The organism is Curtobacterium sp. MCBD17_008 (assembly GCF_003234475.1).
In the GTDB taxonomy this organism is placed as follows: Bacteria; Actinomycetota; Actinomycetes; order Actinomycetales; family Microbacteriaceae; genus Curtobacterium.
On record NZ_QKTK01000005.1, the window covers coordinates 1 to 55,971 of the forward strand.

General features: G+C 71.5%; 53 protein-coding genes and 2 tRNA genes (1 of these 55 only partly in view). 32 read left to right on the forward strand and 23 right to left on the reverse strand.

Annotated features, from left to right (window positions below):
• Positions 1-33: 33 nt before the first annotated feature.
• Both DEI95_RS06330 and pepN read right to left on the reverse strand, forming a co-directional pair.
• Positions 34-1,104 carry a mechanosensitive ion channel family protein gene (locus DEI95_RS06330; RefSeq protein ID WP_110823772.1) on the reverse strand — a complete coding sequence of 357 codons (1,071 nt, stop codon included), beginning with the start codon at positions 1,102-1,104 and terminating at the stop codon, positions 34-36.
• Positions 1,105-1,180: 76 nt separating this feature from the next.
• Entirely contained in the window at positions 1,181-3,760 is a 2,580-nt protein-coding gene (pepN, locus tag DEI95_RS06335; protein ID WP_110823773.1) for an aminopeptidase N, read from the reverse strand.
• 122 nt (positions 3,761-3,882) lie between these two features.
• Here pepN and DEI95_RS06340 point away from each other — a divergent pair, with 122 nt between their 5' ends.
• Entirely contained in the window at positions 3,883-4,533 is a 651-nt protein-coding gene (locus tag DEI95_RS06340) for a DsbA family protein (RefSeq protein ID WP_309146527.1), read from the forward strand.
• 86 nt (positions 4,534-4,619) lie between these two features.
• On the opposite strand, the gene DEI95_RS06345 is transcribed toward DEI95_RS06340, so the two are convergent.
• On the reverse strand, positions 4,620-5,138 hold the full coding sequence (locus DEI95_RS06345; protein WP_111059725.1) for a GNAT family N-acetyltransferase: 519 nt from the start codon (positions 5,136-5,138) through the stop codon (positions 4,620-4,622).
• Between DEI95_RS06345 and DEI95_RS06350 the strand changes: the two genes are divergently transcribed.
• The 3 genes from DEI95_RS06350 (at position 5,137) to DEI95_RS06360 (ending at position 7,397) form a co-directional block, all read left to right on the forward strand.
• Positions 5,137-5,808, forward strand: a complete 672-nt coding sequence (locus DEI95_RS06350) for an XRE family transcriptional regulator (RefSeq protein ID WP_258367501.1) — start codon at positions 5,137-5,139, stop codon at positions 5,806-5,808. The genes DEI95_RS06345 and DEI95_RS06350 overlap by 2 nt on opposite strands.
• Positions 5,809-5,875: 67 nt before the next feature.
• Entirely contained in the window at positions 5,876-6,364 is a 489-nt protein-coding gene (locus tag DEI95_RS06355) for a ribose-5-phosphate isomerase (RefSeq protein ID WP_110823777.1), read from the forward strand.
• Positions 6,365-6,383: 19 nt separating this feature from the next.
• Entirely contained in the window at positions 6,384-7,397 is a 1,014-nt protein-coding gene (locus DEI95_RS06360) for an Fpg/Nei family DNA glycosylase (protein ID WP_110890241.1), read from the forward strand.
• 9 nt (positions 7,398-7,406) lie between these two features.
• Here the strand turns inward: DEI95_RS06360 and DEI95_RS06365 are convergent, their stop codons facing one another.
• Both DEI95_RS06365 and DEI95_RS06370 read right to left on the reverse strand, forming a co-directional pair.
• Entirely contained in the window at positions 7,407-8,873 is a 1,467-nt protein-coding gene (locus tag DEI95_RS06365; RefSeq protein WP_309146528.1) for an amidohydrolase family protein, read from the reverse strand.
• Between the two features lie 32 nt (positions 8,874-8,905).
• Entirely contained in the window at positions 8,906-9,550 is a 645-nt protein-coding gene (locus DEI95_RS06370; RefSeq protein ID WP_111059728.1) for an FMN-binding negative transcriptional regulator, read from the reverse strand.
• A 33-nt stretch (positions 9,551-9,583) separates the two neighbouring features.
• Here DEI95_RS06370 and DEI95_RS06375 point away from each other — a divergent pair, with 33 nt between their 5' ends.
• Positions 9,584-10,990 (forward strand): serine hydrolase, encoded by a 1,407-nt coding sequence (locus tag DEI95_RS06375; protein ID WP_111059729.1) that lies wholly within the window; start codon positions 9,584-9,586, stop codon positions 10,988-10,990.
• 122 nt (positions 10,991-11,112) lie between these two features.
• Here DEI95_RS06375 and DEI95_RS06380 read toward each other — a convergent pair whose 3' ends face one another.
• Positions 11,113-11,697, reverse strand: coding sequence for a hypothetical protein (locus DEI95_RS06380; protein ID WP_111059730.1), 585 nt, complete (start codon positions 11,695-11,697; stop codon positions 11,113-11,115).
• Between the two features lie 152 nt (positions 11,698-11,849).
• Here DEI95_RS06380 and DEI95_RS06385 point away from each other — a divergent pair, with 152 nt between their 5' ends.
• Genes DEI95_RS06385 through DEI95_RS06395 form a run of 3 tightly spaced genes read left to right on the forward strand, consistent with a single transcriptional unit; the run spans position 11,850 to position 15,037 of the window.
• Positions 11,850-13,496 carry a sensor histidine kinase gene (locus tag DEI95_RS06385; RefSeq protein ID WP_111059731.1) on the forward strand — a complete coding sequence of 549 codons (1,647 nt, stop codon included), beginning with the start codon at positions 11,850-11,852 and terminating at the stop codon, positions 13,494-13,496.
• A 30-nt stretch (positions 13,497-13,526) separates the two neighbouring features.
• A complete protein-coding gene (locus DEI95_RS06390) occupies positions 13,527-14,189 on the forward strand; it encodes a response regulator transcription factor (RefSeq protein WP_110890236.1) in 663 nt (220 codons plus the stop codon).
• Positions 14,186-15,037: a DMT family transporter gene (locus DEI95_RS06395; protein WP_111059732.1), complete on the forward strand. Its 852-nt coding sequence runs from the start codon at positions 14,186-14,188 to the stop codon at positions 15,035-15,037. Before DEI95_RS06390 ends, DEI95_RS06395 begins: the two co-directional genes overlap by 4 nt.
• 120 nt (positions 15,038-15,157) lie before the next feature.
• Here DEI95_RS06395 and DEI95_RS16625 read toward each other — a convergent pair whose 3' ends face one another.
• A complete protein-coding gene (locus tag DEI95_RS16625) occupies positions 15,158-15,310 on the reverse strand; it encodes a hypothetical protein (RefSeq protein WP_181419398.1) in 153 nt (50 codons plus the stop codon).
• 112 nt (positions 15,311-15,422) lie between these two features.
• Complete coding sequence (locus DEI95_RS06400; protein WP_110823786.1) at positions 15,423-15,794, reverse strand: hypothetical protein; 372 nt, start codon at positions 15,792-15,794, stop codon at positions 15,423-15,425.
• Between the two features lie 423 nt (positions 15,795-16,217).
• Here DEI95_RS06400 and DEI95_RS16430 point away from each other — a divergent pair, with 423 nt between their 5' ends.
• Complete coding sequence (locus tag DEI95_RS16430; RefSeq protein ID WP_146232771.1) at positions 16,218-16,397, forward strand: hypothetical protein; 180 nt, start codon at positions 16,218-16,220, stop codon at positions 16,395-16,397.
• Between the two features lie 84 nt (positions 16,398-16,481).
• Here the strand turns inward: DEI95_RS16430 and DEI95_RS06410 are convergent, their stop codons facing one another.
• Complete coding sequence (locus tag DEI95_RS06410) at positions 16,482-16,979, reverse strand: GNAT family N-acetyltransferase (protein WP_111059734.1); 498 nt, start codon at positions 16,977-16,979, stop codon at positions 16,482-16,484.
• 123 nt (positions 16,980-17,102) lie between these two features.
• Here DEI95_RS06410 and DEI95_RS06415 point away from each other — a divergent pair, with 123 nt between their 5' ends.
• On the forward strand, positions 17,103-17,462 hold the full coding sequence (locus DEI95_RS06415; RefSeq protein ID WP_110823789.1) for a hypothetical protein: 360 nt from the start codon (positions 17,103-17,105) through the stop codon (positions 17,460-17,462).
• A gap of 35 nt (positions 17,463-17,497) precedes the next feature.
• Here DEI95_RS06415 and DEI95_RS06420 read toward each other — a convergent pair whose 3' ends face one another.
• Positions 17,498-18,541 (reverse strand): LacI family DNA-binding transcriptional regulator, encoded by a 1,044-nt coding sequence (locus DEI95_RS06420; protein WP_111059735.1) that lies wholly within the window; start codon positions 18,539-18,541, stop codon positions 17,498-17,500.
• A gap of 102 nt (positions 18,542-18,643) precedes the next feature.
• Here DEI95_RS06420 and DEI95_RS06425 point away from each other — a divergent pair, with 102 nt between their 5' ends.
• From DEI95_RS06425 to DEI95_RS06475, 11 genes are all read left to right on the forward strand, one after another.
• Positions 18,644-19,942, forward strand: a complete 1,299-nt coding sequence (locus DEI95_RS06425) for a sugar ABC transporter substrate-binding protein (protein WP_110823791.1) — start codon at positions 18,644-18,646, stop codon at positions 19,940-19,942.
• A gap of 32 nt (positions 19,943-19,974) precedes the next feature.
• Positions 19,975-20,853 (forward strand): carbohydrate ABC transporter permease, encoded by an 879-nt coding sequence (locus tag DEI95_RS06430; protein WP_110823792.1) that lies wholly within the window; start codon positions 19,975-19,977, stop codon positions 20,851-20,853.
• A complete protein-coding gene (locus DEI95_RS06435) occupies positions 20,850-21,827 on the forward strand; it encodes a carbohydrate ABC transporter permease (RefSeq protein ID WP_220032830.1) in 978 nt (325 codons plus the stop codon). The genes DEI95_RS06430 and DEI95_RS06435 overlap by 4 nt, the downstream gene beginning before the upstream one ends.
• A complete protein-coding gene (locus DEI95_RS06440) occupies positions 21,827-23,182 on the forward strand; it encodes a glycosyl hydrolase (RefSeq protein ID WP_111059736.1) in 1,356 nt (451 codons plus the stop codon). The genes DEI95_RS06435 and DEI95_RS06440 overlap by 1 nt, the downstream gene beginning before the upstream one ends.
• 73 nt (positions 23,183-23,255) lie before the next feature.
• Positions 23,256-26,291, forward strand: coding sequence for a glycoside hydrolase family 38 C-terminal domain-containing protein (locus DEI95_RS06445; RefSeq protein WP_111059737.1), 3,036 nt, complete (start codon positions 23,256-23,258; stop codon positions 26,289-26,291).
• 124 nt (positions 26,292-26,415) lie between these two features.
• Positions 26,416-27,393 (forward strand): endo-beta-N-acetylglucosaminidase H, encoded by a 978-nt coding sequence (locus DEI95_RS06450; RefSeq protein WP_111059738.1) that lies wholly within the window; start codon positions 26,416-26,418, stop codon positions 27,391-27,393.
• 15 nt (positions 27,394-27,408) lie between these two features.
• Entirely contained in the window at positions 27,409-30,699 is a 3,291-nt protein-coding gene (locus DEI95_RS06455; protein ID WP_111059739.1) for a GH92 family glycosyl hydrolase, read from the forward strand.
• Between the two features lie 67 nt (positions 30,700-30,766).
• Positions 30,767-31,627 (forward strand): alpha/beta fold hydrolase, encoded by an 861-nt coding sequence (locus DEI95_RS06460; RefSeq protein ID WP_111059740.1) that lies wholly within the window; start codon positions 30,767-30,769, stop codon positions 31,625-31,627.
• The gene (locus DEI95_RS06465; protein ID WP_111059741.1) at positions 31,620-32,189 is read left to right on the forward strand and encodes a TetR/AcrR family transcriptional regulator; all 570 of its coding nucleotides are present in this window, start codon (positions 31,620-31,622) and stop codon (positions 32,187-32,189) included. Before DEI95_RS06460 ends, DEI95_RS06465 begins: the two co-directional genes overlap by 8 nt.
• Positions 32,186-32,569 (forward strand): hypothetical protein, encoded by a 384-nt coding sequence (locus tag DEI95_RS06470; protein WP_111059742.1) that lies wholly within the window; start codon positions 32,186-32,188, stop codon positions 32,567-32,569. Before DEI95_RS06465 ends, DEI95_RS06470 begins: the two co-directional genes overlap by 4 nt.
• A 163-nt stretch (positions 32,570-32,732) precedes the next feature.
• The gene (locus DEI95_RS06475; protein ID WP_111059743.1) at positions 32,733-33,389 is read left to right on the forward strand and encodes a hypothetical protein; all 657 of its coding nucleotides are present in this window, start codon (positions 32,733-32,735) and stop codon (positions 33,387-33,389) included.
• Here the strand turns inward: DEI95_RS06475 and DEI95_RS06480 are convergent.
• Positions 33,357-34,022, reverse strand: a complete 666-nt coding sequence (locus tag DEI95_RS06480) for a CatA-like O-acetyltransferase (RefSeq protein ID WP_111059744.1) — start codon at positions 34,020-34,022, stop codon at positions 33,357-33,359. The two genes, DEI95_RS06475 and DEI95_RS06480, sit on opposite strands and share 33 nt — an antisense overlap.
• Before the next feature lie 57 nt (positions 34,023-34,079).
• Here DEI95_RS06480 and DEI95_RS06485 point away from each other — a divergent pair, with 57 nt between their 5' ends.
• Genes DEI95_RS06485 through DEI95_RS06500 form a run of 4 tightly spaced genes read left to right on the forward strand, consistent with a single transcriptional unit; the run spans position 34,080 to position 35,976 of the window.
• Positions 34,080-34,622, forward strand: a complete 543-nt coding sequence (locus tag DEI95_RS06485) for a GNAT family N-acetyltransferase (protein ID WP_181436218.1) — start codon at positions 34,080-34,082, stop codon at positions 34,620-34,622.
• Positions 34,619-35,158 (forward strand): GNAT family N-acetyltransferase, encoded by a 540-nt coding sequence (locus DEI95_RS06490; RefSeq protein WP_111059746.1) that lies wholly within the window; start codon positions 34,619-34,621, stop codon positions 35,156-35,158. The genes DEI95_RS06485 and DEI95_RS06490 overlap by 4 nt, the downstream gene beginning before the upstream one ends.
• A gap of 33 nt (positions 35,159-35,191) precedes the next feature.
• Positions 35,192-35,662, forward strand: coding sequence for a hypothetical protein (locus tag DEI95_RS06495; RefSeq protein ID WP_111059747.1), 471 nt, complete (start codon positions 35,192-35,194; stop codon positions 35,660-35,662).
• Positions 35,662-35,976 carry a transcriptional regulator gene (locus DEI95_RS06500; protein WP_110890217.1) on the forward strand — a complete coding sequence of 105 codons (315 nt, stop codon included), beginning with the start codon at positions 35,662-35,664 and terminating at the stop codon, positions 35,974-35,976. Before DEI95_RS06495 ends, DEI95_RS06500 begins: the two co-directional genes overlap by 1 nt.
• 19 nt (positions 35,977-35,995) lie before the next feature.
• Here the strand turns inward: DEI95_RS06500 and DEI95_RS06505 are convergent, their stop codons facing one another.
• Positions 35,996-36,721, reverse strand: coding sequence for a hypothetical protein (locus tag DEI95_RS06505; protein WP_111059748.1), 726 nt, complete (start codon positions 36,719-36,721; stop codon positions 35,996-35,998).
• Between the two features lie 144 nt (positions 36,722-36,865).
• Positions 36,866-36,939, reverse strand: a tRNA-Gly gene (locus DEI95_RS06510).
• Positions 36,940-36,992: 53 nt separating this feature from the next.
• Here DEI95_RS06510 and DEI95_RS06515 point away from each other — a divergent pair.
• From DEI95_RS06515 to DEI95_RS06535, 5 genes are all read left to right on the forward strand, one after another.
• Positions 36,993-37,256 (forward strand): hypothetical protein, encoded by a 264-nt coding sequence (locus DEI95_RS06515; RefSeq protein WP_111059749.1) that lies wholly within the window; start codon positions 36,993-36,995, stop codon positions 37,254-37,256.
• Between the two features lie 128 nt (positions 37,257-37,384).
• Positions 37,385-37,461, forward strand: a tRNA-Pro gene (locus DEI95_RS06520).
• Positions 37,462-37,497: 36 nt separating this feature from the next.
• Positions 37,498-38,841 (forward strand): trigger factor, encoded by a 1,344-nt coding sequence (gene tig / locus DEI95_RS06525; protein ID WP_110823811.1) that lies wholly within the window; start codon positions 37,498-37,500, stop codon positions 38,839-38,841.
• Positions 38,842-39,021: 180 nt separating this feature from the next.
• Entirely contained in the window at positions 39,022-39,651 is a 630-nt protein-coding gene (locus DEI95_RS06530; RefSeq protein WP_110823812.1) for an ATP-dependent Clp protease proteolytic subunit, read from the forward strand.
• A 26-nt stretch (positions 39,652-39,677) separates the two neighbouring features.
• Positions 39,678-40,337 carry an ATP-dependent Clp protease proteolytic subunit gene (locus DEI95_RS06535; protein WP_110823813.1) on the forward strand — a complete coding sequence of 220 codons (660 nt, stop codon included), beginning with the start codon at positions 39,678-39,680 and terminating at the stop codon, positions 40,335-40,337.
• Between the two features lie 67 nt (positions 40,338-40,404).
• On the opposite strand, the gene DEI95_RS06540 is transcribed toward DEI95_RS06535, so the two are convergent.
• Both DEI95_RS06540 and DEI95_RS06545 read right to left on the reverse strand, forming a co-directional pair.
• A complete protein-coding gene (locus DEI95_RS06540) occupies positions 40,405-41,016 on the reverse strand; it encodes a copper resistance CopC family protein (protein WP_258365727.1) in 612 nt (203 codons plus the stop codon).
• 59 nt (positions 41,017-41,075) lie between these two features.
• Positions 41,076-41,828: a YcnI family protein gene (locus DEI95_RS06545; RefSeq protein WP_111059750.1), complete on the reverse strand. Its 753-nt coding sequence runs from the start codon at positions 41,826-41,828 to the stop codon at positions 41,076-41,078.
• A 185-nt stretch (positions 41,829-42,013) separates the two neighbouring features.
• On the opposite strand from DEI95_RS06545, the gene clpX reads away from it, so the two are divergent.
• The gene (gene clpX, locus DEI95_RS06550) at positions 42,014-43,294 is read left to right on the forward strand and encodes an ATP-dependent Clp protease ATP-binding subunit ClpX (protein ID WP_111059751.1); all 1,281 of its coding nucleotides are present in this window, start codon (positions 42,014-42,016) and stop codon (positions 43,292-43,294) included.
• A gap of 69 nt (positions 43,295-43,363) precedes the next feature.
• On the opposite strand, the gene DEI95_RS06555 is transcribed toward clpX, so the two are convergent.
• The 4 genes from DEI95_RS06555 to valS all read right to left on the reverse strand — a co-directional run bounded on the left by DEI95_RS06555 (position 43,364) and on the right by valS (position 49,054).
• Complete coding sequence (locus tag DEI95_RS06555) at positions 43,364-45,391, reverse strand: M3 family metallopeptidase (protein ID WP_111059752.1); 2,028 nt, start codon at positions 45,389-45,391, stop codon at positions 43,364-43,366.
• A 26-nt stretch (positions 45,392-45,417) separates the two neighbouring features.
• On the reverse strand, positions 45,418-45,999 hold the full coding sequence (locus DEI95_RS06560; RefSeq protein WP_111059753.1) for a TetR/AcrR family transcriptional regulator: 582 nt from the start codon (positions 45,997-45,999) through the stop codon (positions 45,418-45,420).
• A gap of 102 nt (positions 46,000-46,101) precedes the next feature.
• The gene (locus tag DEI95_RS06565; RefSeq protein ID WP_111059754.1) at positions 46,102-46,353 is read right to left on the reverse strand and encodes a hypothetical protein; all 252 of its coding nucleotides are present in this window, start codon (positions 46,351-46,353) and stop codon (positions 46,102-46,104) included.
• A gap of 103 nt (positions 46,354-46,456) precedes the next feature.
• Positions 46,457-49,054 carry a valine--tRNA ligase gene (gene valS, locus DEI95_RS06570; protein ID WP_258367503.1) on the reverse strand — a complete coding sequence of 866 codons (2,598 nt, stop codon included), beginning with the start codon at positions 49,052-49,054 and terminating at the stop codon, positions 46,457-46,459.
• A gap of 217 nt (positions 49,055-49,271) precedes the next feature.
• Here valS and proP point away from each other — a divergent pair, with 217 nt between their 5' ends.
• On the forward strand, positions 49,272-50,858 hold the full coding sequence (gene proP, locus DEI95_RS06575; protein WP_258367504.1) for a glycine betaine/L-proline transporter ProP: 1,587 nt from the start codon (positions 49,272-49,274) through the stop codon (positions 50,856-50,858).
• 115 nt (positions 50,859-50,973) lie between these two features.
• Here the strand turns inward: proP and DEI95_RS06580 are convergent, their stop codons facing one another.
• From DEI95_RS06580 to DEI95_RS06595, 4 genes are all read right to left on the reverse strand, one after another.
• Complete coding sequence (locus tag DEI95_RS06580; protein WP_181436219.1) at positions 50,974-52,641, reverse strand: ABC transporter ATP-binding protein; 1,668 nt, start codon at positions 52,639-52,641, stop codon at positions 50,974-50,976.
• Positions 52,638-53,594: an ABC transporter permease gene (locus DEI95_RS06585; protein ID WP_258367506.1), complete on the reverse strand. Its 957-nt coding sequence runs from the start codon at positions 53,592-53,594 to the stop codon at positions 52,638-52,640. Before DEI95_RS06585 ends, DEI95_RS06580 begins: the two co-directional genes overlap by 4 nt.
• The gene (locus DEI95_RS06590; protein WP_258367507.1) at positions 53,591-54,649 is read right to left on the reverse strand and encodes an ABC transporter permease; all 1,059 of its coding nucleotides are present in this window, start codon (positions 54,647-54,649) and stop codon (positions 53,591-53,593) included. Before DEI95_RS06590 ends, DEI95_RS06585 begins: the two co-directional genes overlap by 4 nt.
• A 137-nt stretch (positions 54,650-54,786) precedes the next feature.
• On the reverse strand, positions 54,787-55,971 hold the 3' portion of the coding sequence (locus DEI95_RS06595; RefSeq protein ID WP_111059756.1) for an ABC transporter substrate-binding protein. Its footprint extends 468 nt past the window's final position; 1,185 of the gene's 1,653 nt are visible here — the last part of the coding sequence; the start codon falls outside the window, past its right edge; its stop codon occupies positions 54,787-54,789.

Sequence of the window (55,971 nt, forward strand, 5' to 3'; positions counted from 1 at the left end):
GTGTATAAGAGACAGGGGGGATGGCGGGTCCGGTCATGGGGTGTCCTCAGGGTCATTGTCGTCGCCGGTCCGGATCGCCCGGCCCAGGATGTTCATCCGGCCGCGGCGGGCCCGCGGCGCGGGGGTGGGCACCGGCGCGGTGCGGACGGGACGGAGGCCGTTCACCGACGTGGCGTTCTCCCACCCCTCCGGCATGATCATGGCCATCGCCGGCAGGGTGACCCCGAGTTCGTCCACGCCGCGCTTGAGCCGCACGCGGAGTTCCCGTCCGACGACGTCGAGCTCCGACGCGCGGGTCTTCACGACCAGGCGGAACACCATGCCGGTGTCGGTGATCGACTGCAGGCCCCAGATCTCCGGTTTCTCGACGATGCGCTGCCGCCAGCGGGCCTCCTGGGACATGGTGACCGCGGCGTGCAGCAGGGCGTCCTGCACGGCGTCGATGTCGGTGTCGTACGGCACGGTGATGTCGACGAGGACACGGGACCAGCCCTGGGACAGGTTGCCGACGCGGAGGATCTGTCCGTTCGGCACGAACCAGAGGATGCCGTTCACGTCGCGGATCTGCATGACCCGGAGCCCGACGGACTCCACGACCCCGGTGGCCTGGCCGGTGTCGACGACGTCACCGACGCCGGCCTGGTCCTCGAGGATCATGAAGATGCCGGACAGGATGTCGCGGACGATGCTCTGCGCGCCCACTGCGAGGCCGGCGGCGACCACGGAAGCGCCACCGACGATGCCGACCGCCGCGGTCGGGAACACGGTCGAGATGATGATGGCGAAGGCGATCACGGCGACCACGACCGTCGCGAGGTTCTCGAGCACGCTGCCGAGCGTCCGGGTGCGCTGCACGACGCGGGCGGTCTGCAGCGGGGAGGCCACCAGGGCCTGGGTGTCCGCAGCGCCCTGCCGCTTCTTGACGCCGTTGACGATGCGGTCGACGACCTGCTTGATGGTCCGGCGGAGCACGAGGCGGATGATGACCGCCGCGAGCAGGACGATCAGGATCGTGATCGGGACGTGCCAGGTGTCGACGAACTGCGTGAACGTGTTCGACGCCCACTTCGAGACGTCGTCGGTGGTGTCTGCTGCCGAGGTCATGTCCGGACGATGCTAAACGGCGAGGCTCCGACGCCCCTGGAGGAACGCCGGAGCCTCGCCACTGCTCACATCGGGATCAGGCGTCGGCCGCCTGGACGCGGAGCGCACGCTCGGTGCCCGCGAGGTTCTCGCTGACGATCCGACGCAGTGCCGGGGTCTCCGGGTGCGCGTCGAGCCAGGCCCGGGCAGCGTCACGCAGTTCCGTCGACGCCAGCGGTGCCGGGTACAGGCCCGTCACGATCGTGTCGGCGATGTGGTAGCTGCGCTCGTCCCAGATCCGCGTGATGACCTCGAAGTAGCGCTGCACGAGACCCTCGAGCACGACCGGGGAGTTCACGTGCTGGAACCCGACGGTCGTCTGCCGCACGATTGCGTTCGGCGCGTCGTCCGTGTCGACGAGCGACGAGAACGCCGCGAGCTTGCCCTCGGCGGTGGGGATCGTCGCGCGAGCGCGGGCCGCGGCCTGCTCGCCCGAGGCGGTCCGGTCGGCGGCGAGCTCGGCGTCGATCTCGTCGTTGCCCGCGGCACCCGCGAGTACGAGGCCCTCGAGCAGCTCCCAGCGCAGGTCCGTGTCCACGACGAGCCCCTGCAGTGTGACCGATCCGTCACGCAGTCCCTGCAGCGTCGCCACGTGCTCGGGCGTCGACGGGATCTGCGCGAAGAACTTCACGAACTGGAACTGCGCGTCCGATCCGGACTCGGCCGACGAGGCCAGCTGCCACAGCGTGTCGCCGACGGTGCGCACGGTGGCGTCTGACTTCGACGGTGCGACGTAGTTGCGCGCCGCCAGGAGCAGCTGTGACAGCGTGGTGCGGATCGTCGTCGACTCGGTCTCGGTCGCGATGTTGCCGAGCACGAGGGTGACGTAGTCGCTGGCGGGGGACTCGGCGTCACGCGTGGCGTCCCAGACGGCACCCCAGACGATCGACCGGGCGAGCGGGTCCGCGATCGACGCCAGGTGCTCGATCGCCGTGCGCCGCGACTGCTCGTCGAGGCGGATCTTGGCGTACGCCAGGTCGTCGTCGTTGAGGAGCACGAGGTCGCCGCGGTGCACGCCGACCAGCTCGGGGACCTCGGTGCGGGCGCCGTCGACGTCGATCTCGACGCGGTGGACGCGGTCGAGCTTGCCGCCGGACGAGGCCGTGTCCGCGCCGAAGGGGGCCGACGGGTCGTTCGTGAAGGCGTACACGCCGATGGCCAGGCGGTGCGGTCGCAGCGTCGGGTGGTCCGACGGCGCCTCCTGCAGGACGGCGAACGAGGTGATGACGCCCTCGGCGTCGGTCTCGATCTCCGGGCGCAGGGTGTTCACGCCCGCCGTCTCCAGCCAGAGCTGCGACCACTCGGACAGGTCGCGGCCGCTGGTGGCCTCGAGCTCGACGAGCAGGTCCTTCAGCTCGGTGTTGGAGTGGTGGTGCTTCCGGAAGTACGCCGCGACGCCCGCGAAGAACGCGTCGATGCCGACCCACGCGACGAGCTGCTTGAGGACCGAACCGCCCTTCGCGTAGGTGATGCCGTCGAAGTTGACCTGGACGTCCTCGAGGTCGTTGATCGTCGCGACGATCGGGTGCGTCGAGGGGAGCTGGTCCTGGCGGTAGGCCCAGGACTTCTCCATCGCCTGGAACGTCGTCCATGCGCCGGTCCACTCGGTGGCCTCGGCGGTCGCGATGGTGGAGGCCCACTCGGCGAACGACTCGTTCAGCCAGAGGTCGTTCCACCACTTCATCGTGACGAGGTCGCCGAACCACATGTGCGCGAGCTCGTGCAGGATCGTGACGACCCGGCGCTCCTTGATGGCGTCGGTGACCTTCGAGCGGAAGACGTAGGTCTCGGTGAAGGTGACCGCGCCCGCGTTCTCCATCGCACCGGCGTTGAACTCCGGCACGAAGAGCTGGTCGTACTTCTCGAACGGGTACGCATAGTCGAACTTCTCCTCGAAGTACGCGAACCCCTTCCGGGTGGTCTCGAACACGTAGTCCGGGTCGAGGTACTCAGCCAGCGACCTGCGCGCGAAGACGCCGAGCGGGATGGTCCGACCGTCGCGGCTGGTCAGCTCGCTGCGGACGACCTCGTACGGGCCGGCGATGAGCGCGGTGATGTAGCTCGAGATGCGCGCGGTGGGCGGGAAGGTCCACGTGGCGTGGTCGCCGTCGACGTGCGGCTCCGGCGTCGGGGCGTTCGAGACGACCTGCCAGCGCGCCGGCGCGGTCACGGTGAAGGAGAACTCGGCCTTGAGGTCGGGCTGCTCGAACACGGCGAACATCCGGCGGCTGTCCGGCACCTCGAACTGCGAGTACAGGTAGACCTCGTCGTCGACCGGGTCGACGAAGCGGTGCAGGCCTTCGCCGGTGTTCGTGTACAGCGCGTCGGCGACGACGACGAGTTCGTTCTGCTCCTGCAGGTCGGCGAGCTGGATGCGGACGCCGTCGTTCACCGCGTCGACGTCGAGCGCGGTGCCGTTCAACGTGACCGAGTGCACGGTCTTCGTGATGGCGTCGATGAACGTGCTGGCACCGGGCGTGGCACTGAAGCGCACGCGGGTGGTGCTGCCGAAGGTCTCGGCTCCGCGGGTCAGGTCGAGCTCGACGTCGTACGTCTGCACGCTGACGATGCCGGCGCGTTCCTGGGCTTCGATTCGGGTGAGGTTCTCTCCGGGCACGGACGCTCCATCTTCGCTGCGGACGCGGACGATCGATGTCCGCGTGTCGGGGTCCCGGCCGGCGTCGTGCACCGGTGGGACGGCTCGGGACCAGCCTAGCGAGCGGGCGTACGCTGCGATCCGTGACCGACACGACTGTGGAGACGACCCCTGCGACCCGGACTGCTGTGGAGTTCTGGTTCGACCCGACCTGCCCCTGGGCGTGGATGACGAGCCGCTGGGTGGGGGAGGTCGAGCGGCACCGCGACCTCGACGTCACCTGGAACGTGATGAGCCTGTTCGTCCTCAACGAGCACAACGAGGACATGCCCGCCGAGTACCGCGAGGCCCTCGAGCGGAACCAGGTGTACGCGCGCCTGGTGACCGCCGCGAAGACCCGGCACGGCCAGGAGGTCGTCAAGCCGCTCTACGACGCGCTCGGCGAGCAGATCCACCACCGCCAGCAGAAGGACCCCGCGCAGGTCGTGCCGGCCGTGCTCGAGCAGCTCGACCTCGACGCCGACCTCGCCGACGCGGCCTGGACGGACGAGACCGACACCGCGATGCGTCAGAGCCACCGGGACGGCATCGAGCGCGTCGGCCAGGACGTCGGCACGCCCGTCATCGCCGTCGACGGCGTCGCGTTCTTCGGGCCGGTCATCTCCCCGGCGCCGAAGGGGCAGGAGGCGCTCGACCTCTGGGACGGTGTCGTCGCCGCAGCCCGCTACCCGGGCTTCTTCGAGCTCAAGCGCTCCCGCACGACCGGCCCGGTCTTCGACACCGTCGAGGACTGACCGCCCGGCCCGGCGACCCGACGGGAGGCGCGGTGCGGGTCCGCACCGCGCCTCCTGTCCGTCGTCCCCCTGCGGGCATCGCCCGCTCAGGCCAGCGGCAACCGCATCAGGGTCAGGTCGAGCCAGCGGCCGGCCTTCCGGCCGACCTCGGGCACGACGGCCACGGTCTCGAACCCGAGCCGCTCGTGCAGGGCGATCGACCCGGCGTTCGTGCTGCAGATGCCGGCGATCATGACGTGTCGGCCCTCAGCCGTCGCACGGGCCACCAGGGCGTGCATGAGCGTCGACGCGACCCCCCGGCCGCGGAACCCCTCGACGACGTAGACGCTGTGCTCGACGGTGTGCCGGTAGCCCTGGTGCGGCCGCCACTGCGAGTACGAGGCGTACCCGGCGACGACGCCGTCGACCTCGGCGACCACGACCGGCCACCCGTCGCCCTGCCGTTCCGCGAGCCAGGTGTCGAACCACGCCCGGGGGTGCGGCTCCTCCTGCCAGATTGCGGTGGAGTGCAGGACGGCGTCGACGTGGAGACCGTGCACGACATCGAGGTCGGCGGGGGTGCAGTCGCGGATCGTGACCGCGTCCGTCGCATATGCTGTCGCCATGTCTCACATCGTAGACGAGCAGGAGGGCGCCGGCGCACTCCCGGACGTCATGGGCGCCGAGGAGCCCGATGACGCCGAGGACCCCGATGACGCCGACCAGCGCCGCCTCGGGGAACGGCTGCAGCGCCTCCGCACCGAGCGCCGGTGGAGCCTGACCGAACTCGCCGAGGAGTCCGGCGTCTCCCGCGCGATGATCAACCGCGTCGAACGGGGCGTCTCCAGTCCCACCGCGACCATCCTCGGCCGCTTGTCCGGAGCGTTCGGCCTGACGGTCTCGCAACTCCTCGACGAGGCCCTCGAGCACGAGGTCCCGCGCTCCAGCGACCCGGACGAGGCCCGCGGGGTCCAGCGCGCCGCGTCCGCGGACTCCTGGACCGACCCGGAGACCGGGTACCGCCGCCGACCGCTGTCGAGCGCCGACTTCCCGGCCGACGTGACCGAGGTGCGCCTGCCGGCCGGCCGCGAGGTCGCCTACCCCGCGAGCGCCTACGCCTTCCTCCGGCACTGCATCTGGGTCGTCGACGGGACCCTCGACCTGCAGGCTGGTGACACGACCAGCCGCCTCGGTGCCGGCGACCGCATCGAGCTCGGCGAACCCGCTGACGTCGTCTACCGGAACCCCGGCGACGAGCCGTGCCGGTACGTCGTGGTCGTCGTGCGGCACCGCTGACGGGAGGCCCATCCGTCGTCCGCCGGACAGGTCCCGTCCGGCGTGGGCACAGGAATAGGATCGGTCCATGCGCATCCACCTCGGAACGGACCACGCCGGCCTCGAGTTCACCAAGACCCTCAGCGTCCACCTGACCGAAGCTGGCCACGAGGTCGTGGACCACGGACCGACCGAGTACGAGCCGCTCGACGACTACCCCTCGTTCTGCATCAACGCCGCGCACGCCGTCGTGCAGGACCAGCGCGCCGGCGTCCAGGCCCTCGGTGTCGTCTTCGGCGGGTCGGGCAACGGTGAGCAGATCGCCGCGAACAAGGTCGAGGGCATCCGCGCGGCCCTGGTCTGGAACGAGTCGACCGCGCTGCTCGCCCGCCAGCACAACGACGCGAACGTCATCTCGATCGGCGCGCGCCAGCACACCGAGGCAGAGGCGATCCGCTTCGTGGACCTCTTCATCGCCGAGCCGTTCTCGGGCGAGGAGCGCCACGCCCGCCGCATCGCGCAGCTCGCCGAGTACGAGACCACGGGGCACATCGCCGGCAAGCAGATCGACCAGTAGGGCCGAGTAGACAAGAGCAATGCCCGAGGGTCACTCCGTCCACCGCATCGCCCGCCAGTTCGAGCTGCACTTCGTCGGCCAGGTCTGCGAGGTCTCGAGCCCGCAGGGTCGGTTCGCCGCCGGAGCCGCGCAGCTCGACGGCCGGAAGATGATCGCCGCACGAGCCGTGGCGAAGCAGATGTTCCTCGAGTTCGAGGGCGACCTGTTCCTCCGCGTGCACCTCGGCCTGTACGGCGCGTGGGACTTCGCGGGGGAGATCTCGACCGACGCGACGATGCGCAGCGCGAAGGGGCGGATCGGGCAGACGAACCAGCGTGGCACGGTCGCGGAGGACAGCGACGCGGGCGACGACGCCGACCACGTGCCCGACGACGACGGCGAGGACTCCCTCCGCTCCATCGGTGCCCCGCGGCGCTCCCGCTACCGGATGGCCGAGCAGGAGAAGGTCGAGGACCCGATCGAGGCCTTCCCGCCGGACCCGGTCGGGCAGGTGCGCGTGCGGATCCTCACCGAGACCGCCGTGGCGGACCTCCGCGGACCGACGGCCTGCGTGGTCGAGGACCCGGCTGGCGTGCAGCGTGCGCTCGACAAGCTCGGCCCGGACCCGATGAACGACGACGGGCCCGAGGCCGAGAAGGCGTTCGTGGACAACGTCCGGAAGCGCAACGTCGCGATCGGCCAGCTGCTCATGGACCAGTCCGTGGTGAGCGGCATCGGCAACGTGTACCGGGCGGAGCTGTTGTTCCGGCAGCGCATCGACCCGTACAAGCCCGGGAAGGAGATCACCGTCAGGCAGGCGAAGGCGCTGTGGCAGGACTGGTCGAAGCTCCTGCACGACGGGGTCCGCATCGGGCAGATGATGACGATGGACGGCCTGACCGACGCCGAGTACCGGAAGGCGATGCGCTCCCGGGCCGACCGACACTGGGTGTACCACCGCGCGGGGGAGCCGTGCCGGGTCTGCGGCACCGAGATCCGCGTCGCCGACATGGCCGGTCGCAAGCTCTACTGGTGCCCCAAGGACCAGAAGTAGCCCCGCCGGTCAGAGGTCGCGGTGCGTCCAGCGACCGGCGATCGCGGTGCCCAGGACCGGCATCGCCCGGAGCGCCGCCGACGACGCGGTGAGCGGGTCGGCCGGCACGAGGACGAGGTCCGCGACGTCGCCGACCGTGACCGACACCCGTCCGTCCGTCGACCCCCGCCACGCGGCGAGCGCCGACATCCGCTGTTCCGGGTGCCACGGCTCGCGGCCGTCGCGGTCCCGCCCGACGGCGGCGGCCATCGACACCCACGGGTCGAGCGGCGCGACCGGGGCGTCCGAGCCGAGCACCATCGCTGCGCCCGCACGTTCGAGCGCGGCGAACGGGAAGGCCCGGTCCGTGCGGCCCGCCCAGTGGTGGTCCGCGATGTCCCGGTCGTCCATGGCGTGCTCGGGCTGCACGGACGCGACGACGCCGAGCCGGGCGAACCGCTCGACGTCGGGCACGGCGAGGAGCTGCGCGTGCTCGATCGAGCCGCGGCTCCCGACCGTCTCGAGCGCGTCGAGCGCGAGCGTGACCGCGCGGTCGCCGATCGCGTGCACGGCGGGGACGAGCCCGGCGTCGACCGCCCGACGCAGCAGCGGGACGAGGTCCTCCGGCGCCCAGGTGAGGACGCCCTCGCCGTCGGCGGTCGCGGCGGTCCGGGTGCCGAGCGACCCGTCGGTGATCACCTTGAACGGCCCGACGGTGAGCAGGCCCCGCGTCCCGTCGACGACGTCGCCCGTCCGCAGTCCTCGGCGGACCGCCTCGTCGAGCCGTGCCGGGTACACCCCGGAGGCGATGCGCAGGCCGTCCGTCCCGGCGTGGATCCGTCGCACCCACCGGTCGATGTCGGCGTCCATCTCGAGGTCGACGACCCCGGTGACGCCCCGGGCCGCGGCCGCCTCGACGGCGTCCGCGACGGAGGCGTCGAGCTGGTCCTCCGGCACCCGGGACAGCGCGCCGGTCACGTCGAACGCGTCCTGCTCGCGGAGCACACCGTCGGTACCGGCCGGGAGCGCCCGGCCGAGCACGGCACCGAAGTGCGCCAGGGCGACCTCGTTGCACCAGACGGCGTGCAGGTCGGCGCTCACGACGACGACCGGGAGGCCCGGTGCGGCCTGGTCGAGCAGCTCCCGTCGAGCGGGGCGGGGCCAGAGTCCGTCCCGGTAGCCGTGCCCGACGAGCACCCGGTCCGGGAGGCCGGTCCGGGCTGCGGCGGCGAGGCGGTCCGCGGTCTCCTCGGCGGAGCCGCAGTCCGTCACGTCGATCCGTCGGCGCACGAGTGCCCACTGGTCGAGGTGCACGTGGTGGTCGCGGAGACCGGGCCCGAGCCAGGCGCCCTCGGCCTCGACGACCTCGGTGTCGGTGTCGGTGTCGGTGCCGGTGTGGGTTTCGGTGTCGAGCGGGTCGAGCGTGCCGGCCGGCGCGACCGCGGACACCCGCCCGTCGACGAGCAGGACGTCGCTGGGGGCGCCGGAGGTGCCCACCCGCCGGACGGTACGGAGGAGTGTCGCCGACATCACGCCTCCAGGCCGGTCGTCGTGGTCCCCTGGACGCGCGCCATCTCGTCGGCGAGCGCGGGGGAGGCGTAGGGGCCGTCGGTCCGCAGGCCGGCGATGATCCGGTCGACCACCTCGGGTGCCTTGTTCTGGCTGAGCTTCGCGCGGGCGTCGAAGCGGGTGACGCGGATGCGTATGCCGACCGTGCCGCGGGCGATCCGGCGGGCGGCGTCCTCGTCGAGGTCGAGCGACACCGGTGACGGCATCGAGGCCTCGAAGTGGTCCACGAGGTCACCGAGGACACGGAAGTTCTCCTCGTCCGACAGGATCTCCGGCGTCCCCCACAGGTGCGCGGTGGTGTGGTTCCAGGTCGGGATGAACTGTTCCGGCGGGTACCAGGCGGGGGAGACGTACCCGTGCGGGCCCTGCACGACGACCAGGACCTCGTGCTGCCCGAGTTCGTGCGCCACCTCGTCCGGCCGGCCGACGTGCGACACGAGGACGATGTCGTCACTGCCGTCGGGCTGCTCCTCGAGCAGGAACGGGTAGTGCGACGCGACGAGCCCCTCCGCGGTGGAGGACACGATCGTCGCCCAGGGGTTGCCGCGGACGAGTCGTCGGACCTCGTCGACCTCGGTCATCAGGAAGGAGGGTGTGTGCCGCATGCGACGAGCGTGGCACATGCCAGGCTGGTCGGCATGGAGAAGCGCGCAGCCTACGAGTCCGTCCTGCCCTACGTCCGAGAGTGGGTCGCCTACAAGGTGTGGCAGCTGCGGCTCCCCGGCGTGCAGGTCGCCATCGGCTTCGAGGACGAGGAACTGTTCGCCGACGCCTGGGGGTACGCCGACGTGGCAGCCGGGCGGCGACTGACGACGACGGACCTGTTCCGGATCGCCTCGCACTCGAAGACCTTCACCGCCACCGCGCTGCTCCAGTTGGCCGACCAGGGCGCGCTGCGGCTCGACGACACGGTCGGCTCGTTCGTCCCCGCGCTCGTCGAGGCGGGTTCCCCGATCGCCGACGCCACCGTCCGCGAGCTCATGGAGATGGGTGCCGGGGTCGTCCGTGACGGCGCCGACGGTGACCACTGGGCGCTCGCGCACCCCTTCCCGGACGCGCAGCAGCTCGTCGACCTCGTCGTCGCGGGCGGCGCGAAGGTCCCGGTCGGGTCGGCGTTCAACTACTCGAACCTCGGCTACGGGCTGCTCGGGCTCGTCATCGAGGCCGTGACGGGCACCCCGTACGCCGAGCACGTCCGCACCGCGATCACCGAGCCGCTCGGGCTCCGCCACACCGGTGCGGAGTTCGACCCCGCCCGCGAGGACGAGTTCGTCGTCGGCTACACCGGCCTCCACACGGCGCGCACCCGGCAGCCGGTCCCGCACGTGACGACCGGGGCGCTCGCCGCGGCGACCGGCTTCCACGGCACGGCCTCGGACCTGGTCCGCTACTTCTCGGCGCACGTGCCGGGTCGCGGGACGCTGCTCTCCGACCACGCCAAGCGCCTCGCGCAGCGGAAGGCGTGGAGTGCGCTCGACTCCGACCCGGCCGCCCGCGGCTACGGTGCCGGGTTCATCGTGGACCGGATCAACGGCCGGGAGGTCCGGGGCCACTCCGGCGGGTTCCCCGGACAGATCACGCAGTCCGTGTTCGACCCCGCGTCCTCACTGGTCGTGTCCGTCCTGACGAGCAGCGCCACCGGTCCGGCGACGATGCTGGCGTACGGCATCGTGCACCTGCTCGACGCGGCCGCCGACGAGCACGCGGCCGGTCCGGCGATCCCCGCCGACGTCGACGCCGCACGGTACACGGGGCGCTTCGCGACCTTCGAGGGGATCACCGACATCGCGAGGGTGGGTGACCGCCTGCTCGCGATCGACCCGACGCAGCCGGTGCCGACCGAGTCGCCGGTCCGGCTCGAGGTCGTCGACGCCGACACGCTCCGCATGGCATCCGGCAACCGGTTCGGGTCCGTCGACGAGGACATCGTGTACACCCGGGACGACTCCGGCGCGGTCGTGTCCGTCCGCGGGGACAGCGGCATGACGCAGCGGCCGTGGTCGGTGCCGGACGAGACGCCGGAGGTCGCGGCCGCCCTCGTGTGACGCCCTGCTGGCCGGGCCCGTCGGTGCTGGCCGGGCACGGTCCGCTCGGCCGATCCCGATCCCCATCCCGATCCCGAACCCGACCACGGTGCCGCGCGGCCCGGCCCTGCGCACCGGCGGCGTCAGCGCACGTCGGCGGTGTCCCAGAGTCGGCGGACGCCCGCGCCGACCGGGCGGACGAGCGGTGGGACGAACACGAGCGCAGCCGCGGCGAATCCGACGAACTCGCCGACCTGCGGCACGGTGAAGAGGGGCAGGAGTGCTTCCTGCGGCGGGATCCAGACGCGGAACAGCACGTTCATCACGGCCTCGGACAGCAGCCAGACGCCGGCTCCGACCGTGACGAACCAGCCCGCGGTGCGGCGCGACCCGGACGACCGCACCACGAGCACGACGCCGAACACCAGGAGCAGGACGCGCGCGAGGAGCAGCAGCACGGTCGCGACGGGGTGCAGCGCGGTGGGCAGCAGGACCCCGAGCGGGAGGGCGACGGCTGCGAGCCCGAAGCCGAGCGTCGCACGGTCCCCGCGTCGGGCGGCGAGGACGGCAGTGACGGCTCCCGCCACCAGCCCGACGACGCCGAGCCCCGACGACGTCGGCCACGCGGCCATCCGGTCCAGCCACCCGATGACGACCGTGACGGCCGGGACGAGCGCGGCCACCACGGCGGCCAGCGCGGACAGTCGTTCGTACCGGGTCTGGTCCACGGTTCCCCCTCGTGACGCGATGCAGTACCGGCACCTTACACATCACCGGACGACGAACGCGAGGACCACCGTGTCGGGGTGGGGACAACCCCACCCCTGGTCCGGGAGACGGCAGGATGGGACCGGGCCCTCGTCTCCGCGAGGCTCGATGCATGACCGACACCGACCGGCTCGACCTGGCCCGAACCGTCCCCCTGGACGAGGCGGTGGCCTCGCCCGACCACGCCGAGACCGTTCCGCTCCACGACGTGACGGCGACCGACCGGGACACCACACCCGGCCGGGACACCACCGCCGACCGGGACACGACGCCCGACCGCGACAGCGCCCCTGACCGACCGACACCGGAAGCCACCACCCCGATGCCCTCCCAGCCCGCCCCGAGCGACGGCACCCACCCGAGCTGGGACGCGACACCGCCCCTGTCCGCCCAGGGCAGCGCCACGCGGGGGCCGTCGAGCCCGGTCCGTGGCGGGGGCGGCGGCATGACGGCCGGTGCCTTCTACCGGGAGGCCTGGCGTCGGTCGCCGCGGGACTTCGGCTACATGGCACTCACGGCGGTGCTCCTCTGCACGCTGTACTTCGCGTTCCCCGCCGTCCTGGGCATCGGCGGGTTCGGCTCGCGGGACGTCCTCAACCCGTTCACGCTGCTGCTGTTCTTCGTCGCGCTGTTCGTCGCCCGGTGGCTGGGGCAGTTCGAGAAGCTCCGGATGAGCTGGGCGGACCCGCGACCGATCCGTCCGGTGGACTGGACACCCCGCTGGCAGCAGAACTGGTGGACGCGCACCGGGTCTGCGGTCGCGAACCCGCACTACTGGCTGTACCTGCTCCACGCGGTGGTCGTCTACCCGATGGCCGCGGTGGTCACCGTCGGTGCCGGGCTCCTCCTGGCGGTCGGGTTCCTCTGGCCGGTCGTCGCGGTCCTCGCCTACGTCGTCGCCGGGACGTACCTGGTCGACCCGAACGGGATCGGGTCGATCGCCGGGCTCGGCACCCTCGCGCTGCTCTCGATGGCCGCGAGCGTCCTGCTGTTCCCGCTGTGGCTGCGCGGCTCCGTGCTCGCCCACTACTGGATCGACCACGGCCTGCTCGGCGGGTTCCGGGCCGAGGTGCTCGAGCAGCGCGTGGCGGGCCTCCAGGCGTCCCGCGCCGGTGCCGTCACCGCGGAGGGGCAGGCACTCCGCCAGATCGAGCGCGACCTGCACGACGGCCCGCAGCAGCGACTCGTCCGACTCCGCATGGACCTGGCCTCGGCCGAGCGGTCGTTCGAGAAGGACCCGGAACGCGCCAAGCAGCTCATCGCCGAGGCGTCGGGACACGCGCAGGACGCGCTCGACGAACTCCGGGCGCTGTCCCGCGGGTTCGCGCCGCCGATCCTGCTCGACCGCGGTCTCGTCGCGGCCCTCGAAGCACTGTGCGCGCGGTCGCCGATCCCCGTCGGGCTCGACGTCCGTCTGCCGAACGGGCTCGAGCTCGCGTCCGAGATCCAGCGGAACGTGTACTTCACCGTGAGCGAGCTCCTGACGAACACGGCGAAGCACGCCGGCGCCTCCGCCGCGGGGGTCTACCTCGGGCTGCTCGTCGACGCGTCCGGTACCTGGTTCCTCACCGTCAGCGTCACCGACGACGGCCGCGGCGGTGCCAGCCCGCGCGAGGGGCACGGCATCCAGGGGCTGATGGGCCGGATGCGCGCCCTCGACGGGGAGCTGACGGTCTCCAGCCCCGCCGGCGGCCCGACCGAGGCGACCGCGCGGATCCCGCTCGGCGCGCTGAACGGCGTCCCCACGCACCGCGCGTGACCGGCGTCCGGTCGCCACTAGGCTGACCGCATGACCGACGGCCCGGATGCAGCGCGCATCCGGGCCGTCGTCGTCGACGACGCCGTCCTGCTGCGCGAGGGGCTGGCCCGCGTGCTCGACGAAGCCGGCATCGACGTCGTCGGGCAGTTCGGCGACCCGGCCTCGTTCCTGGCGGCGCTCCCCGCACTCGCGCCCGACGTCGTGGTCATGGACGTCCGGATGCCGCCGACGTTCACCGACGAGGGCGTCCGCGCCGCCGTCCAGGCCCGTCGGATCGCACCCCGGACCGGGATCCTGCTGCTCTCGCAGTACGTCGAGGCCACCTACGCCGAGGACGTCCTCGCCGCGGGCAGCTCGGGCGTGGGGTACCTGCTGAAGGACCGTGTGACCCGCCTCGACGAGATCGACGACGCCGTGCGCCGCGTGGCCTCCGGCGGCACCGTGCTCGACCCCGAGGTCGTCACGCAGCTCATGAGCCGCCGCCGCGACCCGCTCGCCGCCCTGACCCCGCGTGAGCGTGAGGTCCTCGGGCTGATGGCCGAGGGCCGCACGAACGCCGCCATCGCCCGCGCCCTGGTGATCGGGACCGGCGCGGTCGAGAAGCACGTCTCGAGCATCTTCGCCAAGCTCGCGCTCGAGGACACCGGCGAGGACCACCGCCGTGTCCTGGCCGTCCTGGCGTACCTCGGATGACCCGCGTCCCGGCACCACTGCTGGCGCTCGCCGCGATGGTGTCGGTCCAGATCGGGGCCGCGGTCGCGAAGACCCGCTTCGAGGAGGTCGGCTCGCTCGGCGCGGTCATGCTCCGCCTGGTCATCGGTGCGCTCGTCCTGGCGCTGCTCGTCCGTCCGCGGGTGCGGCACTGGACCCGCGTGCAGTGGCGAGGAGCCGTCGTGCTCGGCCTCGCCCTCGGCGGCATGAACGTCTTCATCTACCTCGCGTTCGCGACGATCCCGATCGGCGTCGCCGTGACGATCGAGTTCCTCGGTCCGCTGGCACTGTCCCTCGTGCACACCCGCCGGTGGCGTGATGCCGTCTGGGCAGCCCTGGCGCTCGCCGGCGTGGTGCTCCTCGGCGTCGGGCCGTCCGCGGTGGGTGACCTCGGGGGAGTCGCCGCGGCGGTGCTCGCAGCCGGGTGCTGGGCGGCGTACATCGTCATGAACCGACGCGTCGGTGCGGCGATCCCGGGCATCGACGGCCTGAGCGTCTCGATGCTCGTCGCGATGGTCGTCGCACTGCCGTTCGGTCTCCGGCCCGCGGCCGAGGGCGTCGTCGCGGACCCGGTGCTCCTGCTGGTCTTCGGCGCCGTGGCGGTCCTGTCGAGCGTGTTGCCCTACTCGCTCGAGATGACGGCCCTCCGGCGCATTCCGACCCGGGTGTTCGGCGTGCTGCAGAGTCTCGGGCCGGCGCTCGCGGCGCTCGCCGGGCTCGTCGTCCTCCGCGAGGCACTGTCTCCCGTCGAGGTCGTCGCCCTCGCGTGTGTCACGGCGGCGAGCGCCGGGGTGACGCTCACGGCGCGCCGCAGCGCGGCGCCGCTCTGACCGACGGCGGACACGACCACCGTCGGGGGTGTGCGGGACGTGAGGTGGGCCTCCCGGCCGGCCGGGAGGCCCGTGCCACGTCGGCGACGCGACCGTCGTCGGTCGCGCACCACGATCCGTCTACTCGCCGCGGAGGAAGTCCGCGTACGTGGGTTCCGCCTGCACGTCCGACAAGAGCGACGGGTCGTTGACCCGTTGGTCGACGTAGGCCTCGATGACCTCGGGTGGGGTGAGCAGGTGGGCGACCCAGGACGGCACCTCGGTCTTCTTCATGGTGCCTCCTTCCGATCTCCGGTCCGGACGGATGTCTCGAATCTCGAGCATCTTCGCGAACCGATGTGTCGGGAACGATCCTCGCGCTCGTCCGCGAAGTCAACGCAGTGCGTCATACGGACTCCGCTGAGCGCTGTCGCACCGGTCGGGGATCAGAACGCGCCCCGTTCGTCGGTGCGTGCCCGGTCCGTGGGTCGGCGGCTCGGAGGGTCCGGTGCTTGACGGCCGAACGCCAGATCCAGGCGTCGGCCTGCTGCCCGAACTGCGCCCATTCGACGAGCACCGCGTCGCGCGTCCAGCTGCGGGCGAACGCCTTGACCCGGACGTGGAACGTCGGGAACTGCACCCATGCCCAGACCGGCATCGGGGTGACCGCGTGGCAGACGTCACCACCGCGTGCCTCCTCGGACAGGGAGAAGGCGCGCGGGCGTTCGACCTCCGGGTGTTCCGGGGGCTGCCACCGGTTCTCGCGACGCCGTCCCACTCCCGTATTCGAACGTGTGTTCGAACACTCCGTCAAGTCCCGGACGCGCTCCGGCGTGTCCCGGGGATCGGCGCGGTGACCGAATAGCACTCCGAGGGCTCCTCGTCCACCCCCATGACGCGGGCCGGTTCCGCTCGTAGCCTGGCGTGACTGGCCCAGACCCTGCCAGCCGCGTCGCGCACTCCCGGATCCGACTCCGGTCCGACGTGGACACCGCCTCAGGAAGGCAACCATGCAGCACGTCACCGCCGCCCCCCGACTCCGCACCGGAACGTCGACCCGATCGCAGCACCTCCTGCAGCGTCCCGTTCGTCTCCACCTCCACTGTGTCGCTCCCGCACTCACCTCAGCGGCGCTCAGTCAGGACCTCGGCGGGTCGTGGGCGCCAGGAGCCGACAAGTGGGGTCTCCCGACGATCGGTGAGTGGGCGTAGCCGTGGGCGAGAACGCGATCAGTGCCCGGTTCACCGGGGCGCAGTGGTTGTTGTCGGTCGGCCGGACCCCGTTGCTCCGCGTCGACACGCGTGCGGAAGCCGAAGCCTCCGGGCGCCAGCTCGCCACCGTCCTCGGCCTGCGCTTCGAGACGCCCTGCGTCATCGGCTGACGGCCTGCGGAGGAACGGCTCACGCGTCCAGGTCGGCTGCCGAGGCGATCCGTACCCGAGCGGGCAGCCCGTGGAACCGTGTGGTCATCGAGCGTTGAGCGACCGCGAGCCGCGGCGCACGTCCAGTCTCCAGGTCACAAAGGGCCTCCCGGCGACACCAGCCCGGGTGCGGGTCGTCGGTCGCCAGCCTCGGACCGCGTAGAAGCGCTTGGCGCGCTCGTTCCCGTCCCACACCTCGAGCTCAGCGGTACCCGACGGGACGACCTCGATGAACCGGGTGTGCAACGCAGTGCCGATGCCCGACCCGAACCGATCGGGGTCGACGTAGAGGCTCGACAGCTCAGCAGGTGAACCGCGGTCCGCCAGGTGCGCCGCGATGAAGCCGGCCACGTGCCCGTCCTGCTCGGCGACGAGGCACCAGGTGCCGGGACGGGTCAGGGTGGCGAGCCACATCGGGTACCGGTCCTGAGCCGCGTCGCGGCGGTCGAGCGCGTCCCCGTAGTACGCCTCCCGAGACCGCTGGTGCACCCGCGTGACCTGCGCGGCATCAGCAGGAGTCGCGTCGCGGACCTCGAACGTCATCGGACCAGTCAACGCCTCACCACAGCAGTCTCGCCACCCCGACCGTGACGACGAGCGCGGAGCCGGAGGTCGACGCCGTGCAGGCGGCGGACGTCGCGCCGGCAGAGCACCTACCCTGGACTGGTGCTCTCCCGACGTGACGCCGCCATCCGGCTCGACATCCCCCTCGAGATGGCGACCCACCACGGGATCCCGTCCCGCCTCAGCGAGGCCGAACTCACCGCGATCGAGCAGGACCCGCCCGCGTGGCTCGTGCAGTCGCGGGCGAACCGCACCGGCAAGAAGGTGTGGGTGCACCTGGAGTGCGTCGTGTGCGGGTACGCGGAAGAGGCCCGGCCGAAGAAGTGGTGGCCGGACTGGGACCACCTGATGTGCGACTACCACGCGCCGTACCAGGCGCCGGAAGCCCCGGCGGGCTTCACACGGCGCGAGGTCGAGGGCGTCGGCAGCCGCTTCGTCGCCCTCGTCGACGAGCGGTCGTAGTCCGCGTCGTCAGTCGGCGTCGTCAGTCGGCGTCGTCAGTCGGCGACGCGGGCCGTGGACTCGCGCACGCTCAGCGTCAACTCCGGCCCCGGCCGTGACGGCAGCGGAGCGTCGGCCTCGATCTGCTCGCGGAGCAGGACCGCCGCCCGCTGGCCGAGTTCGACGGTGTCGCGCGTCAGCGAGGTGATCGCGGGGCGGACGAGCCGGATCATCGCGGAGTCGTCGAACGACACGATGGACACGTCTTGCGGCACGCGGACGCCCATCTCGCTCGCGACGCCGAGTCCCGCGACGGCGAGCACGTCGTTGTCGAACACGATCGCGGTGGGTCGTCGGGCGCCGGACAGCAGGCGTCGGGTGGCTGCGGACCCGGCCTCGGCGGAGTAGTCGGTGGGGATGGTCTCCGTGCGGTCGTCCTCGGTGGCGTCGGGCAAGGTACCCGCGAACGCCCGGACGCGTTCGATGCGCAGTGCGGTGTGCTCGAACTCCGGCGGCCCGGACACATGGGCGATGCGGCGGTGCCCGAGTGCGCGGAGGTACCGGAGGACGGTGTCGGTCGCGTCCGAGTCGTCGATCCAGACGCTCGGGGCCGACCCGGCGGGGGTCGGGTGCGAGCCGACGACGACGGACGGCATCCCGAGCTGGGCGAGCAGGCGGAGGCGGTCGTCGTCCCGGCGCGGGTCGATCACGATGACGCCGTCGACCCGGTGCCCGCGCCACCAGTCGCGGTAGGTCTCGAGTTCCTCGTCGGCATCACGGGCGACGAGCAGGGTCATGCCGATGTGGGTGCCGGTCAGGCCGAGCTGGATCCCCGAGATGAGGTCGCCGAAGAACGACTCGGTGCCGAGCGTGCGCGCCGGGCGGTTCAGCACGAAGCCGATCGACCCGGCCTTCGCGCCCCCGAGGGCCCGGGCCGCGGTGTGCGGCTGCCAGTCGAGTTCGCGCGCCGCCTGTCGCACTCGTTCTCGTGTCGCCTCGGACACGCCGGGGCGCCCGTTGAGGGCGAAGGAGACGGCGCTGATCGACACGCCCGCCCGCGCTGCGATGTCGGCGATCGTCGTCCGCCGTCCTGTGGCCACGGGCTTGACTATAGCGCTTTAGTCAGGCATCGTCGCCGTCACGCAGCGGTTCGGCGTAGAAGGCTGAACCGGTTCAGTAGCTCGACGAAGGAGTCAGCAACGATGAGAACCACCCCACGCACGACGTCGGGCCGAGTGGCCGCGATCCTCGCCGGCGCTGCCGCCGCAGCGCTCGTCCTCACCGGTTGCTCGAGCGGCAGCGGGGCGGCCACCGGTGGAGGTGGCGACGGAGAGGTCAGCGGGTCGATCACCCTGCAGACCTGGGCACTCACGCCGACGTACACGGACTACCTCAACGGTGTCGTGAAGGCGTTCGAGAAGAAGTACCCCGACGCGGAGGTCAAGCTCGTCGACCAGCCCGGCGACGGCTACGCCGAGAAGGTGCTCAGCCAGGCGTCGTCGAACTCCCTGCCCGACGTCGTCAACCTGCCGCCGGACATCGCCCTGCCCCTCGCGAAGCGCGGGTTCCTGCAGGACGTCGCGAAGGACGACTCCACGCTCGGGAAGACCTACGTCGAGGGCGCACTCGCGGCCTACCGGTACAAGGGCGTCGACGGCACGTTCGGGTACCCCTGGTACCTCAACACCGACATCGACTACTGGAACAAGACGATGTTCGAGCAGTGCGGCCTCGACCCGGAGAACCCGCCGGCGACCACGGACGAGCTCTTCGACCAGGCCGCGACCATGCACGAGCAGTGCCCGGACGACTACCTCATGAGCCGCAAGCCCGGCCTGTCCGACTTCTCGCTGGCCGGCGTGAAGATCCTCAACGCGGACGGCACGAAGTTCACGTTCGCGGACTCCTCGAAGGCCGCCGACCTGATCAGCAAGTACGCGAAGGCCTACCAGGACGGGCTCATGCCGTCGTCGGTCCTCAACACCGACTACCTCGGCAACTCCACCCTGTTCACGCAGGGCAAGGTCGCCTGGACCACCGGTGGTGCGACCGCGATCAGCGACTTCGAGAAGAACAACCCGTCGCTCAAGGGCAAGATCATCGTCTCGCCGGCGCTGGACAACCCGCCGCTGTACGTGCAGGGCCTCAGCGTCTCGGCGAAGAGCAAGCACCTCGCCACCGCCGAAGCGCTCGCCGCGTTCATGACGAACGCCGAGAACCAGGAGGAGTTCGCCCACCTGGTGAACATCTTCCCGTCGACGAAGTCCTCGCAGTCCGACCCGTTCTTCTCGGAGGACGACGGCACCGTGCACGCGAAGGCCCGCGTCCTCGCGAACGACGCCCTGAAGACCGCGAAGAACCTCAACCCGGTCGAGGCGAACTCGGCGATGACGGACTTCCTCGACCAGCAGATCGCGCTGGCGATGAAGGGCGGGACGACGCCCGAGAAGGCGTTGCAGACCGCCCAGACCAAGATGAACACCCTGCTCGCCAACGGCTGATCCGGCCCGGTACCCGAAGAGGGAGGATCGTCATGCGTGCGAACCGCTGGTTCACGCCCTGGCTGCTGGTGCTGCCCGCACTGGTCTGGCTGCTCGCGTTCAGTCTCTGGCCGTCGATCAACACCGTGCGGCTGTCGTTCACGAACGCCAGCCCGCTCGGTGGGGTCAGTGCATGGGTGGGGACGGCGAACTTCCGGACCCTGCTCGCAGACCCGCAGGTGTGGGAGGCGCTGCTCAACAGCGTCATCTACATGGTGGTGTGCCTGCCGCTGCTGACGGTCCTCCCGCTCCTCATGGCCGTGCTCGTGCAGCACAAGATGCCCGGGATCGCGTTCTTCCGGACCGCGTACTACACGCCGGTGATCGCGAGCGCGGTCGTGGTCGGGCTCATCTGGAACTGGATCCTCGACGACCGCGGCGTCGTCAACGAGATGGCCCAGTCGCTCGGCGTCGTGCAGGGCGCGATCCCGTTCCTGTCCGACCGGTGGCTGCTGCTGTTCAGCGCGATCAGCCTGACCGTGTGGAAGGGCCTCGGCTACTACATGATCATCTTCCTGGCTGCCCTCGGGAACGTCGGCAAGGACCTGCACGAGGCCGCCGCTCTCGACGGCGCCGGGGCGGTGCGCCGGTTCTGGTCGGTCACCATGCCCGGCGTCCGCGGCACCATGACGCTCGTCGGCATCCTGGTGTGCGTCAGCGCCCTCCGGGTCTTCAGCGAGCTCTACATCCTGACGAACGGGACGGGTGGCCCCGGCGGCCAGGACAACTCCCTCGTCATGCTCATCCAGCAGTACGCCCGCGGCTTCACCGGCAACCTCGGCTACGCGTCCGCCCTGAGCCTCCTGCTCTTCGCCGTGACGTTGATCCCGATGCTCGCCCTCGCCCGGATGAACAGCAAGGCGGACAAGTGACGAACACCACCAGCACCAGCGAACCGGTCATCGGCGGCAACGCCGGCGTGGCCGCACCGACACCGGACGTGACCGGAGCGACGGACGTGGGCCGGGCGTCCCGGCAGTCCCCGCCCGGCGGACGCAAGCGCCGTCGCGCGGTGTGGGGCGTCATGTCCACCCGCGAGAAGGTGCTCCGCTACGTCCTGCTCGTCGTGGTGCTGTTCATCACGATCGGTCCGTTCCTCTGGCAGCTCTCGACCTCGCTCAAGGGCACCGGCGAGGACATCTACACCGCGAACCCGTCGTTCATCCCCGCGCAGCCGACGTTCGGCAACTACCTCCGCGTGGGCGACGCCATCCCGGTCTTCGGGTACATCGGGAACTCGCTCATCGTCGCCGCGATCGACGTCATCGGGAACATCGTGTTCGCCACGCTCGCCGGGTTCGCGATCGCCCGCCTGCAGTGGAAGGGTCGCAAGGTCGTCCTCGGCCTGTTCCTCGCCACCCTCGTGCTGCCCGGCGAGGCGACGATCATCTCCCAGTTCGTCACGGTCAAGGACCTCGGCCTCGCCGACTCCCTGGTCGGTGTCGCCCTGCCCGGCATGATCGCCGCGCTCAACGTGCTGCTCATGTACAACGCCTTCCGCCAGGTGCCCGAGGAGATCGACCAGGCGGCCGTGATGGACGGCGCGAACGCGATGCAGCGCCTCCGCTACATCTCGCTGCCCGCCGTGCAGGGGACGATCGCCGTGATCGCGATCTTCTCGTTCATCGGTGCGTGGGACGACTTCCTCTGGCCGCTCATCGTGCTGCAGTCCCCGGACAAGCTCACGCTGACGGTCGGGTTGCAGTACCTGCAGGGCACCTTCGCCACCGACCAGCGGATGATCGCCGCCGGGACGATGATCGCGTTCATCCCGATCGCCGTGATCTTCGCCGTCCTGCAGCGCTTCTTCTTCAAGGGCGTGGAAGAGGGCGGGGTGAAGGGCTGATGCGCTTCGGCGTCAACCACACACCGTCGAACGGCTGGTTCCACTCCTGGCTCGACTTCTCGCCGTCGGACACCGCGCGGGACCTCGAGGCGATCGCCGGGCTCGGCGCCGACCACGTCCGGGTCTTCCCGCTCTGGCCGGTCGTGCAGCCGAACCGGACGCTCATCCGGCAACAGGCGCTCGACGACGTGGCGACCGTGGTGGACATCGCCGGCTCGTTCGGACTCGACGTCACGGTCGACGCGCTGCAGGGGCACCTGTCGAGCTTCGACTTCCTGCCGTCCTGGCTCGACTCGTGGCACCGCCGGAACATGTTCACCGACCCCGACGTCGTCGCCTCGACCGCCGCGTACGTCCGGGCACTCGCCGCCGCCGTCGGGGACCGGCCGAACCTGCTCGGCGTCACGGTCGGCAACGAGGTCAACCAGTTCGCGCACGCCCCGCACCCGTCGCCGTTCGCGACGACGCCCGAGCAGGGGCACGCGTGGGCGGCGGCGATGGTCGCCGCGGCGCGCGAGGGGCTCGCCGGTCCGGAGGTTCAACCCGGCTCCGGCACCCGGCCCGCCCCCGCCGCGGGGGAGCGTCCGGCCCCCCTCGTGACCCTCGCCCAGTACGACGCGGCCTGGTACGACGACGCGCAGCCGTTCGGCCCGGAGCATGCGGCCGACCACGGGGACGCGACCATCACGCACTCGTGGGTCTTCAACGGGTCGGCACGCCTGCACGGTGCCCTCGGCCCGGGGTCGGTCCGACACGGCGAGTACCTGCTGCAGCTCGCGGCCGCGTGGAACACCCGCGCGGACCGGCCGAACTGGTTGCAGGAGGTCGGCGCACCGACCAACGTGGTGGACGTGGCCGACGCCCCGACGTTCACCGAGACGACCATCCGGCACGCCCTCGACGTGCAGGGGCTGTTCGGCATCACGTGGTGGTGCTCACACGACGTGTCCCGCTCGCTCGCCGACTTCCCGGAGCTCGAGTACGACCTCGGCCTGCTCACGAACGACGGCCGCGTGAAGCCGACCGGGGAGCGGTTCCGTGAGATGGCCCTGGCGTTCGGTGACGGCCGGTACCAGGCCCCGACCCCGCCGACGACCGCGCTCGTGCTCGACGACGTCGCCCCGGACGGGACGCCGCTCGGCGGGACCCGGGCCGACTCGGCGCCGGGCGGCCGGTTCGCCGCGGCCTGGCTCGCGATCGCCGAGCAGGACGGCCGCGGCCCGCAGGTCGTGCTGCGCTCCCGCCTCGGGGACACCGCGCTCCTGGCCGCGCGCGGGATCAGCACCTGCGTCGACGTCCCGAACGACACCGCGTCCGCCACCGTTTCCGTCGCACACCCCGCGACGATGCCCTGACCACGACCAGCACGACCAGCCCCACGCCCCACGCCCCGACGACCCGGACGGACACCGCCGTCCCGGAGGACCAATGCACGACGACATCCCGCTCACCATCGGCCGCGCACGCCGTGTCCTCGACGAGCGCATCCTGCCCGAGGTGCACGCCACCGCCGTCCCGCTCGACACCGCCTGGCACGAGCTGCCCGGCGAGCCGATCGCCCCCGCGGAGGGCCTGACGCTCGACTTCGAACCGTACGAGGTCGGCACTCCGTGGGGTGCCGCGTGGGGGACCACCTGGTTCCGCCTGTCGGGCACCGTCCCCGCGGAGTGGGCCGGCCAGCGGGTCGAGGCGCTCGTCGACCTCGGGTTCGACAAGAACATGCCCGGCTTCCAGTGCGAGGGGCTCGTCTACCTGTCCGACGGCACCCCGGTGAAGTCGCTCAACCCCCGCAACCAGTGGGTGCTCATCACGGAAGCAGCCGTCGGCGGCGAGACCGTCGAGTTCTTCGTCGAGGCAGCGTCCAACCCGGTGCTGCTCGACTACCACCCCTTCCTCGTCACGCAGGAGGGCGACATCCGGACGTCGTCCCCGAAACGGCTGTACACGAGCCGCCGGATGGACCTCGCCGTGTTCGCCGCCGAGGTGCACGAGCTCGCGCTCGACATCGACGTCCTGCTCGAACTGCAGGAGGAGCTGCCGCAGGGCCCCCGGCGCATGCGGATCCTCCAGGCGCTCGACGACGCCCTCGACGCCCTCGACCTGCAGCACATCCCGGAGACCGCGCCGGACGCCCGTGCGGCGCTCGCCGAGGTGCTCGCCGCACCCGCCGAGGCCTCCGCGCACCGGATCTCCGCCGTCGGCCACGCGCACATCGACTCCGCCTGGCTCTGGCCGGTGCGCGAGACGATCCGCAAGGTCGCCCGCACCACGTCGAGCATGACCGAGCTCATCGGCCAGACGGACGACTTCCTCTACGGCATGTCCAGCGCGCAGCAGTACGCCTGGATCAAGGAGCACCGGCCCGAGGTCTACGCGAAGGTCAAGGACGCCGTCGCCGCCGGCCGGTTCCTGCCCCTCGGCGGGATGTGGGTCGAGTCCGACACGGTGATGCCGACGGGCGAGAGCATCGTCCGGCACTTCTCCCAGGGCCAGCGGTTCTTCGAGCGCGAGTTCGGCATCCGACCGAAGGGCGTCTGGCTGCCGGACAGCTTCGGCTACTCGCCGGCCCTTCCGCAGCTCATGCGTCGCGCGGGCTTCGAGTGGTTCTTCACGCAGAAGATCTCGTGGAACCAGGTGAACAAGTTCCCGCACCACACGTTCCTGTGGGAGGGCATCGACGGGTCACGGGTGTTCTCGCACTTCCCGTCGATGGACACGTACAACTCGCGGCTGTCCGGCTCCGAGGTCGCGAAGGCCGCCCGGCAGTTCCGGGAGAACCGGCTCGCCTCCGGGTCGATCGCGCCGGTCGGCTGGGGTGACGGCGGCGGCGGCACCACCCGCGAGATGACCGGCACGGCGGCGCGTCTGGCCGACCTCGAGGGCAGCGCCCGCGTCACGTGGGAGCACCCGGACGCGTTCTTCGACCGGGCCAAGAGCGAGTTGGAGAACCCGCCCGTGTGGGTCGGCGAGCTCTACCTCGAGCTGCACCGCGCGACCCTGACGAGCCAGCACCAGACGAAGCAGGGCAACCGGCGGAGCGAGCACCTGCTCGTCGAGGCCGAGCTGTGGTGCGCCACGGCCGCTGCCCGCACCGACTTCGCCTACCCGTACGACGAGCTCGACGCGCTCTGGCAGCAGGTCCTCCTCCAGCAGTTCCACGACATCCTGCCGGGCACCTCGATCGCGTGGGTGCACCGTGAGGCCGTCGAGCGGTACGCGGAGATCGCGGCCCGACTGGAGGCCCTCATCGCCGCCGCCCTGTCGGCGCTCGCCGGCGACGGGGACGCGACGGTCGTCGTCAACCCGGCCCCGAGCCTCCACGGCGGCGCCCTGGCGCAGAGCGCGATCCTGACGACCGACCTGGAGGCGACCACCCCGGTCCGCCTCGAGGAGGCCGACGGCGGCTTCGTGCTCGCGAACGACCTGGTCCGCGTCGTCGTCGACGGCCGCGGACTCGTCACGAGCGCCGTCGACCTGGCCACCGGTCGCGACGCGATCGCACCGGGCCAGGTCGCGAACCTGCTCCAGCTGCACCAGGACTTCCCGAACATGTGGGACGCGTGGGACGTCGACCGGTACTACCGGAACCGCGTCGACGACCTGGTCGACGTGACCGCCCTGCGCGGCTCGGTCGACGAGGACGGGACCGCCCGCGTCTCGGTGTCGCGCTCGTTCAGCGAGTCGACGCTCACGCAGGAGATCACGCTCGCGCCCGGCACCCGGACGCTCGAGTTCGACCAGGTCACGGACTGGCACGAGACCGAGAAGTTCCTCAAGGTCGCGTTCCCGCTCGACGTCCGTGCCGAGCACACCATCGCGGAGACGCAGTTCGGCGCGCAGAAGCGGGTGACACACACGAACACCTCGTGGGAAGCCGCGAAGTTCGAGACGTCCATGCACCGGTACGTGCTCGTCGAGGAGCCCGGGTTCGGCGTGGCGCTCGTCAACGACTCGATCCACGGGTTCGACGTCACGCGCGACGCGGTCGACGGGCACGTCACGACGACGGTCCGGCTCTCGCTGCTCCGCGCACCGCGGTTCCCCGACCCCGAGACGGACCAGGGCGTGCAGACGCACCGGTACGGCCTGGTGATCGGGACCGACGTCGTCGGGGCGACCGCCGCGGGCACGGTCATGAACACGTCCGTCCGACGGATCACCGGTGCGCACGGCTTCGTCTCGCTCGTCCAGGCCTCCGGTGACGTCGTGGTCTCGGCCGTCAAGCTCGCCGACGACCGCTCGGGTGACCTGGTCGTCCGCGTGTACGAGCCGGCGGGCCGACGCGGGACCGGGGGCCTGGCGGTCGACGGGCCGTTCGGCGAGCCGGTCGAGGTCACGCTGCTCGAGGAGACGGACCCGGCGCTGCCCGGCGTCGCCGCGGTCACCGACGGGGTGGCGGCCTTCCCGGTCGACGCCTTCGAGGTCCGCACCTTCCGCTTCCCGCGCACGAGCGAGGAGCGCTGACGGCGGCCAACTGAGACCCCCGCCGCCGGGACTTCGGGTGTCCCGGCGGCGGGTCCCACGGCCGGACCGGTCGTGGACCACGGCGGCACCTCGTCGCCGCGGACACCACTCGAAGAGGAGTGTCATGCAGAAGACCATGAAGATCGGGATCGTGGCGGCGTTGGTCGCCATGGTGGCGGCGCCGATGGTGCCCGCCGCCGCGTCGGCGGCTCCCGGCGGGCCGGCAGCGGCAGCACACGGCCACGGGCACGGGCACGGCCACGGCCACGGACACGGACACGGCCGCCCGGGGCACACGGCTCCGACCAAGTCCGGGCCGACGAGCATCGCCTACGTCGAGGTGAACAACGACGAGCTCCGGAACGTCGGCCGGTACACACTCGAGAACGGCGCCAACGCGTTCGACGTGGCGATCATCTTCGCGGCGAACATCAACCGTGACGCGGACGGCGACGCGGTCCTGTACGCCAACGAGAACGTGCAGCGCACGCTCGACCAGGCGGCGACCCAGATCCGCCCGCTGCAGGCCAAGGGCATCAAGGTCACGCTCTCGGTGCTCGGCAACCACCAGGGCACGGGCCTGGCCAACTTCACGTCGAAGGCGGACGCGCGGGACTTCGCGGCGCAGGTGTCGGCGACCGTCGAGAAGTACGGGCTGGACGGCGTCGACCTCGACGACGAGTACTCGGACTACGGCGTGGACGGCACCCCGCAGCCGAACGACCAGTCGATCGGCTGGCTCATCTCGGCGCTCCGAGCGGACATGCCCGGCAAGATCATCTCGTTCTACGACATCGGCCCGTCGTCGACGTCGCTGCAGCACGAGAAGCCGTCGATCGGCAAGAAGCTCGACTACGCCTGGAACCCCTACTACGGCACCTACACGGCGCCGAGCATCCCCGGCGTGCCGAAGTCGAAGCTCTCGGCCGCGGCGGTCGACATCCAGAACACCCCGGTGGACCTGGCCGTCACGCTCGCCGAGCGCACCAAGGCAGACGGGTACGGCGTCTTCATGACGTACAACCTGCCGGACGGAGACGTCAGCCCCTACGTGTCGCAGTTCACGCAGGTGCTCTACGGTCAGTCCGCCGTCTACAAGTAGGGGAACGACCGATCCATGAGTGACGAGCGCCGTGGCGGCCCGACCACCGACAGCCCGACGAACACCGGCCCCGTGACCGCGGTCGCGGCCCGGAACGGAGTCGGGTTCGTCGCCCAGCAGGCGACCCTGATCGAACAGACCGACCCGAGGGGGTCCGTGCAGGTCGTCCCCGGGTTCGCCGGACGGGAGGTCGGGCCCACCGACGTCCTGACCTGGGTCTGGTTCCCGGAGCGGTCGCTGCCCGAGGGGCAGACCGAACCGGGGGTCTCGGACCTCGACCGGTTCTGGGCCGCCACGGCGTTCGCACTCGACGTCGTCTTCACCGACGGCACCCGGCTCAGTGACGGCGTCGGTGACGCTCTCGCACGCGACCAGTACGGGGACGCCGTCACACCGGAGGCGCAGGACGACGCCCGCAAGCAGTGGGTCGACCAGTGGAACCGGCGGACCGTCGACCTGTCGGCGCTCGCCGGCAAGGTCGTGGACCGCCTGGAGGCCCGACTCGGCCGCGCAGACGGGCCAGCGTCCGCTGCCGGGCCGGATCCGGCGGTGGACAGGGCTGCCCGGGCCGACGCCGGGCCGGCCGCAGACGCGGCGTCGGCCGCATCCGGCCGCACCGTGCGCGGTTGGCTCGACGACGTCCGGATCGAGCCGGCCGGCCCCGGGACCGGTGCCGTGCCTCCCGGCGGTCGCCCGCTCGACTCCGTCCGCACCACCCGGGGCACGCACTCGTCGGGCACGTTCTCGCGCGGGAACAACGCCCCGCTCGTCGGACTCCCGCACGGCGGGGTGTTCGGCCTGCCGATGACGAACGCGTCCGACAGCCGGTGGCCGTACGCCTACCAGGAGCACAACCGCCCGAGCGACAACCGCCCGGCGATCCAGGCGTTCGCGACGAGCCACCTGCCCTCGCCGTGGATGGCCGACCGCGGGGTGTTCCAGGTCATGCCCTCCCCGCTCGCCGAGCCCGACGTCGACCGGACCGCCCGCGCGCTCGGGTTCGACCACGTCGACGAGCTCGACGGACCACACCGGTACCGGGTCGGCCTCGACGAGGGCGTCACCGCGGAGATGACCGCGGGGGAGTTCGCCCTGGCCTGGCGGTTCACCGGTGTCCGCAGCGTCGTGCTCGACCACCACGGGGTGCTCCGCTCGTGTTCGGTCCGGCTCGAGGACGGTGCGGTGGTCGTCGACGCCCTGCTCGACGACCGCCCCGAGACTCCGCCGCACCACGTCCACGTCCGGATCATCAACGCGGTCGCCGAGCACACCACCGTCGTCGACGGGGAGCTCCGCGGGTGGGTCGAGGTCACCGGGGACACCGACGTGCTGCTCGGCATCTCCACCGTCTCCGCCGAGGACGCCGTCGCGAACCTGCGTGCAGCGGGCGACTTCACCGCGATGCGCGAGCAGGCCGAGGACCGGTGGGTCGCCGAACTCGACGTGCTCCAGGTCGAGGGCGCCACCGACGACCAGCTCGTCTCGCTGTACTCCGGGCTGTACCGGGCGTTCCTCTACCCGACGCGCGCGGGGGAGACCGCTCTGGACGGGACACCGCGCCACCGTTCCCCGTACGGCGACGTCCTGTCCGAGCCGATCCGGGACCAGCCCGGACCCGAGGTCGTCGACGGGCCGCTCACCACGACGAACGGGTTCTGGGACACCTACCGCACCGCGTGGCCGCTGCTCGCGCTCCTCACCCCGGACACGGCGGCCGACCTTGCCGAGGGCGTCGTCGGACACTTCACCGACGGCGGGTGGACCCCGCGCTGGAGTGCCCCCGGCGCCGAGGACGTCATGACCGGCACCACGAGCGACACGGTCTTCGCCGACCTCGTGGCCAAGGGCGTCGACGGGTTCGACGTCGAGCAGGCCTACCGGTCGGCGGTGCGGAACGCGACCGTCCCCGCGCGCGACCGACGGGTCGGACGGAAGGGGAGCCTCCCGGGCCTGTTCCGCGGGTACGTCGACACGGCGACCGGCGAGGGCATGTCGTGGACCCTCGACGCGGCCATCAACGACTGGGGTGTCGCCGTCCTGGCGCGGGTGATGGCCGAGCGTGCCGCGGCTGCCGGCGACGCCGCGGGCGAGGCACGGTACCGGGCCGAGCACGAGTGGTTCGCCCGTCGGTCCCTGCAGTACCGGAACGTCTTCGACCGGGAGCGCGGGTTCTTCATCGGCCGGACACCGGACGGTTCGTGGCGGGACGACTCCGACCCCGACGGCGGCTTCGACCCCGACGTGTGGGGGAGCGACTACACCGAGACGAACGCCTGGGGCACGATGTTCACCGCCCCGCACGACGGTGCCGGCATCGTCGACCTGCACGGCGGCCCGACGGCGTTCGACGAGGCGTTCGCCCGCTTCTCCGAGCGCCGCGAGACGGGCGGCACCGATCGCTCCGGCTCGTACGGGTTCGCGATCCACGAGATGACCGAGGCCCGCGACATCCGCATGGGCATGCTCGGACTGTCGAACCAGCCCGCGCACCACATCCCGTTCTTCCCCATGTTCACCGGCCGGCACGACGACGCACACCGCATCGTCCGCGAGTGCCTCGACCGGCTGTTCGTCGGCTCCGACCTCGGCCAGGGGTACCCCGGCGACGAGGACAACGGCGAGATGAGCGCCTGGTACGTGTTCGCGACGATCGGGCTGTACCCGTTGGCGCCGTCGACCGGCACCTACGTGCTCGTGCCGCCGTCGGTCCGGCGGACGGTGCTGCGTCCGCCGGGGAGTGGTTCGTCCACCGTCATCGAGACCACCGGTACCGGCCGGTTCATCGGCGCCGTCACGGTCGACGACGAGCCGTGGGGGTCCATCAGCATCCCGCACGCGGTGGTGGTCGGGGCGTCGCGGATCGTCGTCGCGCTGTCGGAGACGCCGGTCGGGTGGGCTGCGGACACGCGCCCGACCTCGGCGTCCGAGCAGCACGGGTACCGGGACACCCCGGACGACGTCCTGCCGGTCGGGGCCTCACCGCTCACGGACGACACCGGGCTGACCCAGGTGGCACTCGCCGCGGGGGAGAGCGTCGTGGTGCCGGTCACGGTCGCGGCGGCATCGCTCGTCACGGTGACCGCGGCCGCGGCGGGGAAGGCATCGTGGCGGATCGTGCTGCGGGACGCCGACGAGCGCGTGGTCCATCAGCTCGACGCGCAGGACGAGGAGTTCGTGTGGGCCGGGCAGACACGGGTGTTCCCGTTCGCCGGCGGGGTCAGCGCGGGGACGCTCTCGTTCGAGGCCGTGACGCCCGTCACGCTGACGCAGCTGCAGTGCATCGCAGCCGACGGGGGTCCGTCCTGACCGGGTGTTGACACGTCCTGGCTACGGGTATTAGCTTATGGCTAACACTCGTAGCCAGGAGGCGCTCATGCTCGAACACATCGAACTCGACGGCGGCACGATCGCGGTCGACGTCAGCGGCACCGGTCCGCTCGTCGTCCTCGCACACGGCATGGGTGACAGTCGCCACTCGTACCGGTTCCTCGTCCCGGAGCTCGTCGCTGCCGGCTACCGGGTCGCGAACGTCGACATCCGCGGCTGCGGGGACTCGAGCACCGGCTGGTCCGGCTACGAGCGCGCCGACATCGCCGCGGACCTCGTGGCCGTCGTGCGGCACCTCGGCGGCCCCGCCCTCATCGTCGGGCAGTCGATCAGCGGCGGTGCCGCGACCATCGCGGCCGCGGACGCACCCGACGTCGTCGCCGGCATCGTCGAGCTGGCTCCCTTCACCCGCGCACAGTCGTTCGACCTCGGCGGGTTCCTCCGCAACCGCAACCAGCACCGTGCCGGGACGTTCCGACTCCTCACGGTCATGACGACCGGCAGCCTGCCGGGTTGGCTCGCCTACCTCGACATCGCCGTGCCCACCAAGCCCGCCGACTGGACGGAGGAGCGTCGCCGCATCGAGGACACGCTCCGGCAGCCCGAGCGCATGGCCGTCCTCCGCGCCATGACGAAGACCTCGCCGACCGACGCCGGCGCCCGGCTCGCCGACGTCCGCTGCCCGGTCCTCGTCATCGAGGGCAGCGCCGACCCGGACTGGGCCGACCCCGCCGCCGAGGGACGTCGGGTCCTCGCCGACCTGCCGTCCGGTCTCGGCGAGCTCGCCGTGATCGAGGGAGCCGGGCACTACCCGCACACCGAGACCCCGGCCGAGGTCCTGGCGCTCCTGCTCCCGTTCCTCGGCCGCACCCTCGCCGCGATGCCGATCGAGGACGATCGTGCCTAGGGCCGGACTCGACGCGGCGGTCGTCACCGAGGCCGCCGCCGCGCTCGCCGACGAGAACGGGCTCGCGCAGGTGAGCATGAGCACCGTCGCGGAACGGCTCGGCGTCAAGGCGCCGTCGCTCTACAAGCACGTCGACGGTCTCACCGACCTCACCCGACGGATCGCGGTCGTCGCGGTCGCGGAACTCAGCGAAGCGCTGCGGGACGCGACGCAGGGGCGGGCCGGGAGGGACGCCCTGGCCGCCGCCGCCGGTGCGGTCCGCCGGTACGTGCGTGAGCACCCCGGTCGCTACGCGGCCACGACCGGGGCCCGTCCCGCCGACGCCGACGACCCGCTCACCCTCGCACTCGACCGGACGCTGTCGTCGTTCTCCGCCGTCCTCCGCGACTACGGCCTCGACCCGGCGGACGAGGTCCACGCGCTCCGGATGCTCCGCAGCGTGCTGCACGGCTTCGCGACGCTCGAGGTCTCCGGCGGATTCCAGATGGGGACCGACGTCGACGAGAGCTTCACGTGGATGATCGACTTCCTCGACCGCGGCCTGCGCGCCGGCCCACGATGAGCGTCGGACACGACCCCGTCCGCGGCGGCCTCCGCGCCGGCGCGGAACTCGTCGCCTGGGTGGCCGTACCGTGGGCACTCTGGCCGCACTCGATCGCGCTCGCGATCGGGGCCGTGCTCCTGCTGCTCGTCCCGCCCGCCGTGTTCTCGACGCCCGGTGACCGGCCGGGCGGCGACGCACCGGTCGCGACGCACGGCATCGTCACGATCGTGTCGGTCCTGGCGCACCTCGTCGGCGCGACCGTCGCCGCGTGGGTGATCTGGCCGTCCTGGCTGGCCGTCGTCGTCACCGCACTGTGCGTGACCGTCGCGGTCACCGAAGTGCCCCGGTGGCGGTCGCAGCTGGCCTGGCGCCGGATGCCGTGGGCCGCTGTGTCCTGACCTTCGTCCGTGACCCGTCGGCCTGGCAGTGGGCAGCTGTGGCGCTGTCCGGACCGGGTGTCGTCCTTCTCGAGTCGTCACCGCCCTGCGGTATGCGCTGTCCGGCGAGCCGGACGCGTCGGACTTCCGGTCGCCTCGTGACGAGCGGTGAGACGCTGGGGTCGTGATCGACCCGCCCGACTCTGCCGTCTTCGTCGCACCCGACGGGGATGTCTACGTGGACCGCGACGGCCCCGGCGTCGCCACCGTCCGGCGGTGGCGCGACCGGTACGACCCCGTGGCCGTCCGCCGGCGACAGCGACGGGCGGCATGGGGATGGACACTGCTCGCACTCCTGACCGTCGCACTGGTGGCGGCAGCGGGCCTCGGGGTCGGGCTCCTGGTGTCGGGCTCGTTCCTGCGCGCCACGGTGTTCGGTGCAGGTGGGGTCGTGATCGGGATCTGGTTCTGCCTCGGAGCCGCGTCGGTGCTCATCTCGGGTGACCCGAGGAACGCGGCTGTGCCCGTCGTGCCCGTCCCGGCCGAGGTGCTGACCGCAGCGCAGGCGGACGCGAGCGCTGCCGATGTGTGGCGGTGGAGCGTCGCCGTGGCGACCGAGGCCGACCGACGTCGGACGATCGGGTACGAGACGTACGTCGAGCGTCCGCACATGCAGAAGCAGGCCGACGACGCACGGGAGCAGTACGCAGTGGTGTACCGGGCGTACCTCGAGGCTGCGCGGGAGTTGGGTGTACCGCCCCGCGAACCGGACATCCCGCTCGAGGTGGCAGATCAGAGCGGCACGGGCTCAGCTGGCGGCTCCGGCGACCCACTGCGGTGATGCGAACAGCTCCTGCAACTCGGTCACCAGACGAGCCGCATGGAAGCCGTCCGCCGCCGCGTGGTGGATCTGGACTGCCAGAGGCATGACGACCCGGTCCTCGGTCCGCCGGTAGCGGCCGATGGTGAAGATCGGCGACAGGTGGTCCCACGCATCCCGGATCCCCAGCGTGAACCCGGTGAACGACGCCCACGGGATGCTCGACACGTCGAACACGTTCGGCGGCATGTCGTCCTGCGGGAAGAGCGAGGACGCCGTGCGGTACCGGTCGAGGACGTCGACGGCCTCACGGCGGAAGGTTGCGAAGTCCTCGCGGTACGGCGTCCACACACTGGCGAACGTCTCCCGTTCCGGGTTGAACACCGTGAACGACGGATGCACGACGTCCCACACGGCCGGGTCTCCGGACGAGTCGAGCGCCATGCGGAACTCCTCGTGTCGGTTGACGATGGTCGACAGCGCCCACATCTGCGCCACGGAACTCCTGACCGGCGTCCCGTGCAGGGCGCCGACCAGTTCGGTGTCGTCGACGTCGATCGTCATCGCGTAGGTGCAGGGAACACGGTGGCGGTAGTGCTCGAAGTGCTCGCGGCGAGGCCAGGTCGCGACGTCGATCGGCCGGAGGGTGTCCATGGTGCCGAGCCTAGGACGGCGATGGTGCAATGCCGTCGGCCCGGTACCGTCGCTCGCATGGGCACCGCGTTCACCATCCGCCGGACCGTCGAGGACGACTGGCCACTGGTCCGCGAGCTCCGGATCGAGAACGCGACCGACAACCCGATCTCGTACGGGGCGACCCTCGAGACGACCCGCGGCATGACGGAGGACGACTGGCGTCTCCGCGCTCGGCGCGGCCAGGGGATCGACACGACCAGCCTCGCCGCGGTCGACGACCTGTCCGGCCGGTGGATCGGGATGATGAGCGCCCAGATCGGGGACGAGGACGGTTCCGACCCGGTCCTGACCGGCGTCTTCGTGTCGCCGGCGTTCCGCGGCCGGACGCACGGCGTCGCCGACGCCCTGCTCGGGGGCATCGTGGACTGGGCGGGCCGCCGCGCGGACCACCTCAGGTCGTACGTGTACGAGCACGGGACGCCGGCGCGGCGCTTCTACTCCCGCCACGGGTTCGTCGAGACGGGCCGGACTCGACCGGTGGGCTTCACCGACGGCGTGACGCTGGAGATGGTCCGAGCACTCGGACAGGTCGGCCGTCCGGGAAGCAGCCCCCGTTGAGCCCGATCCGCCTGGTCACGTCGGAGGACAGCCCGGCGCTGGCTGACCTGCTCGTCCGCAACCGGGAGTTCCTGGCACCGTGGAGCCCGCTCCGGGCCGACGGCCACGAAACCGTCGAGGGCCAGCGCTCGGACATCGCGCTCGTGCTCGACCGACATCAGCGGGGCGAAGCCGCTCCGTTCGTGATCCTCGATGACGACGGCGGGGTCGCTGGCCGGCTGACGTTGAGCGGCATCGTGCGGGGACCCTTCCGGTCGTGCGCGATGGGGTACTGGCTGTCGGAGGACCGAACCGGACGCGGGCTGGCCACCCGGGCTGTGGCGGCGGCGCTCGGCCACGCGTTCGACGAGCTCGCCCTCCACCGGGTCCAGGCCGAGACACTGGTCCACAACACCGCCTCGCAGCGGGTGCTGGCCCGCAACGGCTTCCTGCAGTACGGCCTGGCGCCGCGGTACCTCGAGATCGCAGGCCGGTGGCAGGACCACCTCGTGTTCCAGCGCCTCCGCGATGATCCGCCGGTGGCGCCGACCCGTTGACTTTCCAAGCTGGCAAATGATTGACTTGCCGACATGGAAAACGAGCACGACCTGGCCGGAGCCCGTGAAGCGCTCGCTGCCGTCGAAGCCACCCGCGCCTCCGTCGCCGACCGCCTCGTGACGCCCTGGTGGTACCACCCGACGCTCGGGCTGCTGACCGCCGCCTACCTCGTCGGCTACACGCTCGGTGGCACAGTCGTCCGGATGAGCGTCCTCATCGCCTTCTTCGTCGGACTCGGCGCCCTCGTCTCCGTCTACCGTCGCCGGACCGGTGTCTGGGTCTCCGGACACCGGGCAGGCGCCGCTACCCGATGGGCGGTGGCGATGGGGGTGTCGGCCGTCGTCGTGGTGGTGACCGCCATGGTCGTCCATGCCGCCACGGGCCTCCTCTGGCCGGTGTGGGCGGGTGCCGCGGTCCTGTTCGTCCTGATCGTCGCTCTCGGGCGGCGGTTCGACGCGCGCTTGCGGTCGGAGTTGCGCAGCGGCCACGTGGTGGCGTCCTGATGGCCTCCCCGCTCGACGAGCCGGCGAGCGGCGCCTCTCCGACCTTCGACGAGGTCGTGCATGCCCCGAACCGTTTGCAGATCTGCGCCTTCCTCGACCCGCTGGACGAAGCCGAGTTCTCGGTCGTCCGCGACGCACTCGGTGTGAGCGACTCGGTGACGAGCAAACAGGTGAAGGTGCTGCAGTCGGCCGGCTACCTCACGGTGAGCAAGCCCACCGGCAACGGCCGTGTCAAGACGTGGCTCGCCCTCACCCCGGAGGGTCGGCGCGCGTACCGGGCGCACGTCGCCGCCCTGCGGGTGCTGCTGGGCTGAGTCAGCCTGTGATGGAGCCTCAGGCGTGTTCGGCCAGGTGCGCGCCCCACACGGCGTAGGTGTCCCGGTAGCGGTGCTCCTCCGCCTCCGGACGCCACACCGACCGCGTCAGCTCCTCGGGGAAGCCCACGACGTCGACGCGCGGGTGGTCGGCTGCCACCGCACACGACCGGCGGTTGAGCTCCCGGCCGTGCGCACCGGCCGCGATCCGTGCCGGTCGGGAGAGGCTGCCGGCGTTGTCGAGCGGCGGGATCGCACCGACGAGGACCCGGGCGCCGGGCGGGAGTGCGTCGAGGAGCGCGGCGAGGGTGTCGCGGAGGTGCCGTTCCCAGGTGAGCGGCGACATCACCCGGAGGGCGTCCGTGATGCCGACCATGACGACGACGAGCTCACAGCCACGCAGGTGCTCGCGGTGTCCGTCCACCACGGTCGGCAGGTCCCGCACGCTCGACGACGGGGCGCTCGCGATGGACCACGACGTCCCGCGGCCACGCCGTGCGGCGCGGTGCCGGGCGAAGAACGCCGGCAGGGACAGCTGGTGGGTGCGCACGCCGAGGGAGAGCTCCCCGCGCTCGCCGAGGAACAGGACCCGTGCGACGTCCGTTCCGACGACCGTTCCCTCCGCGGGGTCGTCCGGGTACACGTCCCACGCTGCGTCGGAACGGCGGAAGAGGAACTCGCTGAACCGGCCGACGCGTGCCGGCAGCGTGACGGCGGATCGGACGGCCGTGCGGACTCGTGACATGGGTGCGCCGCCGTCGATCCCTGCGGCAGCGGGTGCGCCGCGCGTCGACGTCCTTCCGGCCAGCGCCACGCTAGTCCTCACGAATGTGGACCATCGGGGTACAGCGCCGTGCGCCGCGACCTTGTGGACGGGACGACGGGAATGTGGAGGGGATGACGGGAATCGAACCCGCGTAGCCAGTTTGGAAGACTGGGGCTCTACCATTGAGCTACATCCCCGCGACCGCGCACGAGTCGCGGCCCCACCACCATACCGGACGAACGACACCGCCATGATCCTGCCGCCGCCGGACGAGTCGTCGCAGCGCACGATCAAGCGTTCCCGGGTGCTCTCGTACGTGCTCGTCGCGGTCGCCGCGGTGGTGCTGTCGCTGCGCCCGGAACTGCTCGGCGACCCGCAGGCGCAGCCGTGGCACGCGCTGCTGCACGTGTGGCGGATCGTGGTCGGTCTGCTGCTCGGGGTCGCCGCGCTGGCCGTCCAGGTGGTCGTCGGGGTGCGCTGGCGACAGGGTCTCCGGAAGTCCGCGGACGACTGACTTCCCCACAACCGAGGGTCCTGCCGGGGATCGCGCATCGCGAGCCCGCTAGACTCATCGAGGTCGTGGGGCCGGACTCGTCCTGCCCGCGCGTCAACAGGCGCACACGACGATCCTGGCCCTCGTACCGGGGCGTAGCTCAGCTTGGTAGAGCGCCCGCTTTGGGAGCGGGAGGTCGCAGGTTCAAATCCTGTCGCCCCGACCAGGTCACATCGAACGTCAACCAACAGGAGAACATCCCTTGGCCACCAGCACCGTCGACAAGGTGAGCGACACCCGCGTCAAGCTCACCGTGAACGTGACGCCGGAAGATCTCAAGCCGAGCATCGACCACGCGTACAAGCACATCGCCGAGCAGATCAACATCCCCGGCTTCCGCAAGGGCAAGGTCCCACCGGCGATCGTCGACCAGCGTGTCGGCCGCGGCGAGGTCCTGAACCACGCCGTCGGTGACGCCATCGACACCTTCTACCGCCAGGCGGTGGACGAGCAGGAGCTGCGCATCCTCGGCCGTGCCGAGGCCGACGTCGCCGAGCTCCCGAACGTCAAGGACTTCTCCGGCGACCTCGTCCTCACCTTCGAGGTGGACGTGCGTCCCGAGTTCGACCTGCCCGACTACGGCTCCATGGAGATCGAGGTCGACGCGGTCGAGGTCTCCGACGAGGAGATCGACGAGGAACTGCAGAACCTCCGCACGCGCTTCGGCACGCTCGTGACCGTCGACCGTCCGGCCAAGGTCGGCGACTTCGCGCAGCTCGACCTCACCGCCACCATCGGTGACGACGAGGTCGACTCGGCCACCGGCGTCTCCTACGAGATCGGCTCGGGCGACCTGCTCGAGGGCATCGACGAGGCGCTCGAGTCGCTCACCGCCGGCGAGTCCACCACCTTCGAGTCGAAGCTCGTCGGTGGCGACCGCGAGGGCGAGACCGCCCAGATCGCCGTGACCGTCACCGCCGTCAAGGAGCGCGAGCTCCCCGAGGCCGACGACGAGTTCGCCCAGATCGCCAGCCAGTTCGACACGCTCGACGAGCTCAAGGTCGACCTCAAGGAGCAGATCGCCAAGTCGAAGACCTTCGGCCAGGGCGCTGCCGCTCGCGACAAGCTCGTCGAGCAGCTCCTCGAGTCGGTCGAGATCCCGATCTCGGAGAAGCTCATCGAGGACGAGGTGCACCGTCACCTCGAGCAGGAGAACCGCCTCGAGGATGACGAGCACCGCAAGGAGGTCGCCGAGTCCAGCGAGAAGGCGTTCCGCTCGCAGATCCTGCTCGACTCCATCGCCGAGAAGGAGCAGATCCAGGTCTCGCAGGAGGAGCTCACGCAGTACCTCATCCAGGCCGCTGCCCAGTACGGCATGGAGCCCGCCGAGTTCATCAAGGTGATCGACCAGAACGGCCAGATCCCCGGCATGGTCGGCGAGGTCGCCCGCTCGAAGGCCGTCGCGACGGTCCTGTCGAAGGTCACCGTGAAGGACACGGCCGGCAACCCGGTCGACCTGTCCGCGTTCACCGCGGGTGTCGCCCAGGGCGACGACGTCGACGCGGACGAGACCGACGACGAGTCGGCCGAGGCCGACGCGAAGTAGTCGCGACCATCCTCACGAACGGGAGGCACGGTGCCAGCTGGCACCGTGCCTCCCGTTCGTGTCCCCGCACGTTCCGACCGTGTTCCCGGTCTGCCTGACCGCCGACAGCGAACACACGAGACCACGTGCGTTGCAACCGATAAGTTCGACAACAAGCGACAACTGAACGGGAGCTTTTCCATGGCCGAAGCAACACTGAACCCCAGTGTTTTTGACCGCCTTCTGAGAGACCGGATCGTGTGGCTCGGCTCCGAGGTCCGCGACGACAACTCGAACGAGATCGCAGCCAAGCTGCTGCTCCTCGCCGCCGAGGACCCTGAGAAGGACATCTACCTCTACATCAACTCGCCCGGTGGCTCGATCACCGCCGGCATGGCGATCTACGACACGATGCAGTTCGTGCCGAACGACATCGTCACGGTGGGCATCGGTCTCGCCGCGTCGATGGGGCAGTTCCTGCTCTCGTCCGGCACGCCCGGCAAGCGCTACATCACGCCGAACGCGCGCGTGCTCCTGCACCAGCCGTCCGGTGGCTTCGGTGGTACCGCCGCCGACATCCAGACGCAGGCGAAGGTCATCCTCGACATGAAGCAGCGGATGGCCGAGCTCACGGCTGAGCAGACCGGCAAGTCCATCGAGCAGATCCTCAAGGACAACGACCGCGACAACTGGTTCTCGGCACAGGAAGCCCTCGAGTACGGCTTCGTCGACCACCTGCGCGCCTCGTCCGCCGAGGTCGTCGGTGGTGGTGGCACCGTCAGCGACGGCGAGACCCCCACGCCGGCCGCCGAGCCCGACGCCCAGTCCTGATCCCCACCGAAGAAAAGGAAACGAGAATGCATCTCCCCATGCTCGGTGGCGCGCAGAACGTCCCGGCTCCCACCGACCGGTACATCCTCCCGAGCTTCGAAGAGCGCACGGCCTACGGCTACAAGCGGCAGGACCCGTACGCGAAGCTGTTCGAGGACCGCATCGTGTTCCTCGGCGTGCAGGTCGACGACGCGTCGGCTGACGACGTCATGGCCCAGCTGCTCGTGCTCGAGTCGATGGACCCGGACCGCGACATCGTGATGTACATCAACTCGCCCGGTGGCTCGTTCACCGCGATGACGGCGATCTACGACACGATGCAGTACATCCGTCCGCAGATCCAGACGGTGTGCCTCGGTCAGGCCGCATCGGCCGCGTCGGTGCTCCTCGCCGGCGGGACCCCGGGCAAGCGCCTGGCGCTCCCGAACGCCCGCGTGCTCATCCACCAGCCCGCCGTCCAGCAGGGTGGCGGTCAGGCGTCCGACATCGAGATCCAGGCGGCGGAGATCCTCCGCATGCGCACCTGGCTCGAGGAGACGCTGTCGAAGCACTCCAACAAGACGCCGGAGCAGATCAACCACGACATCGAGCGCGACAAGATCATGTCCGCGCAGGAAGCGGTGGAGTACGGCCTGATCGACCAGGTCCTCACCAGCCGCAAGAACCTGCCGGCGCTCGTCAAGTAGCGCGACACGACGACGGCCCCGTACCGGATCGGTACGGGGCCGTCGTCGTGTCCGAATGTGGGCTGGCTCAGCCCTCGTCGGGGTCGTCGGCGGCAGGCGCCGGGCGACGACGGACGAGCAGGAGCACGGCGACCGCCGCAGCCACGACGACGAGGCCGCCCGCGCCGATCCACAGGGCATCGGACGCGGTGGACGACGTCGTGCCGGACTCGGTGCCCGTCGTGCTCGCGGCCGCTGACGACCCACCCGCGTCCGCGGCACACGTCGGCGGTTCCGTGGAGCCCGCTGCGGGGGAGAACCCGGCGGGCGCGTCCCACGTGAAGTCGTACGAGTCCGAGACCGTGTGCCCGTCCGCGGAGATGATCTGCCACTCGACGGTATACTCCCCGGAGTCGCCGAGCGCGGCGGCGGTGGTCATCGTCGGACCGTCCACGTCGACGCAGCCGTCCTCGAAGTACTCCCCGTCCGGGCCGACCACGCGGAAGGCGAACCCGGAGTCGGTGTCGCCGATGTCGAGCAGGCGGTCGTTCGTGGTGATCGCGAACGACTCCGGCAGCTCGGTCAGGGTGCTGTCGGCCGCCGGGGTGGCGGAGACGAGGTAGTTGTGCGCGCTGGCGGGGGCAGCGAGGCCGAGGACCGCGCTGCCCGCGATCGCGAGCGCCGCGGCGGACGCGGCCACGAGCCTCCCGGCCCGACCGCGCACGTCCGCCGGGCGCGAGGCCGTCTGCGTGCCCGACGTCACTTCGTGCTGCCGCGACGGCGCGACGCGGCGACCGAGACGACGAGCGCGACGGCGCCGAGGAGCAGGCCACCGAGGCCGAGGAACCGGCCGACCAGGTCGGGGTCCGCCGGAGCGGTGGAGGACGCAGTGGAGGCGGTGGTCGCCGCCGACTCGCCGGACTCGGTGGACTCCGTGGCGCCGTGGGCGTGCTCGTCCTCCGCGGTGTCCGCCGCGGTCAGCGTGATCGTGGGCGCCGGGTGCTCGGGCTCGGCCTTGCCGGCCTCGGTCGTCTGGTCCCACTCGGTGGAGCCCTCCTCGCAGGTCTGCGAGACGGGCATCGCGACGGTGTCGCCGGCCTTGCCGTCCGGAAGGGCGAAGGAGAGCGCGAAGGTGTCGCGCTCGTCGGCGGGGAGCGGGGTCCTCGCGGTGTAGGTGACGCTCGTGACCCGCTCGGCCGCCGCTTCCGACTCGTCCTCGTCCGCCGCGGCACTGGGCGCCGTGTACGGCTCGGTCTCCTTCGTGATCGTCCAGTTCGGGTTGACCGTGGGCGTGACCTCGATGACGGACTCGGGGACGTGGAACCGGAGCTTCGTCGTGGGGGAACCGTCGCAGCCGTGCGGGACGGAGAACGTCACCGTGGTGTACGAGTTCGCCGCCGTCGAGGTGGCGTCCGCGCCGACGTGTGCGCTGGCAGCGGCCGCGGAGCCGAGGACGATCGCGGCGGCGACACCGAGGGTGGCGACGCCGCCGGTGGCGAGGCGCTTGTGCATGGTTCCTCCAGGAGCCGTTCTCTACAACTTGTAGAGCAACGGCGACCACGCTACCAGGCTGCCGACGCCGTGGGCGAACGCGGCCGGGGGTCCCGCGCTGTGTCGGCGGATGCGGTTAGGCTCGGTCCCACGACGACCTCGTGCACCGCACTGGCGGCGCGCGTCGACCAGGGAAGGCCGAGAGCATGGCACGCATCGGAGAGAGCGCCGACCTCCTGAAGTGCTCCTTCTGTGGGAAGAGCCAGAAGCAGGTACAGCAGCTGATCGCCGGCCCCGGCGTCTACATCTGCGACGAATGCGTCGAACTCTGCAACGAGATCATCGAGGAACGCCTCGCCGAAGCGGGGGAGGACACCGGCAGCGGCGAGTTCGACCTGCCGAAGCCCCGCGAGATCTTCGACTTCCTGCAGGAGTACGTCATCGGGCAGGACCCGGCCAAGCGTGCCCTCGCGGTGGCCGTCTACAACCACTACAAGCGTGTCCGTGCGCAGGGGCAGATCACCGCCGCCGAGGACCGCGACGACGTCGAGATCGCGAAGTCGAACATCCTGCTCATCGGTCCGACCGGCTGCGGCAAGACCTACCTGGCGCAGACCCTCGCGAAGCGGCTCAACGTGCCGTTCGCCGTCGCGGACGCCACCGCCCTGACCGAGGCCGGCTACGTGGGCGAGGACGTCGAGAACATCCTCCTCAAGCTCATCCAGGCCGCCGACTACGACGTCAAGCGCGCCGAGACCGGCATCATCTACATCGACGAGGTCGACAAGATCGCGCGGAAGGCCGAGAACCCCTCGATCACGCGCGACGTCTCCGGCGAGGGCGTCCAGCAGGCGCTCCTCAAGATCCTCGAGGGCACGGTCGCCTCCGTCCCGCCGCAGGGCGGCCGGAAGCACCCGCACCAGGAGTTCATCCAGATCGACACGACGAACGTCCTGTTCATCGTGGCCGGGGCGTTCGCCGGGCTCGAGGAGATCGTGTCCTCGCGCGTCGGCAAGCACGGCATCGGCTTCGGCGCGCAGCTGCACAGCCCGCTCGACCAGCAGGACCTGTACGCCGACGTCCTGCCGGAGGACCTGCACAAGTTCGGGCTCATCCCGGAGTTCATCGGTCGCCTGCCCGTCGTCACGACGGTGTCGAAGCTCGACCAGGCCGCGCTCATGCAGATCCTGACCGAGCCGAAGAACGCCCTCGTCCGGCAGTACCAGCGCATGTTCCAGATCGACGGCGTCGAGCTCGAGTTCGACCAGGGTGCGCTCGAGGCCATCGCGGACCTCGCCGTCCTGCGGCAGACGGGCGCTCGCGGCCTCCGGGCGATCATGGAAGAGGTCCTCGGGCCGATCATGTTCGACATCCCGTCGGACGACGACGTCGCTCGCGTGGTCATCAAGCGGGCCACCGTGCTCGAGAACGCCGCGCCGACGATCGTCCCGCGGTCGCAGCCGAAGCGCGTCGAGAAGTCCGCGTAGCGGCGGCGACGGCAGCGGCGCACCGCCGTCGCCGTCGCCGCCGTCGCGCGGCCTACTCGTGCCCGCGGCCTACTCGAGCCCGCGGCGTCGCAGGAGCGGCCCGACCTCGGCGTCGCGGCCGCGGAAGGCGCGGTACGCCTCGAGCGGGTCCTTCGCCCCGCCGACGCCGAGCAGGAGACGGGCGAACCGCTCGCCGGCCTCGCGCGAGAGCCCGCCGTTGTCGCGGAACCACTCCACGGTGTCGGCGTCGAGCACCTCGCTCCAGATGTAGCCGTAGTACCCGGCGTCGTACCCGCCCGAGAACGTGTGCGCGAAGTACGTCGACGAGTAGCGGGGCGGGACGGCCGGGGCGTCGACGCCGGCGTCGGCCAGGGCCTGCCGTTCGAATGCCTCGACGTCGGTGACCGCGGCCGCTTCGGCAGCGGTGAGCCGGTGCCAGGCCTGGTCGAGCAGTGCAACCGCCAGGTACTCGGTCGTGCCGAAGCCCTCGTTGAACCCCTCCGAGTCGCTGAGCCCGAGGACGAGTTCGGGCGGCATCGGCTCGCCGGTCTCGTGGTGCTTCGCGTAGTTCGCCAACACCGAGGGCCAGGTCACCCACATCTCGTTGACCTGCGACGGGAACTCGACGAAGTCACGCTCGACGTTCGTGCCGGAGAACCGCGGGTAGGTCGTGCGGGCGATCAACCCGTGCAGCGCGTGTCCGAACTCGTGGAACAGCGTCTCCACCTCGTCCTGCGTCAGGAGCGTGGCCGAACCCGCGGCGGGCTTCGGCACGTTGAGGTTGTTCACGACGACGGGGAGCGTGCCGAGCAGGTGCGACTGCTCCACGACGGGGTTCATCCACGCGCCGCCCCGCTTGCCGTCCCGCGTGTGCAGGTCGAGCAGGTACAGCCCCACGGGCTCGTCCTGCTCGTCGGTGACCTCGAACACGCGGACCTCGTCGTTGTAGCCACGGAGGTCGGGTCGTTCGGTGAACCGCAGGCCGTACAGGGCGGTCGCCGCGTGGAAGACGCCGTCGACCAGGACCCGGTCGGCTTCCAGGTAGGGGCGGAGCGTTCCGCTGTCGGCGGCGAACTGCTCACCGCGCAGGACCTCGGTGGCGTACGCCCAGTCCCACGACTCGACCTCGTACCCGACGGTCCGCGACCGCACCGCCCGCTCGTCGCGTGCGTTGGCGGTGGCGGCCGGCACGAGCGACGACAGCAGCCCGGCGACGGCGTCGGGGTCGCCGGCGGTCTCGTCGGCCGTGACGACCGAGGCGTGGTCGCGGAACCCGAGCAGCTCCGCGCGCTCGGCACGGAGGCGCACGATCCGCAGCAGGACGTCGCGGTTGTCGAAGGCGTTGCCGCGGCGTCCGCGGGAGAGCGACGCCTCCATGATCCGCTGTCGGAGCCCGCGGTCGGTGAGCGTGGCGAGCCAGGGGTGCCCGGTGTAGAGCGGCAGGGTGACGAGCCAGCCGTCCAGGCCGCGGTCGGCCGCTGCGGCGGCGGCCGCGGACAGTGCGCCGTCGTCGAGTCCGGCGAGCTCGGACTCGTCGGTGACGTGCACGGCCGCGTCGTTCGTGTCCTCGAGCAGGTTCCGCTCGAAGGTCGTCGTCAACGAGGAGAGCTCCTGGTTGACGGCGGTCAGTCGTTCCTTGCCGGCGTCGTCGAGTCCGGCGCCGGCGAGCGTCATCTCGGTCAGGGTGCGGTCGACGAGGCGTCGGTCCTCGTCCGACAGACCGGCAGTGTCCTCGAGGTCGTCGTGCACGGCCCGCACGCGCGCGTACAGGCGGGCGTCGAGCACGACGGCGTCACGGTGAGCGGCCAGGAGCGGGGACAGTTCGGCCTCGAGGTCGCGGAGCGCGTCGGTCGAGTCGGCCGAGGTGACGGTGGAGAAGACCATCTCGACCCGCTGCAGCAGCTGTCCGGACCGTTCGAGCGCGACGAGGGTGTTCTCGAACGTCGGCGGGTGCGGGTCCGTGGCGATCGCCTCCACCTCGGCGCGGTGCTCGGCCATCCCGGCGTCGAACGCCGGTCGGTAGTGCTCCGTCCGGACGTCGTCGAACGGCGGGAGGGCGTAGGGGAGAGTGCTCGGTTCGTCGAACGGAGTGGCCATCCCCACAACCTATCCACCGACCCGTGTCAGGGCGTGGCGGCGTCGATGAGGACCGCGGCTGCGCGCCGGGCGTGGACGGCAGCGTCGGGGGTGCCGGCGATCGCGGCGGTCGTCTGTGCCCCTTCGGCGAGGAGTGCGAGCTGCGCGGCGAGCTCCTCGGCGCGCTCGACGTCGGAGACGGCCTGCACGGCGAGCTCACTGACGAAGCGCTGGAACGACTCCTTGTGCTCCCGGGCGATGACCGCGATGGCCGGCGAGGTCGCGCCGAGCTCGCCGAACGCGTTGATGAACCCGCATCCGCGGAACGTGTCGTCACCGAACCACGACTCGAGGAAGTCGTAGACGGCGAGCATCTTCGCGCGCGGGCCCTCCGCGGAGTCGACGGCCGCGCGGATGCCCCGCTCCCAGAGCCCGTGCCGCCCGGTCAGGACGGCGGCGACGAGCTGGTCCTTGCCGGGGAACGCGGCGTAGAGCTTCTTCAGCGAGACCCCGGCGGTCGTCCGGATCTCGTCCATGCCGACGGACTGGATGCCGCGCGCGTAGAACAGCGCATCGGCGGTGTCGACGATCCGTGCCGTCGTCTCCGGCTCGACCGTGCTCGTGGCCATGCGCACTCCGTCCGTCCACTGTCCGCCGGCCGGGCCCCGCGCCGGGAACGCTGGTTCTCCACTGTACGCCGCGGACGGTTCCCCCTGGGCTCCGCGTCCCCGTCAGTCTTCCGAACCCGCGTCGTCCGGGTCCGTCACCTGCGCGTGACCGAGCGGGTCGAGGTGGATCGACGTCCCGTCGTCCAGCTCGACCACGGGCTTGCCCTCCAGGAAGGTGAGCGTCCAGCGCCACGTCGACGCGTCGACCGATTGCGCCGCCAGGTCCTCCTCGACGCTGCGGACCGCGACGATCATCGTCTCGGGCAGCCGCGCGGGCGGCTCCGCACCGACGTTCCATCTCGTGCCCAACTGCATGTGTGCCTCCAGTCCGTGGGTGGCGGGGACGCAGGACGCCCCGCCCGTGTCTCCACGGTAACGGGGCGTCCTCGGTGTCCGGGTCGCGGCCCGGGTGCTCCGACTAGGCCGAGGGCTGCTCGGCCAGCTCGATCTCGGTGACCGCGAACTCGTCGCCGTCCACGAAGGCGAGGTCCTGGATGCGGCCGACGGCCGCCAGGTCCACGGCCGCGCGCTCCACCAGTTCGCGGAGGTCCGCGGGCGCCTGCACGACGGCCCGGGTGACGGGCGTCTTCTGGGACGCCTTCGCGGCCGTCTTCGCACCGCGGATGCCGATGAGCGCCTGCCCGACGGCGGCGAGCAGCCCGGTCTCGGCCTGGTCGACCGGCAGGTCGGCCCGCGTCGGCCAGGAGGCCCGGTGCACGCTGGTCTCGTGGGTCCAGGCCCAGACCTCCTCCGTCGCGTACGGGAGGAACGGGGCGAGCAGACGGAGCAGGACGTCGATCGCGCCCCGGAGCGCGAGCACCGCGCTCGCCTGGGTCTCGTGGGTCGCGTCCGCAGCGGTGCCGTAGGCACGCTCCTTGACGAGCTCGAGGTAGTCGTCGCAGAAGGTCCAGAAGAACCGCTCGGTGATCTCGAGCGCACGGGCGTGGTCGTACGCCTCGAACGCGGCCGTCGCCTGGTCGACGACGGTGCCGAGCGCGGCGAGCATGTCGACGTCGAGCGCCTCCGTCACCCGGTGGGCGCCGGTGGGCAGCTCGAAGCCGTAGACGAACTTCGCCGCGTTGAGGACCTTGATCGCGAGACGACGGCCGACCTTGATCTGCTTCGGGTTCTGCGGGTCGAAGGCGGCATCGGTCCCGAGCTTCGACGAGGCCGCCCAGTACCGGACCGCGTCCGCCCCGTGCTGCTCGAGGATCGACAGCGGCGTGACGACGTTGCCCTTCGACTTCGACATCTTCTTGCGGTCGGGGTCGACGATGAAGCCGGAGACCGAGGCGTTCGTCCACGGAACCACGTCGGCCTCGAGCTGGCTGCGGAGCACGGTCGTGAACAGCCAGGTCCGGATGATGTCCTGCGCCTGCGGGCGGACGTCGTACGGGTACACCAGGCCGTAGAGCTCGGGGTCGGTCTCCCACTTGCCGGCGAGCTGCGGGGTGAGGGACGAGGTCGCCCAGGTGTCCATCACGTCGAGTTCGCCCTGGAAGCCGCCGACGACACCGCGCTGCGACTCGTCGTACCCGGGAGCCGGGTCGGACGAGGGGTCCACGGGCAGCTGCGCCTCGGTCGGGACGATCGGCTGGTCGAAGACCGGGTTGCCGTCGGCGTCGAGCGGGTACCAGACCGGGATCGGCACGCCGAAGAAGCGCTGGCGCGAGATGAGCCAGTCGCCGGACAGGCCACCGACCCAGTTCTCGTACCGGACCTTCATGAAGTCGGGGTGGAACGCGATCTGGTCCCCCCGCTCGAGCAGGGTCGCCTTGAGCTGCTCGTCGCGGGCCCCGTTGACGATGTACCACTGGCGGGTGGAGACGATCTCGAGCGGCTTGTCGCCCTTCTCGAAGAACTTGACCGGGTGGTTGATCGTCTTCACGTCGCCGACGAGCTCGCCGGACGCGGTGAGGGCGTCCACGACGACCTTCTTGGCGGAGAACACCGTCTTGCCGGCCATCTCGGCGTAGAGCGCGCGGCCCTCGGCGGACTCGATCCACGCCGGCTCCTCCGAGCGGATGCGGCCGTCGAACCCGATCACGGAGCGGTTCGGCAGCTGCAGCTCGCGCCACCACACGACGTCCGTGGTGTCACCGAACGTGCAGATCATCGCGATGCCGGCGCCCTTGTCCTTCTGCGCGAGGTGGTGTGCGAGCACCGGGACCTCGACGTCGAACAGGGGGGAGCGGACGGTCGTGCCGAACAGGTCCTGGAAGCGCTCGTCGTCCGGGTGCGCGACGAGGGCGACACAGGCGGGCAGGAGCTCGGGGCGGGTGGTCTGGATGACGACGTCACCGCTGCCGTCGGACTTGTGGAAGGCGAGGCCGTGGTACGCGCCCGGCATCTCCTTGTCCTCGAGCTCCGCCTGGGCGACCGCGGTGCGGAACGTCACGTCCCACAGGGTCGGGGCGTCGGCCTGGTAGGCCTCGCCGCGCTCGAGGTTGCGGAGGAAGGCGCGCTGGGCGCTCGCGCGCGAGGTCGCGTCGATCGTGCGGTACGACTGCGTCCAGTCGACCGAGAGCCCGAGGGTGCGGAAGAGCTCCTCGAACTGCTGCTCGTCCTGGACGGTCAGCTGGTCGCAGAGCTCGATGAAGTTGCGACGCGAGATCGGCAGCTGGTCGGCGGCCTTGCTCGACTTGCCGTCGCCGCCCTCGAACGGCGGCGTGAAGTCGGGGTCGTAGGGGAGCGACGGGTCGCACCGGACGCCGTAGTAGTTCTGCACGCGACGCTCGGTGGGGAGCCCGTTGTCGTCCCAGCCCATCGGGTAGAACACGTGCTTGCCGCGCATGCGCTCGTACCGGGCCTTGAGGTCGGTGTGCGTGTACGAGAACACGTGCCCGATGTGCAGCGAACCCGAAGCGGTCGGCGGCGGGGTGTCGATCGAGTAGACGGCGGACCGGTCACCGGCGGCGGCGCGGTCGAACCGGTAGGTGCCGTCCTGCTCCCACTGCGGTCCCCAGACCTGCTCGAGTCCGTCCACCGATGGCTTGTCGGGCATGGGCTTGGTCATGGCTGCGCCTTCCGTTCGTATGTGCGGCACCGAGTCCGTGATGAGGTGCCTGAGTGTCCCCGCGCTCGACAGGGTCCCTCCAGCGTAGTGGTCGCCCCGTCCCCACGAGCCCGACTGGTAGGCTTCCGGGGTTTGTCCGGCGAGCGCGGCTCGCAGGTCGCCAGTGTCGCCGCCTCGTCGGACGCCCGAAGGACGCACAGCACACCGGAGGAACGACTTGCCAGCGAACGACACACCGACGCAGCCGCACGGGGACCGCCCGTTGCGGACGAAGGGCGCCGCCAAGCGCGCCCGGCGGAAGCTCACCGAGGACGACGTCACCGTCGTCGAGGAGTCGCTGCTCAAGCGTGCCGTCGCCGCGGCGGCGCTCGGCAACGCGATGGAGTGGTTCGACTTCGGCATCTTCGCCTACCTGACCGTCACCATCTCGAAGGTGTTCCTGCCGGCGGGCGACCCGACCTCGAACCTGGTCGCCACGTTCGGCTTCTTCGCCGCCGCGTTCATCGTCCGCCCGATCGGTGGCGCGGTGTTCGGTCCGATCGGCGACAAGATCGGCCGGCAGAAGGTCCTCGCGCTGACGATGATCCTGATGGCGGCGGGCACGCTGATGATCGGCCTGATCCCGTCCTACGACACGATCGGCTTCTGGGCGCCGGTGCTGCTGCTCGTCGCGCGGTTCGTGCAGGGCTTCTCGACGGGTGGTGAGTACGGCGGTGCCGCGACGTTCATCGCGGAGTACTCGCCCGACAAGCGCCGCGGTTTCATGGGCTCGTGGCTCGAGTTCGGCACGCTCGCCGGCTACGTGCTCGGCGCCTCGATCGTCACGGTCCTGCAGTACGCGATGCCCGAGGACGCCCTGCTGAGCTGGGGCTGGCGCATCCCGTTCATCGTGGCCGGCCCGCTCGGCCTCATCGGGCTGTACCTGCGGCTCAAGCTGGAGGAGACCCCGGCGTTCCAGAAGCAGCAGGAGCAGGCTGCCGAGCGCGAGTCGCAGAAGACCCCGTTCCTCAAGCTCTTCGCCGAGAACTGGCGCTCGCTCATCGTCTGCATCGGCCTCGTCCTGGTCTTCAACGTGACCGACTACATGCTCCTGTCGTACATGCCGACCTACCTCGAGACGAACCTCGGGCAGAACGCCACGTTCGGCCTCATCCTCATCGTCATCGTGATGATCCTCATGATGGTCGTCATCACGTTCAGCGGACGGCTGTCGGACCGGTTCGGTCGTCGCCCCGTGCTCGCCGCGGGATGCATCGGGTTCATCTTGCTGTCCTGGCCGGCGCTGAAGCTCGTGCAGACCGGCACCGGCCCCGGCGTCTTCGCCGGCCTGCTCATCCTCGGTCTGGTGCTCGTGACGTTCACGTCGACCATGCCGTCGACGCTCCCGGCGCTGTTCCCGACGATCATCCGCTACGGCGCGCTGGCCATCGCGTTCAACGTGTCGGTCTCCCTCTTCGGTGGCACGACGCCGCTGGCGACGCAGGCGCTCATCGCCGGGGCGAAGGACGCCGGTTTCGGCTGGGCCGAGGACATCCCGGCCTTCTACCTCATGCTCGCCGCCCTGATCGGGCTGGTCGCCGTGTACTTCACGAAGGAGACCGCGAGCTCACCGCTCATGGGCTCCGGCCCGACGGTCGCGCACGAGGACGAGGTCGCCGACGTCATCGCGGAGTACGACGACCCGACCTCGGAGCTCGCGCAGTCCGACTGGGCGAAGGACTTCTCGACGAGCCAGTTCCCGGTCGTCCCTGAGGACGGCAGCGCCCCGGGATCGCGCGAGGAGCAGGCACCCGCCGGTTCCTGACCCGCCGACCACCCGGCCGGGAGGCCCGTCTTGCGTCCGCAGGGCGGGCCTCCCTCGCGGATCGTCCTCTGCCCCTGACGAGTCGGGGCGGTCCCGGCCGCTCCGGGAGCCCGGGTCAGGCGGGCTCGGTCGGGCCGGCGGTGAGCCGTTCGGCGGCACGAACGAGTCGCACGGTGACCGGATGCGTGGGCTGCTCGAGGAGCACGCCGGCGGGACCGGACTCGACGACGGCGCCCTCGTGCACGACGAGCACGTCGTCGGCCAGCCGCCGGACGGCCCGGAGGTCGTGCGACACGAACACCATCGCGACACCGGTCTCGTCCCGGAGCCGTTCGAGCAGTGTCAGCACGGCGTCCTGCACGGTCGCGTCGAGGGCGGTGACGGGCTCGTCGAGCACCATCACCTCGGGCTCGGTCGCGAGGGCCCGGGCGATCGCGAGCCGCTGCCGCTGCCCGCCGGACAGGGTGCGGGGGGAGCGACGCCGGAGCGCGGGGTCGAGCCCGACCTGCCGGAGCGCCGTCGCCACCCGGTCGCCGAGGGGTCCGGTCGCGCGCCGAGCCCGGCCGCCGGTGAGCGCGTCCGCGAGGACCCGGTCGACGTCCCACCGTTCGTCGAACGTCGCGCCGGGGTCCTGTACGACCGCGGCGATCCGCGGGCGACGATGGCGACGGTCCCGTTCGGGCAGCGGCGCCCAGGGCTCGCCGCCGAGGGCGACCGTGCCGTCGTCGGGGGTCTCGAGCCCGAGGAGCATCCGCGCCACGGTCGTCTTGCCGGAACCCGAGGCCCCGACGATGCCGAGCACCCGACCACGGTCGACCCGGAGCGACACCTCGCGGACCGCCGGGACCCCGGCGTAGGTCCGGCGGAGTGCATGCGCCGCGAGCACGGGGGTCTCGACGGGACGGCCGGCAGCTGCGGCATCGGCGATCACGACGCCTGCGGCCCCGACGTCGGCACCGCGGACGCCGGCGATCGGACCGCCGCGCAGGGGGCCGTCAGCCGTCCGCGCCGCCCGGACGAGTGCCCGCGTCGCCTCGTGCCGGGGTGATCCGAGCACGTCCGCGGTCCGCCCGTCCTCGACGACCCGTCCGCCGTGCATCACGACGACCCGGTCGGCCCACCCCGCGACGAGCCCGAGGTCGTGCGTCACGACGAGCACCCCGGTGCCGTGCAGCTGCGCCGCGCGGAGCTGCTCCATCACGGTGAGGGCGATGCCGGCGTCGAGCGCGGTCGTCGGCTCGTCGGCGACGAGCAGCCCGGGGTCCGCGATCGTGGCCGCGGCGATGAGCGCCCGCTGCCGCATCCCGCCGGACAGTGTCCCGGCTGTGCGCCCCTCCGTGGCGAGCGCGGGGTCGAGTCCGACCGCCTCGAGCGCCGCTCCCACGGCGTCGACACGCTCGCGAGCGGTCAGGTCGGTGTGCAGCCGGAGTGCGTCGGCCACCTCCCGCCCGACGGGACGGAGCGGGTCCAGGGCGCCGAGGGCCTCCTGGCCGACGTAGCCGACGAGGCGTCCCCGGACGTCGCGCCACCGCCGATCGGACAACGCGCGGACATCGCGCCCGGCGAGCACGAGCCGGCGGGCGCCGATGCGGACGCCGTCCGCGGAGAGCCCGAGCGCAGCCCGGACGGTGACCGACTTGCCGGAACCGGAGGCGCCGACCAGGGCGACCAGCTCACCCGGGGCGACGTGGAGGTCGACGTCCTCGACGAGCGTCGTCGTCCCGACGGTGGCAGCGAGCCCCGCGACGTCGAGGACGGGCTCGGCGGTCCCGGCGCTGCTCACCGAGCATCCCCACGTCGGCGGAGCGCCCGACCGAGCACCGTCACCGCTGTCGCGAGGACGACGATCGCGAGGCCCGGGAACGTGCTCATCCACGGGGCCGTCTGCAGGTAGGTGCGGCCGTCGGCGAGCATGGCGCCCCACTCCGGCGCGGGTGGCGGTGTCCCGACGCCGAGGTAGCTCAGGGCCGATGCCCACACCACCGCCTGACCGATGCCGAGCGTGCCGACGGCGACGATCGGCCAGAGGGCGGCGGGCAGCACGTGGCGGAACACGATCGCGGCGGGGGAGCGGCCGAGGAGCACGGCGGTCTCGACCACCTGCGACGCCCGCGCGGTCCGGACCAGCCCCCGCACGATCCGGGCGTACCCCGGCGCGGTCGCGAACCCGACGGCGAGCATGGCCGGCACCGGACCCGGGCCGGTCACCGCGATGACGACGAGCGCGACGAGCAGCAGCGGCAGCGCGAAGGCGACCTCGGTCACCCGACCGACGACCGCGTCGACCACCCGTCCACCGAGCCCGGCCAGGACGCCGAGCAGCACGCCGGTCACGCCGCCGACGAGCGTGGCGACGACGCCGACCAGCAGCGACGCCCGGGTCCCGGCGACCACCCGCGCCAGGACGTCCCGGCCCGACTCGTCGGTGCCGAACGGACGACCCGGGCCTGGTGGCAAGAGAGCCTCGGCCGGGGAGACCGCCAGCGGGTGCGCGCCGCCGAGCAGCGCCGGCCACAGGGCGGCGATCACCGCGACCGCCACCACGGCGGCCGCGATGGTGCCTGCCGGCCCGAGCGTCCCCCCACGGAATCGCTCGGACCGGCGTCCGGCGCGTGCGCCGGACGTCTCGGACGGCCTGGTCGGCGTGCCGCCGGACCTGCCGTCGGGGTCGGTGCCGGGTCCGGGAGCGACCGGCTCGGTGCCGGACGGGAGGCCCGGGTCGAGGATGCCGCTCACCGTGCCTCCGCCTGGTCCGGCGTCCCGGATCCGTCTGTCCCGCCGCCCGTGACCGGCGCCGCCACGGTCGGTGCCAGGACGACCTCCGGTGGCCGACGCCGCTGACCACGGCGGGCGCCGGCCGACGGGCCGCCCCGCTCATCGGCGGGCTGGCCGCCACGCGGGTCGACCGCGCGCTCGACGAGGTCGGCCACGGCGAGCACGACGACGTACGCCGCCGCCGACACGAGCGCGATCCCCGCGACGAGGGGCATGTCCCGCTGCGTCACCGCGGTCACGAGCGCCCGGCCGATCCCGGGGAGCGCGAACACCGACTCGACGACGACGGCCCCGGACACGAGCGACCCGAAGGCCCAGGCGGACAGGGCGATCCCGGGGAGTGCGGCGTGCCGGAGCAGATGGCGACCGAACAGACCGGCGCGGGACTCCCCACGACCCCTTGCGGCCAGCGCGAAGGCGGACCGTTGCGCGTCCACCACGCCGTCGCGGATCGTCTCGGCCAGGTACCCGGCGACCGGCACCGCGACGACGAGCACGGGCAGGACCCAGCCGCGCAGCGTGCCGTCGCTCACGGCGGGCACCCACCCCAGGGAGCTGGCGAACACCACGATGAGCACGCTGCCGAGCCAGAAGTGCGGCATCACGCTGGCGGTGACGGCCAGGCCGGTGGTCAGCAGCGCCGCTGTCCGGCCTCGTTGCGTCGACCACCACGCGGCCACGACCGCCAGCAGCCAGGCGACCCCGAGCCCGGCGACCGCGAGGGTCAGCGTCACGGGCAACTCCTGCGCGAGGAGCGTCGACACCGGCGTCCGGAAGGCGTACGAGTCCCCGAGCTGCCCCGTCGCCAGACGACTGAGGAACACCAGGTACTGCACGAGGACGGGCTGGTCGAGCCCGTACTCGGACCGCACCTGGGCCACCGCCTCGGCCGACGCCTGGGACCCCGGCCCGCCGAGGATCGCGAGGGCGGGATCACCCGGGATGAGACGGATCGCGACGAACACGATCGTGGCGACGGCCCAGAGCACCCCGATGCCGCCGAGGACGCGGCGCACCGTCCAGCGCACCCAGCCCGCACGGACGGGCTGGCGTGCCGGACGGGCACCGGACCTCTCCCCACCGGCACGGCCCGTCGGCCGCTGGCGCGTCCGCCGGGAACCGGCGGCGCGGGCCCAGATGCGACGCAAGGGGATCAGCGCGCGATCCACGCCGTGCCGAACCACGGCGTCGAGACCGACGTGGTCGAGATGCCGTGGACGGCCGAGCGGTACAGGAAGTGGTTCTGCTGGTCGTAGAGCGGCAGGACCGTCCGGCTCTCGAGGATCGTCCGCTGTGCCTGCTCGACCAGGTCCGCTCGCTCGTTCGCGTCCGAGGTCTGCGACGCCTTCTCGAGCAGTTCGTCGAGGGCCGGGTCGTCGAGCTGCGCGAGGTTCGCGAAGTAGCCCGACGGTGCCGGGGTGATCGAGGCGGAGTCGTACAGGATGCGGAGGACGTCCGGGCCGACCTTCGTGTACGGGGCGCTGACGACGTCGTACTGGTTCTCCGCGAGTGCCGCGTACCAGCTCGACAGGTCGAGTTCCTGCAGCCGGACCTCGATGCCGACCTCGGCCTCGGACGCCTGGATCTGCTGGAACAGGCTGCGCTCGGCGGGGACGGACTGGTTCGTCGACACCGGGAACGTGACGGTCAGGGTCTTCCCGTCCTTCTCGCGGACGCCGTCGCTGTTGGTCTTCCAGCCGGCCTCGTCGAGCAGACGCTTCGCCTCGGCCGGGTCGTACGCGAACAACGACTCGTCCGAGTACGACGTCGGCTCGACGCTCGACAGCACGGAGTACGAGCGCTTCGCGGTGCCGAGGAAGAGCGACCGCAGGCCCGGGTCGATCTCGGCCGCTGCGATGAACGCCTCGCGGACGGACTCGTCGCGGAAGACGCCGTGGCCCGAGTTCAACTCGAGGCGGTTCGACGCACCCGGGCGGGGAGCGTCGAGGTCGCGGATGCTGCCCTTCGCCGAGGCTGCCTTGAGCTGGTCGGGCTGGGCGTTGTCGATGACGTCGACCTGGCCGGACTGCAGGGCCGCGTACCGCGAGGTCGAGTCGGGCAGGAACCGCCAGGTGAGTCCGTCCAGGCGCGGCTCGGTGGACGACCCGGCGAGCGGCGTGTACGCCGTGTTCCGTTCGAGCGTGACGCGGTCGCCGTGCTTCCACCCGGTGACCGCGAAGGGGCCGGTGCCGACAGGGGACTCGCAGTTCGTCGCCTGCTTCCGCTGGAGTGCCTTCGGGGACTCCATACCGACCCACGGCTGCGAGAACGACTCGAGCAGTGCGGCGTCGGGACGGCTGAGGGACAGCGTCACCGTGTGGTCGTCGGTGGCGGTCGC

What these genes read in the sequence shown, in the direction of transcription:
- DEI95_RS06360 (WP_110890241.1), top strand. Translation starts at nt 6,384, where the DNA reads ATGCCCGAGGGTCACTCCGTCCACCGCATCGCCCGCCAGTTCGAGCTG.
- DEI95_RS06515 (WP_111059749.1), top strand. Translation starts at nt 36,993, where the DNA reads ATGATCCTGCCGCCGCCGGACGAGTCGTCGCAGCGCACGATCAAGCGT.
- DEI95_RS06350 (WP_258367501.1), top strand. Translation starts at nt 5,137, where the DNA reads ATGTCTCACATCGTAGACGAGCAGGAGGGCGCCGGCGCACTCCCGGAC.
- valS (WP_258367503.1), bottom strand. Translation starts at nt 49,054, where the DNA reads ATGACCAAGCCCATGCCCGACAAGCCATCGGTGGACGGACTCGAGCAG.
- DEI95_RS06425 (WP_110823791.1), top strand. Translation starts at nt 18,644, where the DNA reads ATGAGAACCACCCCACGCACGACGTCGGGCCGAGTGGCCGCGATCCTC.
- DEI95_RS06440 (WP_111059736.1), top strand. Translation starts at nt 21,827, where the DNA reads ATGCGCTTCGGCGTCAACCACACACCGTCGAACGGCTGGTTCCACTCC.
- DEI95_RS06410 (WP_111059734.1), bottom strand. Translation starts at nt 16,979, where the DNA reads ATGACGTTCGAGGTCCGCGACGCGACTCCTGCTGATGCCGCGCAGGTC.
- DEI95_RS06480 (WP_111059744.1), bottom strand. Translation starts at nt 34,022, where the DNA reads ATGGACACCCTCCGGCCGATCGACGTCGCGACCTGGCCTCGCCGCGAG.
- DEI95_RS06565 (WP_111059754.1), bottom strand. Translation starts at nt 46,353, where the DNA reads ATGCAGTTGGGCACGAGATGGAACGTCGGTGCGGAGCCGCCCGCGCGG.
- DEI95_RS06385 (WP_111059731.1), top strand. Translation starts at nt 11,850, where the DNA reads ATGACCGACACCGACCGGCTCGACCTGGCCCGAACCGTCCCCCTGGAC.
- DEI95_RS06505 (WP_111059748.1), bottom strand. Translation starts at nt 36,721, where the DNA reads ATGTCACGAGTCCGCACGGCCGTCCGATCCGCCGTCACGCTGCCGGCA.
- DEI95_RS06345 (WP_111059725.1), bottom strand. Translation starts at nt 5,138, where the DNA reads ATGGCGACAGCATATGCGACGGACGCGGTCACGATCCGCGACTGCACC.
- DEI95_RS06430 (WP_110823792.1), top strand. Translation starts at nt 19,975, where the DNA reads ATGCGTGCGAACCGCTGGTTCACGCCCTGGCTGCTGGTGCTGCCCGCA.
- DEI95_RS06450 (WP_111059738.1), top strand. Translation starts at nt 26,416, where the DNA reads ATGCAGAAGACCATGAAGATCGGGATCGTGGCGGCGTTGGTCGCCATG.
- DEI95_RS06495 (WP_111059747.1), top strand. Translation starts at nt 35,192, where the DNA reads ATGGAAAACGAGCACGACCTGGCCGGAGCCCGTGAAGCGCTCGCTGCC.
- DEI95_RS06390 (WP_110890236.1), top strand. Translation starts at nt 13,527, where the DNA reads ATGACCGACGGCCCGGATGCAGCGCGCATCCGGGCCGTCGTCGTCGAC.
- DEI95_RS06355 (WP_110823777.1), top strand. Translation starts at nt 5,876, where the DNA reads ATGCGCATCCACCTCGGAACGGACCACGCCGGCCTCGAGTTCACCAAG.
- DEI95_RS06455 (WP_111059739.1), top strand. Translation starts at nt 27,409, where the DNA reads ATGAGTGACGAGCGCCGTGGCGGCCCGACCACCGACAGCCCGACGAAC.
- DEI95_RS06560 (WP_111059753.1), bottom strand. Translation starts at nt 45,999, where the DNA reads ATGGCCACGAGCACGGTCGAGCCGGAGACGACGGCACGGATCGTCGAC.
- clpX (WP_111059751.1), top strand. Translation starts at nt 42,014, where the DNA reads ATGGCACGCATCGGAGAGAGCGCCGACCTCCTGAAGTGCTCCTTCTGT.
- DEI95_RS06535 (WP_110823813.1), top strand. Translation starts at nt 39,678, where the DNA reads ATGCATCTCCCCATGCTCGGTGGCGCGCAGAACGTCCCGGCTCCCACC.
- DEI95_RS06445 (WP_111059737.1), top strand. Translation starts at nt 23,256, where the DNA reads ATGCACGACGACATCCCGCTCACCATCGGCCGCGCACGCCGTGTCCTC.
- DEI95_RS06330 (WP_110823772.1), bottom strand. Translation starts at nt 1,104, where the DNA reads ATGACCTCGGCAGCAGACACCACCGACGACGTCTCGAAGTGGGCGTCG.
- DEI95_RS06530 (WP_110823812.1), top strand. Translation starts at nt 39,022, where the DNA reads ATGGCCGAAGCAACACTGAACCCCAGTGTTTTTGACCGCCTTCTGAGA.
- DEI95_RS16625 (WP_181419398.1), bottom strand. Translation starts at nt 15,310, where the DNA reads ATGAAGAAGACCGAGGTGCCGTCCTGGGTCGCCCACCTGCTCACCCCA.
- DEI95_RS06470 (WP_111059742.1), top strand. Translation starts at nt 32,186, where the DNA reads ATGAGCGTCGGACACGACCCCGTCCGCGGCGGCCTCCGCGCCGGCGCG.
- DEI95_RS06460 (WP_111059740.1), top strand. Translation starts at nt 30,767, where the DNA reads ATGCTCGAACACATCGAACTCGACGGCGGCACGATCGCGGTCGACGTC.
- DEI95_RS06555 (WP_111059752.1), bottom strand. Translation starts at nt 45,391, where the DNA reads ATGGCCACTCCGTTCGACGAACCGAGCACTCTCCCCTACGCCCTCCCG.
- DEI95_RS06370 (WP_111059728.1), bottom strand. Translation starts at nt 9,550, where the DNA reads ATGCGGCACACACCCTCCTTCCTGATGACCGAGGTCGACGAGGTCCGA.
- DEI95_RS06485 (WP_181436218.1), top strand. Translation starts at nt 34,080, where the DNA reads ATGGGCACCGCGTTCACCATCCGCCGGACCGTCGAGGACGACTGGCCA.
- DEI95_RS06375 (WP_111059729.1), top strand. Translation starts at nt 9,584, where the DNA reads ATGGAGAAGCGCGCAGCCTACGAGTCCGTCCTGCCCTACGTCCGAGAG.
- DEI95_RS06545 (WP_111059750.1), bottom strand. Translation starts at nt 41,828, where the DNA reads ATGCACAAGCGCCTCGCCACCGGCGGCGTCGCCACCCTCGGTGTCGCC.
- DEI95_RS06395 (WP_111059732.1), top strand. Translation starts at nt 14,186, where the DNA reads ATGACCCGCGTCCCGGCACCACTGCTGGCGCTCGCCGCGATGGTGTCG.
- DEI95_RS06500 (WP_110890217.1), top strand. Translation starts at nt 35,662, where the DNA reads ATGGCCTCCCCGCTCGACGAGCCGGCGAGCGGCGCCTCTCCGACCTTC.